This is a genomic window from Ottowia flava (assembly GCF_008017535.1).
GTDB lineage: Bacteria > Pseudomonadota > Gammaproteobacteria > Burkholderiales > Burkholderiaceae_C > Ottowia > Ottowia flava.
This window is the reverse complement of the sequence record NZ_VRUA01000007.1, coordinates 111711-164806: the sequence shown is the minus strand read 5'-3', so window position 1 is coordinate 164806 and position 53096 is coordinate 111711. Positions and strand designations below refer to the sequence as shown.

Annotated in this window: 56 protein-coding genes (1 of these 56 only partly in view); 29 read left to right on the top strand and 27 right to left on the bottom strand. The window is 68.2% G+C overall.

Features of this window, described 5'->3' with window-relative positions:
• Positions 1-69 precede the first annotated feature (69 nt).
• Positions 70-990 (bottom strand): arginase, encoded by a 921-nt coding sequence (gene rocF / locus FVQ98_RS09740; protein WP_147913237.1) that lies wholly within the window; start codon positions 988-990, stop codon positions 70-72.
• Positions 991-1585: 595 nt separating this feature from the next.
• Positions 1586-1762: a hypothetical protein gene (locus tag FVQ98_RS20100; protein WP_255507719.1), complete on the bottom strand. Its 177-nt coding sequence runs from the start codon at positions 1760-1762 to the stop codon at positions 1586-1588.
• A 143-nt stretch (positions 1763-1905) separates the two neighbouring features.
• On the opposite strand from FVQ98_RS20100, the gene FVQ98_RS09735 reads away from it, so the two are divergent.
• The 4 genes from FVQ98_RS09735 to FVQ98_RS09720 all read left to right on the top strand — a co-directional run bounded on the left by FVQ98_RS09735 (position 1906) and on the right by FVQ98_RS09720 (position 5160).
• Positions 1906-3324, top strand: a complete 1419-nt coding sequence (locus FVQ98_RS09735) for a hypothetical protein (protein WP_255507718.1) — start codon at positions 1906-1908, stop codon at positions 3322-3324.
• Between the two features lie 74 nt (positions 3325-3398).
• The gene (locus tag FVQ98_RS09730; RefSeq protein WP_147913235.1) at positions 3399-4265 is read left to right on the top strand and encodes a hypothetical protein; all 867 of its coding nucleotides are present in this window, start codon (positions 3399-3401) and stop codon (positions 4263-4265) included.
• Positions 4262-4510 (top strand): hypothetical protein, encoded by a 249-nt coding sequence (locus tag FVQ98_RS09725; RefSeq protein ID WP_147913234.1) that lies wholly within the window; start codon positions 4262-4264, stop codon positions 4508-4510. The genes FVQ98_RS09730 and FVQ98_RS09725 overlap by 4 nt, the downstream gene beginning before the upstream one ends.
• Before the next feature lie 62 nt (positions 4511-4572).
• Positions 4573-5160 (top strand): NnrU family protein, encoded by a 588-nt coding sequence (locus FVQ98_RS09720; protein ID WP_147913233.1) that lies wholly within the window; start codon positions 4573-4575, stop codon positions 5158-5160.
• 169 nt (positions 5161-5329) lie between these two features.
• Here FVQ98_RS09720 and FVQ98_RS09715 read toward each other — a convergent pair whose 3' ends face one another.
• Together FVQ98_RS09715 and FVQ98_RS09710 are read right to left on the bottom strand one after the other, a co-directional pair.
• Positions 5330-5779 (bottom strand): SRPBCC family protein, encoded by a 450-nt coding sequence (locus tag FVQ98_RS09715; protein ID WP_147913232.1) that lies wholly within the window; start codon positions 5777-5779, stop codon positions 5330-5332.
• A gap of 128 nt (positions 5780-5907) precedes the next feature.
• Positions 5908-6192 (bottom strand): acylphosphatase, encoded by a 285-nt coding sequence (locus FVQ98_RS09710; protein WP_370512938.1) that lies wholly within the window; start codon positions 6190-6192, stop codon positions 5908-5910.
• A gap of 22 nt (positions 6193-6214) precedes the next feature.
• Here FVQ98_RS09710 and FVQ98_RS09705 point away from each other — a divergent pair, with 22 nt between their 5' ends.
• From FVQ98_RS09705 to FVQ98_RS09695, 3 genes are read left to right on the top strand one after another with little or no spacing between them, the layout of a single operon-like run.
• Entirely contained in the window at positions 6215-7522 is a 1308-nt protein-coding gene (locus FVQ98_RS09705) for a M14 family metallopeptidase (protein WP_187265687.1), read from the top strand.
• A 13-nt stretch (positions 7523-7535) separates the two neighbouring features.
• Positions 7536-7820 (top strand): 4Fe-4S binding protein, encoded by a 285-nt coding sequence (locus FVQ98_RS09700; RefSeq protein ID WP_147913229.1) that lies wholly within the window; start codon positions 7536-7538, stop codon positions 7818-7820.
• Between the two features lie 57 nt (positions 7821-7877).
• Entirely contained in the window at positions 7878-8969 is a 1092-nt protein-coding gene (locus FVQ98_RS09695; protein WP_147913228.1) for a 3-deoxy-7-phosphoheptulonate synthase, read from the top strand.
• 37 nt (positions 8970-9006) lie between these two features.
• Here the strand turns inward: FVQ98_RS09695 and FVQ98_RS09690 are convergent, their stop codons facing one another.
• Positions 9007-9267 (bottom strand): hypothetical protein, encoded by a 261-nt coding sequence (locus FVQ98_RS09690; protein WP_147913227.1) that lies wholly within the window; start codon positions 9265-9267, stop codon positions 9007-9009.
• A gap of 235 nt (positions 9268-9502) precedes the next feature.
• Positions 9503-9760: a translation initiation factor IF-1 gene (gene infA / locus FVQ98_RS09685; RefSeq protein WP_147913226.1), complete on the bottom strand. Its 258-nt coding sequence runs from the start codon at positions 9758-9760 to the stop codon at positions 9503-9505.
• 759 nt (positions 9761-10519) lie between these two features.
• Between infA and FVQ98_RS09680 the strand changes: the two genes are divergently transcribed.
• Positions 10520-10879: a hypothetical protein gene (locus FVQ98_RS09680; protein WP_147913225.1), complete on the top strand. Its 360-nt coding sequence runs from the start codon at positions 10520-10522 to the stop codon at positions 10877-10879.
• A 317-nt stretch (positions 10880-11196) separates the two neighbouring features.
• Here the strand turns inward: FVQ98_RS09680 and FVQ98_RS09675 are convergent, their stop codons facing one another.
• The 5 genes from FVQ98_RS09675 to FVQ98_RS09655 all read right to left on the bottom strand — a co-directional run bounded on the left by FVQ98_RS09675 (position 11197) and on the right by FVQ98_RS09655 (position 18018).
• Entirely contained in the window at positions 11197-12000 is an 804-nt protein-coding gene (locus FVQ98_RS09675) for a hypothetical protein (protein ID WP_147913224.1), read from the bottom strand.
• Positions 12001-12221: 221 nt separating this feature from the next.
• Complete coding sequence (locus FVQ98_RS09670) at positions 12222-13706, bottom strand: biosynthetic peptidoglycan transglycosylase (protein WP_147913223.1); 1485 nt, start codon at positions 13704-13706, stop codon at positions 12222-12224.
• Between the two features lie 99 nt (positions 13707-13805).
• Positions 13806-14492: a hypothetical protein gene (locus FVQ98_RS09665; RefSeq protein WP_147913222.1), complete on the bottom strand. Its 687-nt coding sequence runs from the start codon at positions 14490-14492 to the stop codon at positions 13806-13808.
• 50 nt (positions 14493-14542) lie between these two features.
• Complete coding sequence (gene xrtQ / locus FVQ98_RS09660) at positions 14543-15448, bottom strand: exosortase Q (protein ID WP_147913221.1); 906 nt, start codon at positions 15446-15448, stop codon at positions 14543-14545.
• Between the two features lie 263 nt (positions 15449-15711).
• Positions 15712-18018, bottom strand: a complete 2307-nt coding sequence (locus FVQ98_RS09655) for a VIT domain-containing protein (protein ID WP_147913220.1) — start codon at positions 18016-18018, stop codon at positions 15712-15714.
• Between the two features lie 264 nt (positions 18019-18282).
• On the opposite strand from FVQ98_RS09655, the gene creD reads away from it, so the two are divergent.
• On the top strand, positions 18283-19731 hold the full coding sequence (creD, locus tag FVQ98_RS09650; protein WP_147913219.1) for a cell envelope integrity protein CreD: 1449 nt from the start codon (positions 18283-18285) through the stop codon (positions 19729-19731).
• Between the two features lie 286 nt (positions 19732-20017).
• A complete protein-coding gene (locus tag FVQ98_RS09645; protein WP_147913218.1) occupies positions 20018-20263 on the top strand; it encodes a hypothetical protein in 246 nt (81 codons plus the stop codon).
• Between the two features lie 551 nt (positions 20264-20814).
• Here the strand turns inward: FVQ98_RS09645 and creC are convergent.
• The 10 genes from creC to FVQ98_RS09590 all read right to left on the bottom strand — a co-directional run bounded on the left by creC (position 20815) and on the right by FVQ98_RS09590 (position 29510).
• On the bottom strand, positions 20815-22344 hold the full coding sequence (gene creC, locus FVQ98_RS09640; RefSeq protein ID WP_147913217.1) for a two-component system sensor histidine kinase CreC: 1530 nt from the start codon (positions 22342-22344) through the stop codon (positions 20815-20817).
• 647 nt (positions 22345-22991) lie between these two features.
• Positions 22992-23807 (bottom strand): winged helix-turn-helix domain-containing protein, encoded by an 816-nt coding sequence (locus FVQ98_RS09630; RefSeq protein WP_147913215.1) that lies wholly within the window; start codon positions 23805-23807, stop codon positions 22992-22994.
• A 355-nt stretch (positions 23808-24162) separates the two neighbouring features.
• On the bottom strand, positions 24163-24423 hold the full coding sequence (gene minE, locus FVQ98_RS09625) for a cell division topological specificity factor MinE (protein ID WP_147913214.1): 261 nt from the start codon (positions 24421-24423) through the stop codon (positions 24163-24165).
• A gap of 3 nt (positions 24424-24426) precedes the next feature.
• The gene (gene minD, locus FVQ98_RS09620) at positions 24427-25245 is read right to left on the bottom strand and encodes a septum site-determining protein MinD (RefSeq protein WP_147913213.1); all 819 of its coding nucleotides are present in this window, start codon (positions 25243-25245) and stop codon (positions 24427-24429) included.
• A gap of 201 nt (positions 25246-25446) precedes the next feature.
• Positions 25447-26235 carry a septum site-determining protein MinC gene (gene minC, locus FVQ98_RS09615; protein ID WP_147913212.1) on the bottom strand — a complete coding sequence of 263 codons (789 nt, stop codon included), beginning with the start codon at positions 26233-26235 and terminating at the stop codon, positions 25447-25449.
• A gap of 480 nt (positions 26236-26715) precedes the next feature.
• Entirely contained in the window at positions 26716-26925 is a 210-nt protein-coding gene (locus tag FVQ98_RS09610; RefSeq protein WP_147913211.1) for a DUF2788 domain-containing protein, read from the bottom strand.
• A 2-nt stretch (positions 26926-26927) separates the two neighbouring features.
• Positions 26928-27785 (bottom strand): DUF2189 domain-containing protein, encoded by an 858-nt coding sequence (locus FVQ98_RS09605; protein WP_147913251.1) that lies wholly within the window; start codon positions 27783-27785, stop codon positions 26928-26930.
• Positions 27786-28110: 325 nt separating this feature from the next.
• A complete protein-coding gene (locus tag FVQ98_RS09600) occupies positions 28111-28674 on the bottom strand; it encodes a Spy/CpxP family protein refolding chaperone (RefSeq protein WP_147913210.1) in 564 nt (187 codons plus the stop codon).
• 175 nt (positions 28675-28849) lie between these two features.
• Positions 28850-29263 (bottom strand): Cu(I)-responsive transcriptional regulator, encoded by a 414-nt coding sequence (gene cueR, locus FVQ98_RS09595; protein ID WP_147913209.1) that lies wholly within the window; start codon positions 29261-29263, stop codon positions 28850-28852.
• A gap of 49 nt (positions 29264-29312) precedes the next feature.
• Positions 29313-29510: a heavy-metal-associated domain-containing protein gene (locus tag FVQ98_RS09590; protein ID WP_147913208.1), complete on the bottom strand. Its 198-nt coding sequence runs from the start codon at positions 29508-29510 to the stop codon at positions 29313-29315.
• Positions 29511-29719: 209 nt separating this feature from the next.
• Here FVQ98_RS09590 and FVQ98_RS09585 point away from each other — a divergent pair, with 209 nt between their 5' ends.
• Positions 29720-32011 (top strand): heavy metal translocating P-type ATPase, encoded by a 2292-nt coding sequence (locus FVQ98_RS09585; RefSeq protein WP_255507717.1) that lies wholly within the window; start codon positions 29720-29722, stop codon positions 32009-32011.
• A 31-nt stretch (positions 32012-32042) separates the two neighbouring features.
• Here FVQ98_RS09585 and FVQ98_RS09580 read toward each other — a convergent pair whose 3' ends face one another.
• A complete protein-coding gene (locus tag FVQ98_RS09580) occupies positions 32043-33092 on the bottom strand; it encodes an acyltransferase family protein (RefSeq protein ID WP_147913207.1) in 1050 nt (349 codons plus the stop codon).
• 372 nt (positions 33093-33464) lie between these two features.
• On the opposite strand from FVQ98_RS09580, the gene FVQ98_RS09575 reads away from it, so the two are divergent.
• From FVQ98_RS09575 to fghA, 5 genes are all read left to right on the top strand, one after another.
• Positions 33465-34046, top strand: coding sequence for a hemerythrin domain-containing protein (locus FVQ98_RS09575; protein WP_147913206.1), 582 nt, complete (start codon positions 33465-33467; stop codon positions 34044-34046).
• Between the two features lie 171 nt (positions 34047-34217).
• Positions 34218-34493 (top strand): metal/formaldehyde-sensitive transcriptional repressor, encoded by a 276-nt coding sequence (locus tag FVQ98_RS09570; protein ID WP_147913205.1) that lies wholly within the window; start codon positions 34218-34220, stop codon positions 34491-34493.
• A 48-nt stretch (positions 34494-34541) separates the two neighbouring features.
• Positions 34542-35657: an S-(hydroxymethyl)glutathione dehydrogenase/class III alcohol dehydrogenase gene (locus tag FVQ98_RS09565; protein ID WP_147913204.1), complete on the top strand. Its 1116-nt coding sequence runs from the start codon at positions 34542-34544 to the stop codon at positions 35655-35657.
• 45 nt (positions 35658-35702) lie between these two features.
• Positions 35703-35996, top strand: a complete 294-nt coding sequence (locus tag FVQ98_RS09560) for a hypothetical protein (protein ID WP_147913203.1) — start codon at positions 35703-35705, stop codon at positions 35994-35996.
• Between the two features lie 89 nt (positions 35997-36085).
• Positions 36086-36937, top strand: coding sequence for an S-formylglutathione hydrolase (fghA, locus tag FVQ98_RS09555; protein ID WP_147913202.1), 852 nt, complete (start codon positions 36086-36088; stop codon positions 36935-36937).
• A gap of 79 nt (positions 36938-37016) precedes the next feature.
• Here the strand turns inward: fghA and FVQ98_RS20235 are convergent, their stop codons facing one another.
• Positions 37017-38045 (bottom strand): IPTL-CTERM sorting domain-containing protein, encoded by a 1029-nt coding sequence (locus FVQ98_RS20235; RefSeq protein ID WP_147913201.1) that lies wholly within the window; start codon positions 38043-38045, stop codon positions 37017-37019.
• Between the two features lie 185 nt (positions 38046-38230).
• Positions 38231-39352 (bottom strand): alkene reductase, encoded by a 1122-nt coding sequence (locus FVQ98_RS09545; protein ID WP_147913200.1) that lies wholly within the window; start codon positions 39350-39352, stop codon positions 38231-38233.
• Between the two features lie 130 nt (positions 39353-39482).
• Between FVQ98_RS09545 and FVQ98_RS09540 the strand changes: the two genes are divergently transcribed.
• Entirely contained in the window at positions 39483-40694 is a 1212-nt protein-coding gene (locus FVQ98_RS09540; RefSeq protein WP_147913199.1) for a YbfB/YjiJ family MFS transporter, read from the top strand.
• Positions 40695-40860: 166 nt separating this feature from the next.
• A complete protein-coding gene (locus tag FVQ98_RS09535; RefSeq protein ID WP_147913198.1) occupies positions 40861-41727 on the top strand; it encodes a transporter substrate-binding domain-containing protein in 867 nt (288 codons plus the stop codon).
• Between the two features lie 157 nt (positions 41728-41884).
• Here FVQ98_RS09535 and gstA read toward each other — a convergent pair whose 3' ends face one another.
• Both gstA and FVQ98_RS09525 read right to left on the bottom strand, forming a co-directional pair.
• Entirely contained in the window at positions 41885-42490 is a 606-nt protein-coding gene (gstA, locus tag FVQ98_RS09530; protein WP_147913197.1) for a glutathione transferase GstA, read from the bottom strand.
• Positions 42491-42915: 425 nt separating this feature from the next.
• Positions 42916-43206, bottom strand: a complete 291-nt coding sequence (locus tag FVQ98_RS09525) for a YkgJ family cysteine cluster protein (RefSeq protein WP_187265686.1) — start codon at positions 43204-43206, stop codon at positions 42916-42918.
• Between the two features lie 202 nt (positions 43207-43408).
• On the opposite strand from FVQ98_RS09525, the gene FVQ98_RS09520 reads away from it, so the two are divergent.
• The 3 genes from FVQ98_RS09520 to FVQ98_RS09510 all read left to right on the top strand — a co-directional run bounded on the left by FVQ98_RS09520 (position 43409) and on the right by FVQ98_RS09510 (position 45046).
• The gene (locus FVQ98_RS09520; RefSeq protein ID WP_147913196.1) at positions 43409-43594 is read left to right on the top strand and encodes a DUF1328 family protein; all 186 of its coding nucleotides are present in this window, start codon (positions 43409-43411) and stop codon (positions 43592-43594) included.
• Positions 43595-43771: 177 nt separating this feature from the next.
• Entirely contained in the window at positions 43772-44743 is a 972-nt protein-coding gene (locus FVQ98_RS09515) for a cation diffusion facilitator family transporter (RefSeq protein ID WP_147913195.1), read from the top strand.
• Between the two features lie 114 nt (positions 44744-44857).
• Positions 44858-45046, top strand: coding sequence for a hypothetical protein (locus FVQ98_RS09510; RefSeq protein ID WP_147913194.1), 189 nt, complete (start codon positions 44858-44860; stop codon positions 45044-45046).
• A gap of 58 nt (positions 45047-45104) precedes the next feature.
• On the opposite strand, the gene FVQ98_RS09505 is transcribed toward FVQ98_RS09510, so the two are convergent.
• A complete protein-coding gene (locus tag FVQ98_RS09505; protein WP_147913193.1) occupies positions 45105-46478 on the bottom strand; it encodes a Glu/Leu/Phe/Val family dehydrogenase in 1374 nt (457 codons plus the stop codon).
• Positions 46479-46720: 242 nt separating this feature from the next.
• Between FVQ98_RS09505 and mnmG the strand changes: the two genes are divergently transcribed.
• The 8 genes from mnmG to FVQ98_RS09465 form a co-directional block, all read left to right on the top strand.
• Positions 46721-48739: a tRNA uridine-5-carboxymethylaminomethyl(34) synthesis enzyme MnmG gene (gene mnmG / locus FVQ98_RS09500; protein ID WP_147913192.1), complete on the top strand. Its 2019-nt coding sequence runs from the start codon at positions 46721-46723 to the stop codon at positions 48737-48739.
• The gene (rsmG, locus tag FVQ98_RS09495; RefSeq protein WP_147913191.1) at positions 48736-49389 is read left to right on the top strand and encodes a 16S rRNA (guanine(527)-N(7))-methyltransferase RsmG; all 654 of its coding nucleotides are present in this window, start codon (positions 48736-48738) and stop codon (positions 49387-49389) included. The genes mnmG and rsmG overlap by 4 nt, the downstream gene beginning before the upstream one ends.
• Positions 49390-49426: 37 nt before the next feature.
• Positions 49427-50041, top strand: coding sequence for a LysE family transporter (locus tag FVQ98_RS09490; RefSeq protein ID WP_147913190.1), 615 nt, complete (start codon positions 49427-49429; stop codon positions 50039-50041).
• The gene (locus FVQ98_RS09485) at positions 50041-50820 is read left to right on the top strand and encodes a ParA family protein (RefSeq protein WP_147913189.1); all 780 of its coding nucleotides are present in this window, start codon (positions 50041-50043) and stop codon (positions 50818-50820) included. The genes FVQ98_RS09490 and FVQ98_RS09485 overlap by 1 nt, the downstream gene beginning before the upstream one ends.
• A gap of 89 nt (positions 50821-50909) precedes the next feature.
• Complete coding sequence (locus tag FVQ98_RS09480) at positions 50910-51452, top strand: RBBP9/YdeN family alpha/beta hydrolase (protein ID WP_147913188.1); 543 nt, start codon at positions 50910-50912, stop codon at positions 51450-51452.
• Positions 51449-51952 carry a rod shape-determining protein gene (locus FVQ98_RS09475; RefSeq protein ID WP_147913187.1) on the top strand — a complete coding sequence of 168 codons (504 nt, stop codon included), beginning with the start codon at positions 51449-51451 and terminating at the stop codon, positions 51950-51952. The genes FVQ98_RS09480 and FVQ98_RS09475 overlap by 4 nt, the downstream gene beginning before the upstream one ends.
• The gene (locus tag FVQ98_RS09470; RefSeq protein ID WP_147913186.1) at positions 51949-52182 is read left to right on the top strand and encodes a hypothetical protein; all 234 of its coding nucleotides are present in this window, start codon (positions 51949-51951) and stop codon (positions 52180-52182) included. Before FVQ98_RS09475 ends, FVQ98_RS09470 begins: the two co-directional genes overlap by 4 nt.
• Positions 52183-52195: 13 nt before the next feature.
• Positions 52196-53096 carry the 5' portion of a ParB/RepB/Spo0J family partition protein gene (locus FVQ98_RS09465; RefSeq protein WP_147913185.1) on the top strand. It continues 92 nt past the right edge of the window, so the window shows 901 of its 993 coding nt (coding positions 1-901); it begins with the start codon at positions 52196-52198; the stop codon falls past the right edge of the window.

Here is a 53096-nt window from a genome sequence, read left to right as displayed (position 1 = left end):
AGCCACCGAACACCTGCCTCCCATCACGCGACTCGCATTCGACGGGAACAACGTGTTGAGAAACTACACCTAGCGCCGCACCCGCATCAGCGTGCTCTTGCCGAACAGGCTTTCCACCAGATCCACCGCCAGTTCGGCCGTGCGGTTGTGGGTGTCGAAGGCGGGGTTGATTTCGACGATGTCGAGCGACGACATGCGGCCGGTGTCGGCCACCATTTCCATGCACAGCTGCGCTTCGCGGTAGGTGGGACCGCCGCGGATGGTGGTGGCGACGCCGGGGGCGATCTCGGGGTCGAGAAAGTCCACATCCAGGCTGACGTGCAGGTGCGTGCCCGGCGCCATGCCGGCCAGGGCGCGGTCCATGGTGGCACGCATGCCGTGTTCGTCGATGTAGCGCATGTCGAACACCTCGATGCCCGCCGCATGCACCAGCTGCTTTTCGCCCGCATCCACGCTGCGGATGCCGATCTGGCGCAGGTCCTGCGGGCGCAGCGCGGGGTGCGCGGCGGAAAAGCCGCCGAGCGCGACCAGTTCAGACGGCCCGTCGCCGCACAGGCTGGCCACCGGCATGCCGTGCAGGTTGCCGCTGGGGGTGAGCGCGGCGGTGTTGAAGTCGGCGTGCGCGTCGAACCACAGCACGCGCAGCGGCGCGCCGCGGTCCGCGCAGTGACGCGCCACCGCGCTGATGCTGCCCATGGCCAGGCAGTGGTCGCCGCCCATCAGCACGGGCAGGCGGCCTGCCTGCAGCTCTGCCAGCACGGCGGTGTGCACGGCGCGGTTCCAGGCCACGACTTCGGGCAGGTGGCGAAAGCCGTCGACAGGCGGCTGCCAGGGGTTGGGCGGTCCACTCACATTCCCCGCGTCGTGGACCTGAACGCCTTGCGCGCGCAGGGCTTCGGTGATGCCGGCCACGCGCAGCGCTTCCGGGCCCATGCTGGCGCCGCGCTCGCCGGCGCCCACATCGGTCGGGGCACCGATCAATGAGACCATGGCCCCCGAAAAATGGGGAATATCCGCAGTTGACATATGACAAAAATATGACTAGGTAGTCTTCCCAATGGGAACGGCACGACTTTTCAGGACACCTCTCCCTCCCTAGAGTTTGCCGTGTTCCGGGTTGCATTGCGTGGCCTGGCGAAGGCGCCCACACGGCGCACCACCCCTCAGGAGTTTTGCATCGTGTCTGGTCCCGTTCAGCCCACCCAATCCCCGCCGCCAGTCAGTGCGCCACCACAGGTGGGGCCAGGCGCTCCACCCGCCAGGTCGCCCCATGGCGCGCCACAGGCGCCAAACAATGGGATGACCATCCCGTCTGCCACGCCCGGTTACGAGCAACAGTACACCGTGCAAGACGGCGACACGCTCAGTGACATCGCACGCCGACATGGCGTGACCTTGCAGCAGCTGCTGGACGCCAATCCTCAGTTTGACCCCAACAGCGTGGGCAACGGCATCGACTTCGGGCGTGGCCAGCCAGGTACCTGGGATGCCGATGCCATCTTCCAGGGCGACCAGATTCGACTCCCCTCGGCCCCTCAAGCACCGGCGCCTACACCCACACCGGCGCCTACACCCACACCGGCGCCTACACCCACGCCAGCGCCTGCGCCCACGCCAGCACCTGCGCCCACGCCAGCACCTGCGCCCACACCAGCACCTGCGCCCACACCAGCACCTGCGCCCACACCAGCACCTGCGCCCACACCAGCACCTGCGCCCACACCAGCACCTGCGCCCACGCCGGTACCGCCCACCGTTCCACCTCAGGGCCCGCCCGTCTTTCCAGTCCCGCCGACGATGGGGCCACACGCGCCCGGTCAGGGGCCGCAGGCACCCGGCGGTGCACCCGCTCCCTCCGTCGACCCGGCTCGGGTCGACCGGGCGGTCTCGGATATTCGCGAGCGCATGCGCTCCGGCTTTCTCAATCCCGTGGGCGCAGATGACGTCAAGTCCGTTCAAAACACCATCTCCGGCCTGCCCCGTGCGGAAGCGAACGCGGTGGTGAACACGCTGTCGGACGACGAGTTGCGGCATCTGGCCAACGAGGTCAACGATGGCAGCTGGGTCGGTGGCGGCCTCAATAAAGAGGAAAAGACCGCGTTTTTCGACACCATGGCCAGGCAGCTCGACGGCGCGCAGTTGGCGCGGTTGACCACGGCCTTCGACAACACCCAGCAAGGCATGGGGCTGGGCAAGCTCGACTCGTCCGACGATGTCGCGGCGCTGGGCGCAGCGGTGGGTCGCCACGCGTCCACCAACACCAAGCAGGAATACATCAAGGCCTTGAGTGCCAATGGCGCGCTGACGGATCAGGCGCGGGTCACCGGCAGCTCGTTCGGCACCACGATGACACAAATGTCCGACCCGCAGGCGCGCGCCGTGGCGGAGGTGATAGCCACGATGGGCAACAGCCCCACCGCTGCGCGCAACGCCCTGGAATCGCTCACGTCGGAGCAACTCAATGCCGTGGTCAACGCCGCTGCCGACCCGACGATGATCACCACCTCGTCGATGGGCGGCTCCTCGGTGTCGAGCCACTACGACACCGCCACCTTCCAGCGGCTGATGGAGGTGGCAGGCAAGACCGATAACGCCGACCTGAAAGCCCGCGTGTTCGCCGCAGGCGCGAACGTGCTGAAGGACGCCGAGTCCGGCAACCTTTTCGCCCCGGTGCTGGCCGACACCGCCGCCATGCGGGCCGGCATGCACAGCCTGCTGATGAGCGATGTCAACGGCGTGGTGGGCGAGCTGGCCTCCAATGCCGAGACACGCGATGGCTCGGCGCTGGCCACCTACGCCAAGTCGGCCCTGAACGCGAGCGAGTTCGACCAGCTGGGCGCGGTGCAGGCGCGCCTGTCCCTCGGCAACGACCTGAAGGGCGACCCAATCCAGAACTTCGGCGCCACCACCAAGGCGCCCGACGGCACGGACCGCTACATCAACGCCGAGCGACTTGGCTACTTCGCTGGGGCCATGAACGCCGCCACGCGCTCCATCTCCAGCGACGCGGCCAAGCAGGCCGAGCTGACCAACGCAGTGATCAAGAGCGGCCTGTCGATCATCGACAAGGTCTCGCCACGGCCGGTGGGCATGGGTGCCTCGGTGCTCAAGGAGTGGACGGGCTTTGCGGTCAAGTTGGCGTACGAGCAAGCCATCTCGTCGCAACTCGGGGCAGAAGACAAGATGTTCTGGGCAATGCAACCGGTTACGGCCGGCGAAGTGCGTCCCAATGGCGAAGTCGACCGTGAAGTGGCCAACGGCAGCGCGTCGCGCTCTGCCTTCGAGGACACGTGGAACCTCGTGGCCAACAAGGCCAAGCCCTGATACCAGCCAGTGCCCCGGGGCCGCGCCGTGGCCTCGGGCGACGGCGGCGCGCTGCGACGTCGAATGTCACGACCTTGAACGCTGGCTGTGCTACGGTCACGCCGATGGCTTTTTGCGCGGCGCTCGGCCGGCACTTTCGCGAACTGGGTCTGGCAACCACGCTGCTGGCTCTGACGGGCCTGGCGGCCTGCTCGGACCAAGGCGCGGGCGAGGCCGGTGCCAGTGCGGTCATCGCAACGCCCGCTTCGGGCGCGCCGGCCGCTGCCCACCCGACACCGATGCAACCTAACGACACGCCCACCGATCCCGCCTTGGCCGCCGCGCTGAACACTGACGCGCCGCACGCCGTGCTGGCGCTGGCACAGTCGTCGGACCCCACCCAGGCCCACGCACTGGCGCACTGGGCCCGGGCCCACTGGAAAAGCCGCAACGTCGACCCGATGGCCCGCGTGCTGGCGCAGCTGGCGCTGGGCGCCGACCTGCGCGAAGACGCGGTCCGGCATTTCTCGGATGGCCCGTTGGCCGACGACGGCACACCTGCCTACACGCACGCGGTCGCACTGGGCTACCTGGTCGGCGCTCTGCAGTCCGGGCTGCGCGCGACCTCTGGCGACGAGGCCGCGCACCGCGACCTGGTGCTCCAGCTGTTGCGCAGCGCAGCACGTGGGGCGGGCGTAGCCCAGCCGACAGCAGCGCTGCCCGGCCCCGATGCGACCGCCGGCCAGCGCTGGGTGCGCTTCAACATCTATCCGCTGCTGGCGCCCGCGCAAGGCGCCCCCAGCGCCAGTGCCGACGATCTGCTGGAGCACGCCGCCGTGCCGGTGGCCGCCACGCGGCTGCGCGCCAACGGAGAGCCGGATCTGGAAATCGGCGCCGGCTCGGCCGCGCTCGGCGCCTTCCAGCGGAGGCTGCAAGCGCAACGGCGCGCGTCGGCCCCATGAGTGCACCGCCTGTGCCACCCGCCTGCACGGCCTGCCAGGTACCCATGCAAAGCGGCTTCCTGCTGGACCGCGGCTACAACGATCAGGGCCGCGTGGCCGAATGGATCGAGGGAGCGCCGGCCCCCAGTTTCTGGCAGGGCCTGGCGCTCGACGGGCGCTTGCGCCTGCCGGTGGAAAGCTGGCGTTGTCCCAGCTGTGGGCTGCTGGCCCATTACGCGCGCGCGAACACGCCCTCAGGCGCGTGATCCGCCCATAATCGGCTCACCTCCCTCGATCAGGCTGCCACCCCGACGCAGCCCAGCCCCACATGACCGTACTCATTCTTGGCCTCGTGCTGTTCCTGGGCGCGCATTCGGTGCGCATCTTTGCCGACGGCTGGCGCACGCGCACCATCGCCAGCCTGGGCGACAAGGGCTGGAAGGCGGCGTATTCGGTGGTGTCGTTGATCGGCTTCGGGCTGATCGTCTGGGGCTACGGCCTGGCGCGGCAGCAGCCGGTGGTGGTGTGGTCGCCGCCGGTGATGATGAAGCACCTGAATTCGCTGTTCACCCTGGTGGCCTTCGTCTTCCTGGCGGCCGCCTACGTGCCGCGCAACCAGATCCGCGCCAAGCTGCACCACCCGATGGTGCTGGGCGTGAAGCTGTGGGCCTTTGGCCACCTGCTGGCCACGGGCAAGCTGGCCGACATGGTGCTCTTTGGCGCCTTCCTGCTGTGGGCGGTGCTGGACTTTCGCGCCGCGCGCCAGCGCGACCGCGCGCTGGGCACCGTGTACGCGCCGGGCACGCTGGCCGGCACGCTGATCGCCGTGGTGGTGGGCGCGGTGGCGTGGGCGGTGTTCGCCTTCTGGCTGCACGCGGCCTGGATTGGCGTGGCGCCGCTGGGGCGCACGCTGTAAGGCCAAAGCGGTCCTGGCTACGACCGCGCGCAGCCCAATATACTATCGATTCAATAGCTGCTTGCGCAGGCAGCCGTACGGCCGACGGCCGATTTCTTTATCAATCAGTGCTCTCCCCCGCGTGACGGTCGCGCCGCGGGCCTGGGGTCGCTGGCCCTTAGCAGCGGCGCTACTCGCGAATTTCCGGCTCCACCAGCAGCGCCAACAGCTGCAGCGACTGCTGCCAACCGAGGTAGCAGGCCTCGATCGGGATCACGCTGGGTATGCCTTCCTGCACGATGCGCACGTCGGTGCCGACCGACACCTTGGCCAGCGTCACCGTGGTCTGCATCTGCCCGGGCAGGTTGGCGTCATCAAAGCGCGCGGTGTAGCGCAGGCGCTGCTCGGGCACCAGCTCCAGGTACTCGCCACCAAAGCCGTGGCTGTGGCCGGTGGTGAGGTTGGTGAAGCTCATGTGGTAGCGGCCACCGACCTCGGCGGCCATCTCCTGCACCTGGCCAGTGAAGCCGTGCGGCGGCAGCCACTTGGCCCAGGCCTCGGGCGACAGGAAGGCGCGGTAAACGCGCTCGGGCGGCGCGCTGAGCACGCGGTGCAGGTGAACGGATGCGGTGTCGGACATGGCGTTGGCCTCCGTGCCGGTGTGCCAAAACCACATTCTTGGGCGCCGCCGCCCGTTTTGCCGCCCCCGCAGACGATGCCCGCGCGCGTGTCAGGGCTTCGTTCGCCTCCCGATCGTTGGGGGCTGCTCTAAACCGTGCCGGCCTGGGTGAAGCCGGGCACCGCCTCGGCGGGCGCCTCGCTCACCTCGACCCGCTCCACCTGCGCGCGCGCCGGGCCTTGGTGCGCCCAGTCGATCAGCGCCTGCACGGCGTCCGGCGTACCTTGCACCAGCGCCTCAACGCTGCCGTCGGCGCGGTTGCGCACCCAGCCGTGCACGCCCAGGCGCTCGGCCTGCTGCACCGTGCTGGCGCGGTAGTACACGCCCTGGACGCGGCCATGGATACGCAGCAGGCGGGCGATGGTGTCAGACATCTCGGGCATCATACGCAGCACCTTGACCCGCGCGCCGGCACCGCACGCCGCGCGCCCCCACCTGGCGCTGCGCACCATGCTGCTTCGATGGCTGTCCCGGACGCTGCTGACACTGGCGGCGCTGCTCGCCCTGGTCACGGCCTGGGCGATGTGGCGCTTTGCCAGCTACACCGCGCCCGACCCCGCCGTGCCGCCCGACGCCGGGGCGCTGGCCTACTTCATCAACGACTACGCGCCCGCGCGCGAAGCCTTCGTGCACAAGGCCGACGCGCTGGCCCGGCGCTTTGGCGGGGTGGAGCAGCTGCGCATCCCGGTGGCCAGCGCGCAGGTGCCGGGCCTGACGGTGGACGGCGTCTACGTGCCCGCGCAGCGCGAACCGCGGCGGCTGTTGATCCTGCTGTCGGGCACGCACGGCGTGGAAGGGCCGGCCGGCAGCGCGGTCACGCGCCTGTTCATGGACGAATTCATGACCTCCGCGGCACTGGCCGACACCGGCGTGCTGCTGCTGCACGGCATGAACCCCTACGGCTTTGCCCGCCAGCGCCGCGTGACCGAGCAGAACGTCGACCTGAACCGCAACGCCGCCGCCAGCGCCGCGCTGTACCTGAGCGACAACGCCGGCTACCCGCTGGTCGACCCGCTGATCAACCCCCGCGACGTGGCCGACACCGGCGCCCCCGCGCACCGCTTCTTCCTGCTGCGCGCACTGGGCATGCTGGCGCAGCACGGCATGGCGCCGCTGCGCCAGGCGGTGCTGCAGGGCCAGTACGCCGAGCCGCGCGGCATCTACTACGGTGGCAGCGCGCTGGCGCCGCAGCTGGAAGCGCTGGCGCCCACGCTGCGGCGCATCGTCAACGCCTACCCGCTGTCGATGTCGCTCGATCTGCACACCGGCTACGGCGCGCGCGGGCACCTGCACGTGTTCCTGAACCCGCCGACCGACCCGCGCGTGCGCCAGGGGCTGGAGCAGGTGTTCCAGGGCCACGCCATCGACTGGGGCACGGGGCAGGACTTCTACACCGTCACCGGTGACGTCAGCGGCTGGATCGGCAGCTTGCGCGCTGGCGGCACGCACCTGCCCGGCGTGTTCGAGTACGGCACCATGGACAGCCAGGGCACGCTGGGCGCGATCAAGTCGCTGCACATCGGCGTGCTGGAAAACCAGGGCGTGCAGCACGGCTACGCCAGCGATGCCGAGCGCGAACGCATCCGGCGCGACTACGTCGAGATGTTCAACCCCAGCTCGCCGGCCTGGCGCACCCAGGTCATCCAGCAGAGCCGCCAGCTGCTGACGCAGGTGATGGCGCGCCTGCCGCAGCTGGGCCAGTGAAGCGCCCGCCGTCGTGGCCAATTACCGCCCCGCGTCGCGCGCGCCCCGCAAGGCCCTGCCGGTGATCGACCCGGCGCGCTGCACCGGCTGCGGCTGGTGCGTCGGCGTGTGCGATCCGCACGTGCTGAGCCTGCACGCCAGCGATGGGCGCAAGACGTCGACGCTGGACGATGCGGCCGGCTGCACCGGATGTGCGCTGTGCGCGCTGCGCTGCCCCTTCGACGCCATCACGATGGTGCGCACACGGCAACGCACTGCCGCACTGGCCGGGCCTTTGCCTGATGATCGTCAAAATTGATAGCTGCTAGCGCTGATGGGGCGGGCGACAGAGGCACAAAACACCGATAATCGCTCAATGGCATCCCAAGACACCCCCAGCACCCTCGACACCACCCGCACCGACGGCCGCCGCATCCGCGCCGTGCGCCCGCTGCTCACCCCGGCCATCCTGCAGGAATGGCTGCCCGCGCCCGAAGCGGCGCAGGACCTGGTCGAAGCCAGCCGCCACGCCATCGCGCGCGTGCTGCACGGGCAGGACGACCGGCTGATCGTCGTGGTGGGACCGTGCTCGATCCACGACCACGCGCAGGCCATGGAGTACGCGCGCCGCCTGCGCGCCGAAGCGCAGCGCCACGCGGGCGAGCTGCTGACCGTGATGCGCGTGTACTTCGAAAAGCCGCGCACCACCGTGGGCTGGAAGGGCTACATCAACGACCCGCACATGGACGACAGCTACGCCATCAACGAAGGCCTGCAGATGGCGCGCCGTCTGCTCCTGGACGTGTCGGCGCTGGGGCTGCCGGTGGGCTGCGAATTTCTCGACCTGCTCAGCCCCCAGTTCGTGACCGACCTGGTGAGCTGGGGCGCGATCGGCGCGCGCACCACCGAAAGCCAGAGCCACCGCCAGCTGGCCAGCGGCCTGAGCTGCCCGGTGGGCTTCAAGAACGGCACCGACGGCGGCGTGAAGGTGGCGGCCGACGCGATGCTGGCGGCGCAATCACCGCACGCCTTCCTGGGCCTGACCAAGATGGGCCAAGCCGCCATTTTCGACACGCGCGGCAACCCCGACTGCCACATCATCCTGCGCGGCGGCAAGGCGCCCAACTACGCCAAGGCCGACGTCGATGCGGCCTGCGAACTGCTGAAGAAAGCCGGCCTGCGCGAGCAGGTGATGATCGACCTGTCGCACGCCAACAGCAGCAAGCAGCACGCGCGCCAGATCGTGGTGGCCGAAGACGTGGCCGCGCAGGTCGCCGCGGGCGACGAGCGCATCATGGGCGTGATGATTGAAAGCCACCTGCAGGAAGGGCGGCAGGACATCGTTGAGGGTCAGGCACTGAAGCCCGGCGTGTCGGTGACCGACGCCTGCATCAGCTTCGAGCAGACCGTGCCGGTGCTCGATGGGCTGGCGAAAGCGGTTCGGGAGCGGCGGGCGAAGCGCGGCTGAGCGGAAGGCTTGCCGGCCGGCTGGGTTCCAGCCCGCACTATGGCCCTTGCAGGAGAAAGCCCAGGAACGCGATCACCAGAGCGGCGCCGATCAGCCAAGCGCTTTTGGCGGAGATCGGGCGCAGGCGGGGGTCGTCCGGGTCCGATGCGGGCACCAGCGCCCACCAGATCCGCCGTAGGAGCGGGCCTTCCGTGAGCGGGCCTTCCGTCGGTGATCGGCGCATGCGCCAAACGACCAACCCGGTGGTACAGCCCACCGCCCAGATCCACCACCCGTTGTCGCGCAACCAAGTCCACATGGTCGGACGGTAGCAGACGATGCCATGCAGCGGTCGCACAGCGTGGGTGCGATCGCTGAATACTACAAATACAATAGCTGTTTGCGCAGGTGGTTGTAGGGCCACAGGCCAAATCAACCCAAACCGTCACCGCGATGCGTCACGCGGTGCGGTGCCGAAACCCTGCCGTTTCGGCAGCGCCGGGCGCATCCGTGGGGCCTGGCGGCAGGCCCGGTGCGCCAACGCTTGGCGCCGATCAGCGGCGGCGCGGACCGCCACCGCCGTCGTTGCGGCGCTCGAGGTGGCGGAAGCTGATGCGGCCCTTGGTCAGGTCGTAGGGCGACAGCTCCAGCGTCACGCGGTCACCCGCCAGGATGCGGATGTGGTTCTTCTTCATCTTGCCGGCGGAATACGCCACCAGCTCGTGCCCGTTGTCCAGCGTCACGCGAAAACGGGTGTCGGGCAACACTTCGTTGACGATGCCCATCATTTCAATCAGTTCTTCCTTGGCCATGTACGGATCCCTATGGTTGATTCGATTCCTCGGTGCGTCCACCGGCCTTGGGCGTTTGCAGCGCCGCTCGCGAATGGGTGACACGGACCCCGCGGCGTGCTGTTCGTACGCTGCCACCATTCCCGCCACCTGAGGCACGCTTGCCGGCCGGACAAGCGCGAGGGTGATGCAGGATGCGAACCGCTGACCGTCGCCGGCGGATGGCACCTGGAATGGCACGGAAGCCACAGGGCAAGTGCGCCAGCAACCGGCTGCGCAAAGGCGAAGACTGCGGGCAAGGCCATCGCAGTGGCGGCGCCTGGGTGCGGCGCGCCCGCCTACCGGTCACTGACGCGCGGTGGAGCGCTGACGCCTGCCTGGCCCGTATCGCACCAGGCGGCGCTTGTCGCCGCACCCTTGTCGCGCCCTGGGGGCCCGTGAAGGTAACTGCGTATTTTACTGCGCAGGAGGTTTTTTCGCCAACCGCGGCGGTGCCGGCTGCCAACGTCGCTTGGGGCCAAACCGCTGCCCCCCGGCCCCGCTGACCTCTGCAAAGGCGGCTTTGGCGCGGAAGCAAGACCGGGGGCAGCGCGGTGCAGTGACCGATTTTGCGGCCGACACGGAGTCGGCCCGGCGCTTTACCGGCGCCTCACATTCACTCGCCACCTGTAAAGTGAGTACGCATTCACACCGTTACAACGCCAACATCTTCGCCCGCCATGTAACGCGATTGGCCGTCAGACTGCGTCCTGTGTTCAACGACCGAAAGGTACCCCGCACATGACCCAACGCAACCTGCGCACCGTCCCCGCCGCCTTGCTGATGACCACGGCGCTTTCCTGGAGCGTCTCCGCACTGGCGCAGACCGCCCCCGGCACCGCACCCGCGCGACCGGCCAGCGCAGCAGCGCCCTCCATGGGCCACAGTGGCGGCTTGCACCCAGGCGCCCAGGTCGCCCCGCCGGGCCCGGCTGTGGGCGGCGCGGCCGCACCCGCGGTTGGCGGCACGCCTCCCGGCGCCCCCACCAACGGCCTGCCGCCCGGCTTCGAGCCGGCCATGCCCGGCAAGAGCGGCAGCGGCACGGCACCGGGCACAGCCCCTGCCGGCGGCACCAAGCCCGCCCCGGCGCAGCGCCCCTGAGCGCGCATTAAAGCCCGTGCGGCGGCCCTGCGACCTGCAGGGCGGGCCGCACCGGCCTTCAGGTTCTCAGTCGAGCGGCCCGCCCTCCGTCGCTCCCTGCCTGGTAGCTCCGCTCTTGCGGTGCGCCAGGCTTTTTTTGTGTACGCTGCCAAGGCAGGCGGGCGAACTGCACCTTGCGCGCACCGCTCATGCACTTAAATACTAGCAAATTGCCCGCAGTCGCATCAGCGAACGCACCGTGCCCTCGCGCACGTCCGCGGCAAAGTCTCCTGGGGCGGCGAAGGACCGCAGTGGTCACAGTCCGGCCAGCCCGAGGCTCAGTCGGCGCTGCGCTCTTCCACCACCTTGGCCGGCGCCCGCTTGCGCGCCACCGGCTTGGCCGGCGCAGAAGCCTTGTCCTCGGCCGACTTGGGCAGCGGCCCGCATTTGGCCTCGGCAAACTGACCGCGCAAGTTGGTCAGGTGCGTGGAAATCTGGTCCAGCACCGGCGGCGGCAGCGGCTGCTGGAACTCGAAGTCCAGGCGCTCGATCTCGGCCGACCAGTATCCGCACAGCGACGCCTGTTGCGACGGATCGTGCCCCGACGCCGTGAACACCGCTGGGCGCGCCACGCGCACCGCCGGGCCGCTGTCGCCGGTCGAGCCGGTCACGCCGTTGGCGTCCACGCCCGCAGGCTGCTCGGTATCCGCCTCCGCCATGCCGGAGCTGCGCGGCTCGGGGGTCGAGCCGGCCGGGCAGGGCGTGTTGGTGTAGGTCACCTGCCCATCGACCACGCACTTGTTGACGCCTTCCAGGCCCGTCACGGCAGGACCGGCCGACGGGGCGGGCTGCGACGGCGCGGGCGGTTGCACGGTGCGCGGCACCGCCGCCACCGGCGGCGGCTCGGCCGGCGGGGCTTGCGCCTCCGGCGGGGCCTGCAGCGTAGGCGTCGCGCCCGAGGCCACGGCGCGGCGCTTGGCCACGTCGGCGATGAACCATTCGTAGGCGCGCCAGGCGCCCACCACCAGCAGCACCGCCGCGACGCCCGTGATCACCCAGCGCAGCGCACCGCCGCCCGATTCGGGCTCGGGCGGCATCAAGGGGCGGTCCGACGGGTCGGCAGCGACGGTGTCTTCGGTCATGGCAGGCGCGGTCGTCAAGGCTGGGCCCGCGCGGAGCGGGCGAGGGGCCATGATACCGGCCCTGCATGTACGCCCACACGCGCGATCCGCGCCCCGTCGCCACAGGGTGGCCCGCGTGCCATTCATGGCCGAAACGCGCTTCGACGGCGCGCAGGGCCTTGGGTCCCGCGCCCGCGCTGCCCTCGAGCGAGCGCGGGCTCTACGCGCCGCCCCCGCCACCGTCACTTCGCCGCCAGCTTCAACGCACGGTCGCTGGCGTGCGCCGCTGACGCGGCCTCCGCCGCGCTCGGCTCACGGCCCGGCTCCATCGACGGACTGCGCACCACCCACCGGTCCCGTTCCGCCGCCAGCTGCGCCGCCAGCGCGCGCCGGGTGCGGATAGGCACGCCGCGCGTCTGGTCGGCGATCCAGGCCAGGCGGTCGGGGTCGACGCTGCCTTCGCGGGCCCAGCGTTGGGCTTCGTGTTGGGGGTTGCGCAGCATGGCGGCCAGGGTGACGGCCTGGCGCGGGCTGAGGCGGCGCGCGGGCACGCCAAACCAATGCTGGGCCGCGGCTTCGGCGCCGCACAGGCTGCGGCGCGCGGGCGGGCCGTCGGCCAATTCGCCCCAGGGCGCTAGGTTCAGGTACAGCTGCAGGATGCGCGCCTTGCCCAGGGTTTGTTCCATTTCGACGGCGTAGAGCAGCTCGCGCAGCTTGCGTTGCAGCGTGCGGTCGCCGCCGGCCACCATCAGCTTGGCCAGTTGCTGCGTGATCGTGCTGCCGCCGCCGGCGATGGCGCCCGCGCGCTGGTTGCCCTGCCAGTTGTGCAGCAGCGCGGGCAGGTCGTAGCCGGGGTGCTCGTAAAAGTTCTGGTCCTCGGCGGCCAGCACGGCGCGCGCTAGCCAGCCGCGCGGGTCGTGCATGACGGCCGCGCCGCAGGCGGGGCGCAGGTGCGCCCACTCGGCCGTGCCCAGGCCTTGCACGGCGAAGCCGGTCAGCTGCGGCTGCACCTTCAGCGCGCGCCCGGGCAGCGTCAGCTCGGCCGACAGCGCCAGCGTGCCGTCGATGCGGGCGCTGGCCAGTTCGGGCAGGTCGGGGCCGAGCAGCGTGACCCAGTCGCGCGCCGGCGCGTCCTGCCATTTCAGCTGCACGCGCCAGCCCGGGCCTTCGCGTTCGGCGCGCCAGCGCGCGGCCAGCACGGGGCGGTCGCCGTCCGGCGCCTGCGCGCCCAGCAGCAGGCTGCCGCGCAGGTGCTGACCGTTGGCGTCGGTAATGTCGCGCGCCAGCGCCAGTTGCGCGGCGGGCACGGTGAGCGTGTCCTGCCCCACGGCGGCGGGCAGCGGCAGCGTGCAGGGCTCGCAGTGCAGGATCAGCGTGGGCTGCGGGCCTTCGGCGCCGGCCGGGCGCCAGCCCAGGGTGACGGGACCCAGGCGCGTGGCAACGCGCACGCCGTCCAAGCGTTCACCAATCCACGGCGTGGTGGCCAGCCAGACCAGCTGCGGCACGCCGGCGCGCAAGGCCAGCGGCCCGCGGCCCAGCTCGGTCGCCCATTCGCCGGTCTGCGGCATGAGCGCGACGCGCAGCAGCGCCCACAGCGCGGTCAGCAGCACGGCGGCGGTGAGGCCGATGACGGCCAGGCCGCGCAGCAGACGGCTGCGCCAGCGGCGCGGCGGCGGCGCGAGGGACGGGTCGGGCGAGGTGCGTTGAGGTGCGGCGGCGGGGTCCATGGTGGCGTCCTGGGGGTGAAACGTTGCGGGTGTCAGCCAACTTGTTGCTATCACTTCGGAAGCTGCTTGCGCAGATGGTTGTAGGGCCAACGGCCTGTTTCATGCATCATCGGCCTGCCAGGGCCGCGTGACGGTGACGGCACGCCACGGGCCTGGCGACCGGCCGAACGCCGCCGCCCAGTACCAGGCCGAGGTGTCGGCGAAGCGGCGGCCGGCGGCGTCTTCGATCTGCTCGCACACGCGCAGCGCGACGCCGTCCTTGCGCGCGGTGAAGCAGCGCTGGACCTGGGCGCTGTCCGTGGGCGACGCGGCGGGCGCGGCGTCGGCGTCGACCAGCGGCAGGCGGTCGGTGACGCGCAGGGCGATGGTGTGCCGAAGCGGGTCGGCGCGCGGTGCGGGCTCTTTGAATTCGGCCTGCATGCGCTCCAGTCGCTCGCCCTCAATCCGGTACCCCAGCGCGCGGTAGCAGTCCACCGCCGGGTGCAGCAGGCGCGTGGGCTGACGCACTTCGCGCAGCACGACGATCTGGCGGCCGTCGGTCAGGCGAGCGATGTGGCCGGGAAAGGCCTGGGCAAAGCGCTGCTCCACCGCCGACAGCGCCAGCGGCCGCACCGGCTGGCCGTCCCAGTCGTTGGGCAGCTCGGCCGGTGCGCTGGCGACGGTGCTGGCCGCCGCGCCGTCGGTGCCAGGGCCGATGGCCGCGGCCAGCGCACAGGCCAGCATGGCGGCGCCGAACGCGCTCTTTCCCAGCACGCGGTGGGTGAAGGTGTTGGTCCACAGTTTCATGATCAAACTCCTCGTTGGCCTTAGTGCAATCTGCGCGGGCAGCTACTGAATCAAGAGCAGACGCGATCAATGGCAGGGCGCCGGCCCATGCCCCAGGCGATCAGCGCGCACACCGCGGCCAGCGCCACCAGGCCCACCGCTTCGTGCAGCCAGGGCGCGGCGCCGGGGCCGGCTTCCAGCGCGACCAGCACGCTGTTGCGCAGCACGTTGCCAACCAGCACGGCAGCGCCGACCAGCGGCAGGCGCAGCGCAAAGTCGCGGTCGCGCCGGCCCGCCCACAGCGCCACGGCGCAGGCGGTGAAGTAGCCCGCCCAGGCCATCTGCACGCCCGAACAGGGCGCGTCCACGATCACCAGCACGCCGCCCACGTTCAGGCTGCTGCCTTCGCGCACCACGGCGAACCACGGCGCCAGCAGCCACCGGCTGGCCTCGGCCGTCAACACGCGCAGCGGGTAGCCGGCGTAGAACTGCAGCGACGCGATCAACGGCAGCGCCAGCACGGCCAGCCCCAGCACCGGCAGCCGCCCCACGGCCAGGCGCGGCGCCGGCCACAGCACGCCGCCCTCGGCGCGCATGGCGCCGCGGCGGGCATCCGGTAAGAAGGCGAGCAAACCTGCGGCCCAGGCCAGTACCGCGACCAGGCTGGTGACCAGCGCCGGCGCCGCGCCGCGCAGCAGCGTCGCCGCCAGCGTGCCGACCCCCGCCGCCATCAACCAGCCCAGGCGCGGCGCACAGCGCAAATCGCGCCGCAGCACCGCCACCAGCGCGGCCAGCGCCAGCAGGGCGAGCACGCCCAGCGGGTCGTCCGAGCCGTCCTGCAAGCGCGCCGCCACCCAGCGCCAGGTCGGCCACAGCGCCAGCGTCTGCAGCGCGATCCAGGCCAGCGCCGGGGCGCGGTCCACGCGCAGCGACCAGGGCTGCAAACGGGGGTGACGGAGCATGAGAGGAAGGGACATGGTGGTTCTCGTCAACAGAATCAATTTCAGGCGTTCTGGCCTTCTGGCGCTAGAGGGACTTGCGCGAGCAGCTATCTAATTGAGAGTAAAGCGACTCAACGGCGGCACCCGGTTTCGATTGCCCCCGTCAGCCCAGCGAACGCCAGGGCCGGACCTGCGCCGGCCCTCGGCGTTGTCCCCCTGCCCGGAGCGCGATAGCGCGGAGAGAGCGGGGGGAAGGCGCCGCAGGCGACTCAGGGGGGTGAGCGCGGCGGCCGATCGGTTCACGCAGTGAACCGATCCGTCCGTCGCCGCGCCACGGCCCCGCCCAGCACCGCGAGCACCACCAACATCGCCGCCCAGGTCGCCGGCTCCGGCGTGCTGCCCACGGCGGCGCCGAGTGCGCTGGCATCGCCCACCGCCCTGTCGGTCACGCCTTCGGGCAGGGGGCTGGGTTGGTTGGCCGTCGCCTGGTTGCCGCCCGGGTTGCGCACCACCTTGTCGACGGCGATGAAGCTCGTGTACTGCGTCAGCAGGCTGTAGTCCAAGCCCAGGCGGGTGATAGCGGCCTTCTGCTCTTCACCGCCGGTCAGCGCTTCCTGGTCGCTGAGCGCGGCGATGCGGTGGCGCGCCCACAGGTGGCGCAGCGCGCCAGTGCCGCTCCAGCTGGCTTGCGTGTCGATCGGCAGGGCCTGGCGGTAGGCGCCGCCGGGGGTCAGGCCTTCGACGATCAGCTGCGGCTTCTGCGCGGCGCCGGTGGCGGATTCGCGCCACTTGCCGAACACGATCACGGGGCGCTCGGCCAGCACGTCGGGCAGTTGCTCGGGCTCAACGTCGTACACATCCAGGCCCTCGAAGCGCGCCTTCACCTGCGTCAGCACGGGCGTGGCGATGATCTGGCGGAAACGCTTGGCCTGGGCCTCGGCCTCGTCGGGGCGGGTGATGATGAAGGGCTCGCCCATGCCGGCGCGCGCCAGGCCTTCCATCAGGTGGCGGTTCACCGAGCCGCCGATGCCGAAGGAAAACAGGTTGGCCTGGCCCAGGTGCTTGCGCACCAGGGCAAAGGCTTCGGATTCGACGGTGACATAACCGTCCGTCACCACCACGATGCTGCGCGACACGGCCGGGTCCTTCGGTGCCTGGTACACGCGGCGCAGCGCGGGCAGCAGCTCGGTCGATCCGCTGCCGCCCATCTTCTCGATGGTGGCGATGGCGGCGTTGATGTTGGCGGACGTGGCGGGCACCGACTGCGGCGACAGGAACTGGTTGCTGCCCGAGAACAGCATCACGTTGAAGGTGTCGCTGGCACGCAGGTTGCCGATCAGCTCGCGCAGCAGCGCCTTGGACGTTTCCAGCGGAAAGCCGTGCATGCTGCCCGAGATGTCGACCACGAAGATGTAGTCGCGCGGCGGAATGTCCTTGAGCGCAACGGCCTTGGGCGGCTGCACCATGGCCAAGAAGAAATTCTCCTTCTCGCCCTTGTGGAGCAGCACGCCGGTCTGGATGCCGTTGCCGCTCAAACGGTAGTCGAGGATGAAGTCGCGGTTGTTGCTGCCCTTGACGCCGCGCGAGCTGGTGTCGGCCAGGCGCACGCTGGCCTGCTTGGCAGCGCTGTCGGCGTCGATCTGCGTGTCGATGGCGTGGCTGGGCGAGCGGATTTCCTGGATGCCGATCGGGCTGGCCAGATTCACCTTCAGGTTGAAGGCGCTGGGACTGACCTCCCCCTGGTGCAGCACGGGCTGGGCCGGGAACCCGGCGGCACGCTGCAAGGCCTGGCCGCTGCTGGCTTCGGTGGGCGCGTTGCCGCCGCCGCCGGGCCGCCCCAAGGCGGCGATCGTCCCCTCGGGGGGCAGCGCACCTTGCGCAGCAGGGGAGCGTGGGGGCTCCTTGCTCATGCCGGCGTAGCGCGGGCCGACCACGGTGGGGAAGACGAACTGGTATTTGCCGTCGGTCGGCACCAGCAATTCGTTGTAGCGCAGCTCCACCTGCACGTCGTCGCCGGGCAGGATGTTGGCCACGTTCATCTGGAAGACGTTGGGGCGGTGCTGCTCCAGCAGGGCGGCGGTCTTGCCTTCCTTCTTGGCGGCGTTGTACTCGACCTGGGCCTGCTGCTTTTCGCGGATCTTCGCTGCGATCAGGCGTTCGCCAATGCGCACGTTCAGGCCATTGACGGCGGCGCGGGTCGAGCCGGGAAACAGGTACTTGGCCTCGATCGGCACCGTGCCTTCGTTCTTGTAGCGCTGGGTGACCACCACGTCGGCGATCACACCGCTGATGTTGACCTGCACGTCGGTGCTTTTCAGCGGCAGCGCGTCCACGCCGGGCTGCGCGCCTTTGACGAAGAAGTACGGGCTTTCGGCCTTGGCGGGCGCGGTGCTGCCGTCCTGCGCATGGACGCTGGGCGCCAACGCGACCAGGCCCAGCAGCAGCACGTACCAGCTGGCGCGCTGCAGGCACACGCTGGCCTGGCGGCCGGTGTGCAGCGCGCCCTCCAGCGTGCAGCGCAGCGGCTCGGGGACCGGCAGGCGTGGCGCCAGCTCTGGCAGTGCGCGCAGCACCGCGCTGGCATCGGGCAAGGGAAAGTGGCGCATGGTGTGTTCTCTTTCTGGTCGGGCGTGAGGCCTGGGGTGGGGGGTCTGCGCCGCCGTCCTCACATCGCTAGCAGCGCATGGAGCGGACTTTGAAAGCCGCACCCGAAGGGCGAATGAAGTGCCTGCGAAGGCGATCGCGCTGTGTGAAGTCGGCGTGAAGTCGCGGTGAAACGCGCACACCGAAGCGTTGCTGCGACTTCACACGCGCTTCGTCGGTAGCCGCGAGCATCGGCGCCCTCACCACACCGAACAAGGGAACACCCCATGAACCGCTTAGCCGCCTGGCGCGAATCGACGCTGGCCAAAGTCCTGGCCCTGCTGCTGCTCTTGCTGCTGCTGTGCATCCCGCTGGGCGAAATCGAGTCGCTGATCCGCGAACGCAACGCGACGCAGGCGTCGGCGGTGAGCGAGCTGGCCGAAACCCACGTGGGCCCGCAGCGCCTGGTGGGGCCGGTGCTGTTCGTGCCTTACGTCGAGCGCTGGCAGGTCGCCGAGCGCAACGAACGCGGCGAGCAGATCGGCCTGAAGCCCCGGTCAGAACAGCGCTTTCAGCTCTTTTTTCCGCAGCAGATGGACGTGCGCGGGCAGCTGACGCCCGAAGAGCGCTACCGCGGCATCTTCACCGTGCCGTTCTACCGCCTCAAGGGGCAGATCGACGGCCGCTTTGCGCCGGTCACCCCGGCGCAGCTGCCGCAGAAGGTGGCGGGGTCGACCGTGGAAGTGCAGGCGCCGCTGCTGGCGCTGAGCGTGACCGACCTGCGCGGGCTGGAAGGCGCGCCGCGGCTGACGCTGGCGGGTGCGGCGCTGGCCTTCAACGCGCGCGTGCCGCACGTGCCGACCGGCTCCTGGCTGGCCGCTGGCGTGCACGCCCCGCTGTCGGGCGCAGCGCTGCAGGCCTTCAACGCCGGGCAGGCGATGCCGTTCCAGCTGGCACTGCAACTGGCCGGGCAGAACGAGTTGTCGATCGCGCCGCTGGGCGACGAAACCACCGCGCACCTGACTTCGCCCTGGCCGCACCCGCGCTTTGGCGGGCGCTTTCTGGCGACCGAGCGCACGGTGACCGACAGCGGCTTTGACGCGCGCTGGCGCATCGCCGCACTGACCAGCCAGACGCGCGACCAGCTGCGCGCGTCGCTGACCGCGTCGGACGAGCAGGCCCGGGCCGGCGACGGCGCGCTGGACAGCTTCAACGTGGCGCTGGCGCAGCCCGTCAACGTCTATTCGATGGCCGAGCGCGCGGCCAAGTACGGCGCGCTTTTCATCGCGCTGGTGCTGATGGCGGTGTTTATGGTCGAGTTGTTCAAGCGCCTGCGCCTGCACCCAGTGCAGTACGCGCTGGTCGGGCTGTCGATCGCGGTGTTCTTCCTGCTGCTGCTGGCGCTGTCGGAAAAGCTGGGTTTTGCCATCGCCTACGCCAGCGCAGCGGGCGCCAGTGTGCTGCTGCTCGGCACCTACTTCAGCGCCGTGCTGGGCGGCGTGCGGCGCGGCGGCACGCTGGCCGCGTACGTGGCGGTGTTGTATGGCGCGCTCTACGGTTTGCTGGCGTCAGAGAGCAATGCCTTGCTGCTGGGCGCACTGCTGGTCTTCGGCATGCTGGCCACGCTGATGCTGACCACGCGTCACGTCGACTGGTGGTGCATGGGCGCCACACCAGCCAAGCCCGCGCCCGCCACTGCGGCACCCGACGGTGCGCCGCAACCGCAATCGATGTGAGAAGTGATCGACCCATTTGAGCTACGAAATCCATAGCTGCTCGCGCCGATTCAGAGCCGCCGTGAACCATATTTCCATCACATGTTAATATCAGTTGAACGCGATGCGCGTGGGTGTGAAAAATGTCGTGGCGGGCCGTTCACAGGCCCTTCGACAGACGTTGCGAGAGCGTGCAATTTGTCGCGCACGAGGTCGCCAACGCTGCGCGAAGGCAAAGCTTGGCTGTCACAGTCAGGGTTCCTCATCGACCAACGACATCACTGCCGCTAGGCAAGGAGAACACCACATGTCAGCCAAGAAAGTACGCGTCGAATTCCTGGACGGTGCCGGCCAGGGCGTAGGCGGCGTGACCGTCAAAGCATCCGGCTGCGCCGAGCTGCAGACCGCCCCCACCGGCCAGGCCTTCTTCCTGGTGGAAGACGAGAACTTCGCCATCTTCGCCAACGGTGGCGAGGTCTACAAAGGTTCGCTGTCCAGCCTGCCCGAAAAAATCGTCTTCAAGCAAGACGGTGGCAGCTGGAAGGCAGCCTGAAGCGCACAAGGATCTCCTGACATGCCACGGTTCCTCGGTGGCGTGCCCTGCGGCCTTCGGGCCGCTTTTTTGTGGGCGATCGGGCTTGTGGGGTTGGGCGAGCCACGCCGCGGATAAGGTCCAGCCCGCGGCACGCGCCCCTGCCAAGCGCTGGCGGCAGCAAGCCATCACCTGCGTCGCCGCAGGGCCAAGCCGGTCGGCCCCCGAACCCCCGCAGCGGCCACGCGCACCACCTTGACAGGGCAGAGTGCTGCAGCGCAGCACCAACTGGCCGGATGTTGTATACTTTAGATATTAGGGATTCTACTTAGTTGTTTTCCCGTAGGGCTGGCCCGGATGGAGATGCACGCGGCCAGATCCCTTTCGATGGCATCTCCTGTGACATGGAGTCCACCGTGCGCAACGTGATCGTTTCGTTCCTTGAGTTCGTCCAGCAAGCCCGCGCGGCCCATCTGGAAATCGCCTCGCAGTAAGCAGGCCCCTGGCGTCGACCTCGCGGTCGGTACCGCCAGCACAGCGCAAGCGCCTCGCCCACCGGCCAGGCGCTTTTTTCATGGCTTGAGGGCCGGCAGCCGCAACACGGCCAGCGCGCCCTGGTCGGCGCGCGGCGCATCCGGCCCGCGGCGCGGCACAGCGTTGCCCACGTCGACGCTGCCCTGGTGCAAGGTGGCGATCTCGCGCACGAAGGACAGGCCCAGCCCCGTGCTCTTCTTCTGCGAGCCCGGCCGCGCGAGCGAGAAGAACTTGTCGAACAGCTTGCCCTCCGCGTAGCTTGGCACGCCAGGGCCGTGGTCGCGCACGGCGATGCGCGCCATGCGGCCGTCGCGCGACAGGCGCAGCACGATGTCGGCGCTGCCGGACTCGCCCCGCGCCGCGTCGCCCGGCGCAAGCGAAGCCATCGGCGCGGTGAATTCCACCGCGTTGTCCAGCAGGTTGCCCACCGCGCGGCGCAGCAGGAATGGGTCGCCTTCCACCGCGACGTCGTCATCGATCTGCACGTCGATGCGCAAACGCGGCGCCTGGGCGCGCGCCGCGGCGGCCAGCTCTTCCAGCATCGGGGCCAGCGCCACGCGCTGCTGATCGCGCAGCATGCGGCGGCTTTCCAGCGCAGACAGCTCCATCATGCGGTCAACCACTTCCTGCAAGCGGTGGGACTCGCGCGCGATGTTGGCGGCAAAGCGCGCCGCCTGCTCAGGCGGCATGCCGGGCTCCTGCAGCAGTTCGGCCGCGCCGCGCACGGCGGAGATCGGGCTTTTCAGCTCGTGCGTCAGCTGGCGCACGTAGTCCTGCACGTAGTTGCGCCCGGCGATCGCGTCGCGCACCTCCTGGCCGGCCGCACGCGCCTGCGCCCGCACCGCGCGCCAGGCCCGGCGCGGGCTGAAGTGGCGGCGCCCACCCTCGTCGCGCCACCACGCGGTGCGCAGCGCGGCGAAGAGGTCGCTGGAGATGCCCAACGGCCGGATCAGCAAAAAAGAGAGCACCAGCGCCAACAGCAACGCGGACAAGCCGGACACCAGCCCCACATAGATCACGTTGTTGCGCGCCGCCGCCACGAACTGGCCGAAGCTCTGCACCGGCTTGCCCAGCGTGACGACGCCGACGATCTCGCCGTTCCAGCGGATCGGCGCGCCGACGTACATCACCGTGCTGGTCGCGTCGGTCGGCACGTCGCGCGTGGTGCGCGCGCCGTACTCGCCCAGCAGCGTCAGCCGCACGTCGCGCCAGTGCGAAAAATCCTGCCCCAGCGCCCGCCCGGTCGAGTCGTACACCACCACGCCGTGGCGGTTGGTGACGTAGGCGCGCAGGTCCACGCGCGTCTTGTGCAGCTGGTAGACCTGCGCGGAAAAGCGCCGCGCGTACAGGTCGCGGAAGATGCCGCCGATGCGGTCGGTCGGCAGCGCGCCGAACTCCACGTCCTGCTCGATCACCGTGGCCATCAGCTGCGCGGTCTCGATCAGGCCCTCTTCCGCCGATTCGCGGTAGCGCGGATCCAGGTCGGCCAGCAGCTGGTACAGCAGCGCCGCCATGCCGATGGCGTAGACCGCGATCAGCGCGAGGAAGATGCGGGTGCGGCGTGACACGCGAAGTACGGGATGAAAGAGTTGTATCTAATCGTATAATAAGGTATCTAGCAGATACTTTATTCATCCTCGGATCCTTTTCCTCTTTGTATGAGATTTCTCCGCACCCTTCTTTTGATTGTCGCAACCGCATTGGTAGCTGGTTGCACAGCACCACCTCCACTGAACTTCTCCGTTTCCGATGTCCAGGTTTCGAAGAAGAAAGTAGATGCTGAACTACGGTCTATCACTGTCACGCTCGCAAAGCCTGGTGAGCAGCAGGGTGGAATTCCCACAGATATGGATAGGGTAACGGCGTATTGGAAGGAAGCTCTGCAAGCGGGCCTTGATCGAATGACGGTTTTCCGAGATGAGGCAGCCACCAAAGTCAGTATTCAAGTGAAGATTCTCGCGTTTGAGATACCGCGATTCGGAGCTGAGATGAGAACGCACTCAGTTGCCCGATATGAAGTGATCGATCGAGCCTCGGGTGCCGTTCTTTATTCGAAGGATGTCACTTCGCTAGGCGTCGTACCTGCCGGGTATGCTTTCTATGGAGTTACTCGGGCAAGGGAATCCATTAATCGGGCGGCGCAAGACAACATTCGGCAATTCCTTCAAAGCCTCGACAGCACTGACGCAAGCGACAGTCTGAAGGCCGCGGTCCGTTAGGCCTCGCGCAACGCATAGCCCACACCGCGCAGCGTGCGGATGGGGTCCTCGTCCTCGCGCACGGCGCGCAGCTTGGCGCGCAGGGTCTTGATGTGCGCGTCCACGGTGCGGTCGAAGCTGTCGCCTGGATCGTCCCACACGCGTTCCAGAAGCTCGTCGCGCGTGAAGACACGACCCGGGCGCTGCAGCAGCGTGGCCAGCAGGCCGTATTCGTAGCGCGACAGTTCGAGCGGTTGACCGTGAAAGCGGATCAGGCGGCGCTCGGCATCGCAGCTGAGGGCACCATGTTGCAACGCGCCTTCCGCTCCTTTTTCAGGAGCTGACCGCGCTGATTCCTCTAGGGCCACAGCCCGATTCTCTTTAAATTCTTCGGCGGCAGCAGCAGGCGCCGCGAACGCCACGGGTTCAGTGTTCGCGCGCTGGCTGCGCCGCAGGATGGTGCGCACGCGCGCCACCAATTCGCGCGGGGAGAACGGCTTGGCCACGTAATCGTCCGCGCCCAGCTCCAGCCCGACCACGCGGTCGATCTCGCCGGTGCGCGCGGTGAGGAACAGCATCGGCACCTGCTTGCCGCCCGGCAGATCTTGCAGCCGGCGAAACAGCTCGAAGCCGTTCATGTCCGGCAGCCCCACGTCCAGAATCGCCAGCGCCGGCGGCGCGGCGCTGAACGATGTGATCGCCTCGCGCCCGCTGGTGCAAGCCACCGGCTCGAAGCCGTCGCTGGCCAGCGCGTAGTGGATGGTGTCGGCAATCCCCGGCTCGTCCTCCACCACCAGGATCGTCGGCTTGGGCAAGGCGGTGGCTGAAGACATGCCAGCCATTCTAGATTGCTATTAAATAAGAAGCTGACCGCGCAGGTGGTTGTAGGGCTAGAGGTCGATTTAATTCAATTTATCGCATCACGACCATCGTCACAACCCGGCACACCAGCGACCAAATCGACAATCGCTGCGGCCGGACGGAAGCCGCTGTCGACGCTTCTGACAAGCCCGCCGCTCGCTGTCGCCGTACCACGCCAACCAGCCCGCCGGACGAATGGCCGCGGAGCAGGCCACCCCAGCGAACGCCGTTGCCGGACCTGCGCCGGCAACTGGCGTTGTCCCCCGGCCCGCAGCGCGCCAGCGCGAAGAGAGCGGGGGGAAGGCGCGTCAGCGCCTCAGGGGGGTGCTACTTCTTCTCCGGCAACTCGATCTTGACCTCCAGCACCTCCAGATCTTCCTCGCGCTCGAGGTTGACCTTGATGTCCTTCGGGTCGATCTTGACGTACTTGCTGATCACGGCGATCAGGTCGCGCTGCAGGTCGGGCAGGTAGTCGGGGTCGGCGCCGGTGCGGCCGCCGCGCTCGTGCGCCAGGATGATCTGCAGGCGTTCCTTGGCGACGCTGGCGGTCTTCTTCTTCTCGCCCAGGAAAAAGGAGAGGAACGACATCGTTTACTTGCCCCCGAACAGGCGCTTGAAGAAGCCGGGCTTTTCGGCGTCGATGTAGCGCATGGGCTTGTCGGTTTCACCGAGAAAGCGGTCGATCACGTCCAGGTAGGCGCCCGACACGTCGGTGCCCTTCAGGTGCACGGCGGGCAGACCCTGGTTGGAGGCCTGCAGCACGGCTTCGCTTTCAGGAATCACGCCGATCAGCTTGACGCGCAGGATGTCCTGGATGTCCTGCAGGCTCAGCATCTGGCCGTCGGCCACGCGGTTGGGGTTGTAGCGCGTGATCAGCAAATGTTCCTTGACCGGGTCCTTGCCGTCGATGGCGCGCTGGGTCTTGCTGCCCAGCATGCCCAGGATGCGGTCGGAGTCGCGCACGCTGGAGACTTCGGGGTTGGTCACGATCAGCGCCTCATCGGCGTAGCGCATGGCCAGGAGCGCACCGCTTTCAATACCGGCGGGCGAGTCGCAGACGATGTAGTCGAAGTCCATCGCGGCCAGGTCGTCCAGCACCTTCTTGACGCCCTCTTCCGTCAGCGCGTCCTTGTCGCGCGTCTGGCTGGCGGCCAGCACGTACAGGTTCTCGCACTGCTTGTCTTTGATCAGCGCCTGCGTCAGGTTGGCTTCGCCCTGGATCACGTTGATCAGGTCGTACACCACGCGGCGCTCGCAGCCCATGATCAGGTCGAGGTTGCGCAGGCCGACGTCGAAGTCGATCACCGCCGTCTTGTGGCCCTTGAGTGCCAGGCCCGAGGCAAAGGCAGCGCTGGTGGTGGTCTTGCCCACACCGCCCTTGCCGGAAGTCACTACGACGATTTTTGCCATGTTGTGATCACCTTGTTCAATCGATTCGGTAGCCGGTGCGCGCGAGCGCTCGGCCTGAAGTCAGATGGCCGCGGAGCAGGCCGTGCAAGCAAACGCCGTTGCCGGACCTGCGCCGGCCACTGGCGTTGTCCCCCTGCCCGCAGCGCGCCAGCGCGCAGAGCGCGGGGGGAAGGCGCGTCAGCGCCTCAGGGGGGTACCTCATCACGCGTTCACTTGCTCAAAAATCAGCTTGTCGCCCGCTTCTTCCGACGACTGCAGGCGCACTGTGGCGGCGTGGCCCCAGACTTCACCGGGCAAGGCCTCGTCGCTGGTGCGGTAGACGCCGCTGATCGACACCAGCTCCGGCTTCATCTCGCGCGCGAAGATGCGGGCGTCGGGCCAGCCGCGCGCGCCGGCGATGGCGCGGCCGCGCAGCGGGGCGTAGACGTGGATGTGGCCGTCGGCAATGACCTCTGCGCCCGGGTTGACCATGGCCATGACGACCAGATCGCGGCCGCGGGCGTACACCTGCTGGCCGGAGCGCAGCGGCCGGTCGATCACCAGGGCGCCGGGCGGTGGGGCTTCGAGCGCGCTCGGCTCGGGTTGAGCGGCCGTGGCGGTGGTGGGCGGCGGCTCGGGCGGGCGCGCGGCGGTCTGCACGCGCACGTCGTTTGCAGCCAGCAGCCCGGCGGCCACGGCGGCGGCCATCTGTTCGTCGTTGCCACCGCGCACGGCCAAGGGGCGCAGGCGGTGGGCGGTGAGCAGCGCCACGATCGCCGGAAAGTCCAGCTCCGCGGGCGATGCTTCCTCGCTGGCTTCGGCCTGCAGCGTGGACAGATCCAGCACCAGCAGGTCGTGGTCGAAGAAATCGGGCTTGTCGCCGTACTGCGCGCGCAATTCGTCCTCCAGCACCTGGAGATCGGGCGACTTCAGGCGCAGCGCGAGCAGCGGCAGGCTGGCGCTCTTGATCTCGAAGGTGGTGGGGCTGCGGCCGGCGAGGGCTACGGACATGGGCGCAAAGCGGCGTCGAGGAAATGGCCCGGGTGCGGGACGGGGGAAAAGCCGGCCGATCTTACCAGCGGACCCGGGGTGTGGCGCCTGCCCGTGACGGCCGGGATGTAACGGCTGATAGCAACGCCGGGACGGCCAGCGGCCGAAGTTGACCACGACCGCGCCGCGCTGCGGCTTTTTGGGTGGAAAAGGCGGGTGCTGACTTCTCTCCAATGTCTTTATTTCAAATTAGTAGTGGTAGTAGAGGCTGGTCGTTTTTTGGGACAAGTACTTTTTTCTGTGACGTGACAAGGATTTGCAATCGGACAAAGTCTGTGCAGCCGGGTGCCGTCAGCGGTGCCGGAATTGGGTACAACTTGGGCACGCGGCCTGCTTCTGTGGATAAGTAGCAGGTTGTCCGGCTTTTGGCGACAGACTTATCCACAAGGCGATGGGGCGTACGCCGCCCGCGCCGACAACGCGGCCGGCCGGTTCAGCGCGTCAGCGTTCCAGGACCCACTGGATGACCGTCTTGGCCAGAAAGCCGACCATGCCGAAGGCCAGGGCCAGGAACAGCACGAAGGTGCCGAACTTGCCGGCCTTCGACTCCCAGGCCAGCTGCGCGATGATGAAGACCATGTAGAGCATGAACGCGCCCACGCCGACGGTGAGGCCGAACCAGGCGATCTGCTCTTCGTTGAAACCGAACATGGTCAGCGGCCTCCCTCGGGCGGCAGGCGCTCGGGCAGCGTGCTGGCGTCGACCAGTGCACGGTACGCGTGCCAGCTGGCGTGGCCCAGCCAGGGCAGGATGACGATCAGGCCGATGAGGCAAGTCGCCATGCCCAGCAGCGTGAGGCCCATGATCAGCGCCGCCCACAGCGCCATGGCGCCCGGGTTGGTCAGCACCGTCTGCCAGCTGGTCAGCACGGCCTGCAGCACGTCCACCCGTCGGTCCAGCAGCAGCGGCATGCTGACCACGCTGGACGCGAACAGCGGCGCTGCCATCAGCGCGCCCATGGTCAGCCACAGCTCGAACAGATAGCCGCGGTGCGACAGCACCACGTGGCGTACGAAGTCCATGGGCGTGTTGACCGGCTCCGGCGCCATGGCGGTGATCAGCGCGGCCGAGGTCAGCACCCAGCCGGTGCCGGCCAGCGACAGCAGCAGGCCAAAGCGCACCAGGCTCCAGTAGCCGCCGTGCACGGCCGGGCGCGAGTACTGCCAGCGCGTCCAGGTCTTGCGGATGGTGCGCCAGTTGGCTGGTTCGCCGCGCTCCATGGCTCGGCTGAGCGCGTACAGGCTGGTGGCCAGCACCGGCGCCACCACCAGAAAGCCCGAAAAGGCACCGGCCAGCAGCCAGAAGTGGTCGCGCGCCAGCCACAGCAGCAGCGCGCCGAAGGCGGCCAGCGCCACGCCGTGCATCAGGCTGCACCGGCCGCAGCGCCACAGGTCGCGCCAGCCCAGCGCCAGCCATTGGAACGGCGCCGACACCGGCACCTGGCGCACGGCCGGGAGTTTCAGGGTGCCGCGGGCGGGACGCGGCGGCAGCGGTGGGGGCGGAGGGGCGATGTGCGGCACGGGACTCAGCTTACGTCCAAAGGCCGGGGTGTGCCAGTTGGCGGGCGGGCCCCGGGATTCTCAAAACTATAGCTGCTCGCGCTTTTCCAGTGGGCGCTGGCGGCCGATTGGACTGGGTATACCGGCGTAAGCTTGATGTGGGTCAAGTCTGCGCCTGCCGCCGGGCACACGCGGCGCAGGCAGGGCTCCGCTCGACAGTCCAAAAAAAAAACCAGCCGCGACCCAAGGGCCGGGGCTGGTTCCGAGGACCTGCGGTGGCACTCGGCGCGTCACCTGCAGGGGAACAACCGACGCCAGGTCGGTCGCCGTGCGCCGATCAGCGGGGGCCGGGGCCCATGCCATGGTGGCCATGGTGGCCGCCGCGGTGACCGCGCTTGCCCTCGCCCTTGCCGAAGCGCATGCCGCGCTCGTCAAACACTTTCTGCTGCTCGGGCGTCAGCTGGGCGTAGAAGGTCTTGACCGCATCGCCGCGCTGCTTCATGTGCGCCTGGCGTTCGGCCATGCGCTTTTCCATCAGGTCGATGCGCTGCGGCGTGTTCAGGTTCTTGAACGCATCGCGGTCTTGCGCAGAGCGCTCGGCTCGGGCGGGCGGCTGCGTCGCAGTGGTGAAGGTGATCCACGCGCCTTCCTGGGCGGAGGTCAGCTTGAGCGCGGCCTTCAGTTCGGCCTGGCGCTTGGCGCGGTGTTCGGCCCAGCGCTTCTGGCGCTCGGCAGGGTTGCCGCGGGCTTGGCGCTGCCCGGGCTGGGCACTGGCGTCGCCGGCGGCGGGCGCTGCCGTGGGTGCCGGCTGCGCAGTCGAGGCGGGGGTTTGTGCCGTGGCCACGATGCCGGTGGCGGCCAGCAGGGTGGCCAGGAGGAGGTGCTTGGGTGCCTTGGTCATGTCGATGTTCCTTGCGGTGTCGCCGGGCCATCCCGGCGAGGCCGTTGGCCGCCGGACGGGATGTCTGGCGTATCGGCTTGAAGGTAAGTGTGGTCGGCGCATGTATCCGTGCGATCACCGCCGGATAAGGCTTTGTAAAGTTCGGCCGCGGCTTGGCGCAGGCCGCGCGGCAGGGCTACGGCGGGGGTGCGCCGGCCAGGTCGTCGAGGATCGGGCAGTCCGGCCGCTGGTCGCCGTGGCAGTGATGCAGCAGCTGGTTCAGCGTGTGGCGCATGGCCTGCATGGCGGCGATGCGCGCGTCCAGGTCGGCCACGTGTTGCTGGGCGATGCGCTTGACGTCGCCGCTGGCGCGCGAGCGGTCGCGCCACAGGCTCAGCAGGTCGGCGATCTCGGCCATCGAAAAGCCCAGGTCGCGCGCCCGCTTGATGAAGCGCAGGGTGTGCACGTCGGCCGCGCCGTACTGCCGGTAACCCGATTCGGTGCGCGCCACGTCGCCGAGGAGGCCGAGCGATTCGTAGTGCCGCACCATCTTGGCCGACACGCCCGAGGCGCGCGCGGCCTCGCCGATGGGCACGGGGTCGTTCGTCATCGTTGGCAAATCGGGCGTCATGGAAGGTGGCGGGCCGTCGGTGCGGGCCTCAGGCCTCGACCGTGTAGCCCTCTTCGCGGATGGCGTCGGCGATGGCCTGGCGCGGTTCGGTCGAGTCCACCTCGACCAGGTCCTGACTGCGGTCGATCTTGACCTGCGCGCCGCCGTCCAGCTGCTTGATGGCGCGGGTCACGGCGGCTTCGCAGTGGCCGCAGGTCATGCCGGTGACGGTGAATTGCTGTTGCATGAGGGTCTCCTTTGGGGGGCGGTGGGACGATGATGGCGCAAGTCTGAGGCTTGCCATGGTGGGAAGGTCAAGCCTGGTCGAACACCGCTGGGTTTTTGGTATGAAGTTAGGAGCTGTCAGCGCAGGTGGTTGTAGTGCTGGAGCCTGATTTCTTTCAAATTCTCTTTACGGCTTGACTCTGCCATGATGGCAAGGTTCATACTGCCCACATGAACACCGAAACCCTGCAAACCCTGGACTTGGGCGTGGGCGGCATGACCTGCGCTTCGTGCGTCGCGCGGGTCGAGAAGGCGCTGAAAAAGGTGCCGGGCGTGGCCGACGCCAACGTCAACCTGGCGACAGAATCGGCGCGCGTGACGGCGCCGGGCATTGAGGCCTTGGCGCCGCAACTGCGCCGCGCCGTGCGCGATGCCGGTTACGAGCCGCGCGCGGCCGATGCCGCCATCGACGACGCCAACGGTTCGCCCTGGGCCGGTTTTGCGCCCGTGGGCATTGGCCTGCTGCTGTCGGCGCCGCTGGTGCTGCCGATGCTGCTCATGCCCTTCGGCATCACGTGGATGCCGCCTGCGTGGGTGCAATTCCTGCTGGCCACGCCGGTGCAGTTCTGGCTGGGCGCGCGCTTTTACAAGGCGGGCTGGCACGCGCTGCGCGCCCGCAGCGGCAACATGGATCTGCTGGTGGCCATCGGCACCTCGGCGGCGTGGGCGTTGTCGGTCTGGCTGTGGCTGTTTTCGGGCCACGGCGAACACGCGCACCTGTACTTTGAAAGCGCGGCCGTGGTGGTCACGCTGGTGCTGCTGGGCAAGTGGCTCGAATCGCGCGCCAAGCGCCAGACCACGGCGGCCATCCGCGCGCTGCATGCGCTGCGGCCCGACGTGGCGCACGTGATCGACTGGGATGGCAGCGAGAAAGATTTGCCCGTGGACGAACTGCGCCGCGGCGACACGCTGGTCGTGCGCCCGGGCGAGCGCATTCCGGCCGATGGCCGCGTGACCGATGGCGCGACGCAGGTGGACGAATCCATGCTGACGGGCGAACCGCTGCCGGTGGCCAAGTCGGTCGGCGACACGCTCACGGGCGGGTCGATCAACGGCGACGGCCGCGTGCGGGTGGAAGTGACGGCCGCCGGCAGCGAAAGCGTGCTGGCCCACATCATTCGGCTGGTCGAAGACGCGCAGGCGGCCAAGGCGCCGGTGCAGCGGCTGGTCGACAAGGTCTCAGCCGTGTTCGTGCCGACGGTGCTGGGTATCGCGCTGCTGACCTTCGTGGGCTGGTGGCTGGCCGGTATCGGGCTGGAGACGGCCATCATCCGCGCCGTGGCGGTGCTGGTCATCGCCTGCCCGTGCGCGCTGGGTCTGGCCACGCCGACGGCCATCATGGCAGGCACCGGGGTGGCGGCCAAGTTCGGCATTCTGATCAAGGACGCCGAAGCGCTGGAGGTGGCGCACCGCGTTGACACCGTCGCTTTCGACAAGACCGGCACGCTGACCGAGGGTCGGCCGCGCCTGCTGGCGCTGGTGCCCGCGCCGGGCGTCGATGAAGCGGCCGCGCTGCGCACCGCCGCCAGTCTGCAAAGCGGCAGCGAACATCCGCTGGCCCGCGCGGTCGTGTCCGCCGCCCAGGACGCGTCGCTGACGCTGACCGAGCCACAGGACGCCCGCGCCGTGCCCGGGCGCGGCACCGAAGGCTGGGTGGACGGCGCCACGGTGCTGATCGGCAGCCAGCGCTGGATGCAGGAGCTGGGCGTGGATTTGAAGCCTTTTGAGGCGGAAGCCCTACAGCAACAAGCGCGAGGTGCTACCGTTTCGATAGTTGCCGTGCGCAGTCAAGAAAGCGAAACGCCGCGTGCCCTCGCGCTGCTCGCTTTTGGCGACGAGCCCAAGCCTGGCGCCCGCGCGGCCATTGACGCGCTGCATGCGCGGGGCCTGCGCGCCGTGATGATCAGCGGCGACAACCGCGGCGCCGCCGAGGCGATGGCGCGGCGCCTGGGCCTGAACCCCGACGCGGGCGAGGTGATGGCCGACGTGCTGCCGGGCGACAAGGCGGCGGCGATCGACGCGTTGCGCCAAGGCGCGGGTTTCGGCGTGGGCACTGAACCAGCGTCTGCCCCGGGCAGCACACCCCGCGCGCCCACGGAGCGCGGGGGCCACGTCATCGCCATGGTCGGCGACGGCGTGAACGACGCGCCGGCGCTGGCCGCCGCCGATGTCGGCATGGCCATGGGCAGCGGCACCGATGTGGCCATGCACGCGGCGGGCGTTACGCTCATGCGCGGCGATGTAGGGTTGGTGCCGGCGGCGCTGGACATCTCGCGCCGCACGGTGGGCAAGATCCGCCAGAACCTGTTCTGGGCCTTCATCTACAACGTGGCGGGCATCCCGCTGGCGGCGCTGGGCTACCTCAGCCCGGTGGTGGCCGGTGCGGCCATGGCACTGAGCTCCGTGAGCGTCATGAGCAATGCGCTGCTGCTCAAGCGCTGGAAGCCGAGCGGGAAGGAATGAGTGGGTGGCGTCGGCCGGTCGGCCAGCGCCTTCACGCCGGCGTCTTCTCTGGGTGGCCGGCTCCCTTGTTGGCGAGCTGGCGGCCCCACCGCATGAACGGCTTTTCGATGAAGCGGTAGCTCAGGTACGCGATGCTGAAAATGCCGGCCAGCGACACGAGCACGACAGCGTATTTGTGTTCCAGGTGCTCCGACACGTACGCGATAACGAGGTAGTGGACGAGATAAATCGAATAGGACGTGTCGGACAGAAAACGCACGACCCTGCCGTGAAAAGTGCGCTTCATGTTGATGAAGGTCCAGAAGATCCCGCCGATCGCCAAGCCCGTCAGGAAAATCGGGTTGGGGAAGTGGGGCGACCATTGGGAAAAGGTCGCCAGGGCAACCACCGACGCCAGTGCGACCGGAACCATCGGCAGCTTGGGGCGGTAAAGGTAAATCACACAACCCATCAGGAAAAATGGCAACTGTCCGATCAGGTTATTGGAAAGGAAGAAATAGACGTAAATGGGGTCTTTTTGATTCAAGGACTCCGCCAGCGGGTGCAGCAGGACGCCGCCCGCCGCCCACCACGTGGCAACGACGATTGAGATCAAAAAGTACGGCAGGATCAGCGTGCGACTGGTCAGCGCCAGCAGAAAGGCCAGGATATACCAGACCCATTCCACACTCAGCGTCCACGACGGGGGGATAAAGGTGTAGCGCAGGTACGCTTCTGGAATGAAGTGCTGCAGCATTACCAGGTTCGCGTAGAAATACGGGTCGGCCAACGCCGATGCCACCAATTTCCCACTCAACAAGCCGAAAACGATGTACCAAAACCAATAAGCCGGGAAAATCCTGAAAATCCGATGAATAAAGTATTCGCGGGCCGAATATTTGTAAGCACTCTGAATAATCAGGTAGCCGCTGATCACGAAAAACAGCTGTACGCCGACCCATCCCCCATTGATCCCGAACCAGCCAAAGTGGATACCGCGCAGCGCTTCAAAGTGGCTCAGCACCACCAGAATGGCGGCGCTGCCGCGCAACAGGTCGATGTTCTTGGTGTTGTGAATGGGGCGGGGATCGGATGGGGTCATGTACCGGGGGTCGCGCCGGTGATCGGCATGGGCTTGGCTGGCGCACGCGGGCTGCTGTTGCGGCGTGCATGCATGGCGAAGATGACGCGACCGTGAAGAGGTTGGCACATGATAAGACGCGTTCGGTCGGGAAGGTGGTTGGCACTGAGCGCGCAGGGGGGCGCTTAAGAAACCCGAAACAAGGGAGGCGCTCGGCAGCTTATGCGCCAGTCACAAAATTTAGGCTGGGCGCCCCAATGCAGCTGAGCGCCCAGCCAGCAGAAGCAGAGGCGGTGTCGTGCCGTCGGCGGGGTGGCTCACCCGTTCCTTGACGCAGGTCATACCACGCGCCGCGGGTCGTTCCTAGACTTGGTCGGAACCCGAGGAGACCCGATGAAACACCGCACCCTGGACATCATTCGCGACGAGCATTCGTCGCTGGCCGCCATGCTGCAGTCGATGCGCATGATGGTGGAGCGGGGCCCGAGGGACGATCCGCGCAACTTCTTCGAGGTGCTGCGCGCCATGCTGTTCTACATCGACGAGTTTCCCGAGCGCCGGCACCACCCGAAGGAAAGCCAGTTGCTGTTCCCGCGGGTGGCCAAGGCCGCGCCGGAGGTCGGCCTGGCGATCGCGCGGCTGGACCGCGACCACGAATATACCGAGCGCGCGGTGCGCGACGTGCAGCACCTGCTGCTGGCGTGGGAGCTGTTGGGCGAGTCGCGCCGTCAGCTCTTCGTGACCGAATTCACGCGCTACGTGAACCTGTACCTGGAGCACATGCGCCTGGAAGAAACCGAGGTGCTGCCCGCGGCCGAGCGCGCGCTGACGGCGGCCGATTGGGACGAGCTGGACGCTGCATTCGAGAAGAACTGCGATCCGCTGACGGGCAAATACCAGCCCGACCCGGTCTATGAAACGCTGTTCTCGCGCATCGTGCGCGAGGCACCGGCGCCGATCGGTTTGGGGGACTGAGCGGCTTTTTACGCCGCCTTACCATTTCCAGGCCGCCGCAGGGCGGCCTTCTTGTTGCGGCGCCCCACGCGCTGTGGCACCCTGCGCGCGAGCACGCGTCCGAAGCCCTCAAAAGGGGAATGCAACGCGTGCGTTTATACTACCCTAGAGTATTTTCACGCGAGGCCCGCCATGCCGCACACGCCCGAAGAGAAAAAACGCGCCATCACGCGCCTGCGCCGCATCCGTGGCCAGGCCGAAGCACTGGAAAGCGCGATCGACGCCGGCACCAGCTGTTCGCAGGTGCTGCAGCAGTTGGCGGCGGTGCGCGGGGCCGTGAACGGCCTGATGGCCGAGGTGCTGGAAGGGCACTTGCGTGAGAACTTCGGCCCTGATGCCGTGACCGCCGGCGACCCGGCGCAGACGATCGACGAGGTGGCGGCGCTGGTGCGCTCCTACCTCAAGTGATCGGCTGCGTGCGGCGCCTGACCCGAACCCTCTAGGAGACCGTTTTTCATGAAATCCCGCGCCGCCGTGGCCTTCAAGGCCGGAGAACCCCTGCAGATCGTCGAGATCGACGTGGCACCGCCCAAGAAGGGCGAAGTGCTGGTGAAGATCACGCACACCGGTGTGTGCCACACCGATGCTTTCACGCTGTCGGGCGACGACCCCGAAGGCATCTTCCCCGCCGTGCTGGGCCATGAAGGCGCGGGCATCGTGGTCGAAGTGGGTGAGGGCGTGACCAGCGTCAAGCCCGGCGACCACGTGATTCCGCTGTACACCGCCGAATGCGGCGAGTGCCTGTTCTGCAAGAGTGGCAAGACCAACCTGTGCGTGGCCGTGCGCGCCACCCAGGGCAAGGGCGTGATGCCCGACGGCACCACGCGTTTTTCGTACAACGGCGAGCCGATTTACCACTACATGGGCTGCTCGACGTTCAGCGAATACACGGTGGTGGCCGAGGTGTCGCTGGCCAAGATCGATCCCAAGGCCAATCCCGAGCAGGTCTGCCTGCTGGGCTGCGGCGTGACCACGGGCCTGGGCGCGGTGAAGAACACTGCCAAGGTGCAGGAAGGCGACAGCGTGGCCGTGTTCGGCCTGGGCGGCATTGGCCTGGCGGTGATTCAGGGCGCCAAGCTGGCCAAGGCCGGCCGCATCATCGCGATCGACACCAACCCCGGCAAGTTCGACCTGGCCCGCACCTTCGGCGCGACCGACTGCGTGAACCCCAAGGACCACGACAAGCCGATCCAGCAGGTGATCGTCGACATGACGACCTGGGGCGTGGACCACAGCTTTGAGTGCATCGGCAACGTCAACGTGATGCGCGCGGCGCTGGAATGCGCCCACCGGGGCTGGGGCCAGAGCGTGATCATCGGCGTGGCCGGTGCGGGGCAGGAGATCTCTACCCGCCCGTTCCAGCTGGTGACGGGCCGCAAATGGCTGGGCACGGCGTTCGGTGGCGTGAAGGGACGCTCGCAACTGCCGGGCATGGTTGAGGACGCGATGGCCGGCAAGATCCAGCTGGAGCCCTTCGTCACGCACACCATGGGCCTGAAGGACATCAACGAAGCGTTCGATTTGATGCACGAAGGCAAGTCGATCCGCTCGGTGGTGCACTACGCCGACTAAGTGCCCAATCGGCCTGTGGCGGTACAGGGACTTGCGCGGCAAGCTATGAAAATCATAGCTCTGGCCTGGTTGCTTGTCACGCCGCTGGCCTGGGCTGACGCGCCCTGCCGCGTGGCCGACAGCACGCCGCGTTTTGACAGCTGGCTGCATGAGCGCCCCGACACCGTTGACGCGCGCTGGCAGCGCGATGGCTGCCGCATCGTCGTCACGCAACCGGGCGTGCCCGGCATGTCGGCGTTTCGTTTGACGCGCGATCTGCGCGGCCGCTGGCAGCTGATGGACGAGACGGCGTTGCCCCAACCGGGGCGCTACCAGCGCTTCGAGCCGCGGCGGCGCTGACCGGATTTCACGTGTTTTAGGCCGCTGGCCGGCGCCTGATATGCGCAGGCAGCTCCTGTTTTTGTAGTCATTTCCAGAGGAGAAGCCCCATGGAACGCACCGAACACCACGCCAGTTTTGGTGGTCGCCAGGAAGTCTGGCAGCACGCCAGCCGCAGCACCGGCACGCCGATGAAGCTGGGCGTGTACCTACCGCCCGCCGCGCTGAAGGGCGAGGCCTGCCCGGTCCTTTACTGGCTCAGCGGCCTGACCTGCACCGAGCAGAACTTCATCACCAAGGCCGGTGCGCAGCAGTTCGCGGCCGAGCACGGCCTGATCCTGATCGCGCCGGACACCAGCCCGCGGGGCGATGATGTACCGAACGACCCGGCCTACGACCTGGGCCAGGGCGCGGGCTTTTACGTGAACGCCACGCAGGCGCCCTGGGCCACCAATTTCCGCATGGAAGAGTACGTGGTGCACGAGCTGCCCGAGGTGGTCGCCGCCCTGCTGCAACAGCAGGGCGTCAAGACCAGCGGGCGCCAGGGCATCTTCGGCCATTCGATGGGCGGCCACGGCGCGCTGACGCTGGCGCTGCGCCACCCCGGCGCCTACCAGAGCGTGTCGGCCTTCGCGCCGATCGTCGCGCCCAGCGCCGTGCCTTGGGGCCAGAAGGTCTTCACCGCCTACCTGGGCGAGGACCGCACCCAATGGCTCGCGCACGACACCGTGGCGCTGATCCCCGGCGCCAAGGAGCGTCTGCCGATCCTGGTGGACCAGGGCGCGGACGACGAATTTCTGTCCCAACTGCAGCCCGAACTGCTGAAAGCCGCGTGCGAGCAGGTCGGCCACCCGTTCACGCTGAACATGCGCCCGGGCTACGACCACAGCTACTACTTCATCGCCAGCTTCATGGGCGAGCACATGGCGCACCACGCGGCGGCGCTGAAGGCGGCCGGCTGAGGGCATGAACAAGGCGCCCGCAGGCGCCTTGTTTATGTGTTGCCCGGCCACGCGGCCGGGCAGGTGCTTGGGCTGGACGTCAGCCCTGCTTGCGCACGCGACGGATGCCGAAGCCCGCCAGCAGTGTGCCCATCGTCAGTAGACCCCAGGTTTCCAGGGTCGGCACGGCCACGACCGGAGGAGCGACCACCGCGGGGTTGACCACTGCCGTGACGGTGCCTGCGGTGCCGGCGTTGGCAAAGGTAGCGGTATTGTCGCTGCTCGATCCGCCAGTGCCGCCGTTGGGGCCGGCCGCGGCAATGGGCGCGGAGACGAAGCTGTTGTTCGCGTCGCCCGCAAAGTAGCAAGAACCACCGCCGCCGCCACCGCCGCCCGAGCTGAAGGGTTCTGCGTGTTCGCGCCCGGCCGCACCACCGGCACCGACCACGCCGGTGTAGCCGCCACCGCCACCGCCACCGCCTGCGCCGTCACCGGAGGTGTTGCCGTTGACGCCCGCGGCTTCGTCGCCCACGCCGACCACGCCCGGCGCGCCCGCGCAGGTCGCAACGTTGTCGACCGCGGTGGCACCCGCGAAACCCGTCCCGCCGGGCACGCCCCAGCTGCCACCACCACCACCACCGCCACCGCCGGCGATGATGATGAGGTTGCCCACGGTCAGCGAACTGGCGCCGCCGCCGCCGCCACCGGCACCGCTGTAATCCTTGTGGTTGGCGCCCCCGCCCGTGCCGCCGGCGCCGTTGCCCGCGCCGCCGGCGCCACCGGTCTTGCCACCAGAGTTGTTGTGTTGCTTGTTTTCACCGCCTGCGCCTGCCGCACCTTGCACCACGGTGATCGTTTGACCAGGCTGGACGGCGATGGTCGCCGTGACGGTGGTGCTGGCACCGCCCTGGCCGCCCGGGCCTTGCGTGGTCGTGGTACCGATGGTGCGCTCGGCATCGCTGCCACCGCCGCCGCCGCTGCCGCTGGTGACGGTGACGTCGATCCCGTAGACGCCGGGCGGTACCACGGCGCTGCCGCTGGACAGGTCGATCGCCTGGGCGAAGGCGGCTGCGCCCAGCAGGGTCAGGCCCGCGCCGCTGATCAGTGAACGGACGAATGTTGGCTGCATTTTTGACGCTCCCTATATGACGTTGAGTATAGTATTTTGGCGGTTTTGCCTATGCATTGCGACTTAACTGCTTGCGGTTTTTCGCAGGAAGCCAATGCTTTCAACGGGAGTGTTGTGAATGGGCGACTATCGCGGCCCAACGGGGAGCGCGGGCTGAGCACCGCGCGTCACGGCGTCAGTGATGTTTACAGCGGCGGGTAGTCCGTGTACCCGGCGGCCCCGCCGCCGTACATCGTGGCCTTGTCCAGCCCCTGGAACGGGCCGCCGCGGCGCAGGCGCTCGGTCAGGTCGGGCATGCTGATGAAGGCCTTGCCGAAGGCGACCAAGTCGGCGCGGCCGCTGGCGATGGCGTCTTTCGCCAGTTCGGGGTCGTAGCCGTTGTTGACCATCCAGGCGGCGCGGCCACCGGCTTGGCGGTAGGCGGCCTTGGCCTGGGCGTAGTCGAACGGGCGGCCGTCCACCACGCGCGGGCCGCCGGTGGCGCCTTCGATGACGTGCACGTAGGCCAGGCCGAGCGGCGCCAGCTGCGCCAGCAGGTGATCGAACAGCGGCTGCGGGTCGTCGTCGTGGATGTCGTTGGCGGGCGTGACGGGCGACAGGCGGATGCCGACGCGGTCGTGGCCCACGGCGTCGACCACGGCGCGGGTGACTTCCAGCATCAGGCGGGCGCGGTTGGCGATGCTGCCGCCGTAGTCGTCGCTGCGGTGGTTGGCGTTGGTCTTCAAAAACTGGTCCAGCAAATAGCCGTTGGCGCCGTGGATTTCCACGCCGTCGAAGCCGGCCGACTGCACGGCGTTGCGCGCGGCCACGGCGTAGTCGTGCACGATGCCAGGGATCTCGTGGCGGTGCAGCGCGCGCGGCTGACTGGTCATGGCGAAGCCGCCCTGGCCTTCGCCGTCGATCAGGTAGGTCTTGGTGTTGGCGCGGATGGCGGAAGGGGCGACCGGGTCCCCATGATCGGGTTGCAGCAGGTGGTGCGACACGCGGCCCACGTGCCACAGCTGGCACACGATCTTGCCGCCCGCCTCGTGCACGGCGCGGGTGACTTTCTTCCAGCCGTCGATCTGCTCGGAGCCGTACAGCCCGGGCACGTCGGCGTAGCCCTGGCCTTGCGGGCTGATGGCGGTCGCTTCGCTGACGATCAGGCCGGCGCCGGTTTCGGGGTCGGCGCGCTGCGCGTAGTAGGTGGCCATCAGCGGAGTGGGAACCGCGTTGGGCGCGCGATTGCGGGTCAGCGGCGCCATGACGACGCGGTTGGCGACGTCAATGGCGCCCACGCGGGCGGCGGAAAACAGGCTCGTCGGCATACGAAGGGTCCTTGCGGCTGGCGCGGTGTCGAAGTGGCCGATCATTGTGCGCCGATCGTGCGCGGCGCGGGCGGGCGCCGCTGTCGCCACGGCGCGGCGCGCGGCCGCACGCCTGCTCCACAATGCGCGCATGCCCGCGCCCGAGTCTTCCCTGCGCCGCCTGCTGTGGCTGGCGCTTGCCCTGTCGCTGGGCGCGGCCGTGTCGCTGGGCGTGACGCGCTTCGCTTACGGGCTGCTGCTGCCGGTGATGCGCGAGGACCTGGATTGGAGCTACACCCTGGCCGGCGCCATGAACACCGCCAACGCGCTGGGCTACCTGATCGGCGCGCTGGCCACGCCGCGGCTGATCCGCCGCTTTGGCGCGTCGCGCGTGCTGCTGGGCGGCGCGCTGCTGGCCAGCGTGTTCATGGCGGCGTCGGGCTTTTTCACCGCGGCCGGGCCGCTGATGCTGCAACGCACGCTGGCGGGCGCGGCCAGCGCGCTGGTGTTTGTGGCCGGCGGGCTGATGGCGGCGCGCCTGGGCGCGCGCGCGCCGGAGCACGCCGGCCTGCTGCTGGGCCTGTACTACGGCGGCACGGGCTGGGGCATCGTGGTGTCGGCGCTGGGCGTGCCGGCGCTGCTGGCGGCGGGCGCGGCGGCCCCGCACGCCTGGGCCTGGGCCTGGTGGGGGCTGGCGCTGGCCTGCGTGCTGGCCACGCTGGGCTTGCTGTGGCCTGCCAGGGTACTTCAAAAAGAGGAGCTGGTTGCGCAGGTGGCTGTAGGGCCAAAGGCCAATTCTGTTCACCATCCCCTGCCCTGGCGGCGCATGGTGCCGGCCCTGGTTGGCTACACGCTGTTTGGTGTGGGCTACATCGGTTACATGACCTTTGTGATCGCGCTGCTGCGCGAGCAAGGCGTGCGCCCCGGCGCCATCACGCTGTTCTACGCCTTGCTGGGGCTGGCGGTGGTGGCGTCGGCGCGCATCTGGGCCGGCTTGCTCAACCGCGCCAAAGGCGGCGGTGCGCTGGCGCTGCTGAACGCGCTGCTGGGCGTGGCCACGGTGCTGCCGGCGCTGACCGGCGCGTGGCCGGTGGTGCTGGCCTCGGGCCTGCTGTTTGGCGCGGTGTTCCTGTCGGTGGTGGCGTCGACCACGGCCTTTGTGCGCCACAACCTGCCGCAGCCGCAGTGGGCGGCGGGCATCAGTGCCTTCACCATCTTGTTCGCGCTGGGCCAGATCGTCGGGCCAACCGTGGTGGGCTGGGTGGCCGACGGCGCGGGTGGGCTGGCGCGCGGGCTGGTGTATTCGGCCGGCGCGCTGTGGCTGGGCGCTCTGATGGCCTGGCGGCAGAAGCCGCTGATGTGACTTATTGCGCGGGCGCGTCGGGCGCTTGCACCGATGGCGGAACTAGTGCGCATACTGGGCACCGTTGTGGCGCCATAGACCTAGGCGGCGCCCGTTGCGGCGCCAACAATGCGCGCCGGAGCGCGCCGGAGGTCGGCCGCGCAAGACCGTTGCAAGAAAGCTTCTTATGCGTCCCGTTGTTGCCACCCTGATTCACCGCGCCGTGCTGTGCGCGGCCGTCCTGTCCACCGCGCCCGCGTTCGCGCAGTCGGCGCCCGCCGATACGCTGGCCAAGATCGCGGCCAGCAAGAGCATCACCCTCGGTGTGCGCAAGGATGCGCAACCGTTTTCGTACCTGGACGGCAATGGCAAGCCGGCCGGCTTCAGCTGGGGCCTGTGCCAGGCCATCGTGCAGCACATGAGTGAAGAGCTGAAGGCGCCTATCGCCGTGAAGTTCGAACCGGTGTCGCTGTTCGATTCGTTCAGCATGTTGAAAGACGGCAAGATCGACCTGCACTGCGGCATCACGTCCAACACCGCCGCGCGCGCCGAATTGGTGGATTTTTCCGACACCTTCTACGTGTCGCGCGTAGTGGCCGCCTACCGCGCCGGCGACACGCAGTACGCGTCGCCGCGCGAATTCGGCCGCACCGGCGTGCTGCGCGGCTCCACCGCGCAGGGGCTGATGAAGACCTACGCCGCCAAGAAGGCCGCCACGCTGTTGCTGGGCCCGGTGCGCGAAGTCAGCAGCTACGGCGAGGGCGTGCAACTGCTCAAGAACAAGACCATCGACACGCTGGTCGCCGACGAGCTGATGATCCCCAAAGACCCCGCGTTGGCCCTGCGCCGAGAGCAGCTGACGGTGGAGCCCTACGCCCTCGTCATGCGCAAGGGCGACCGGGCGTTGCAGGCTGCTGTCGACCGCGCCATGCAAAAGGTGCTGAGCGGCACGCAGGGCAAGCAACTGGCGATCAGCAACAGTGTGCAGGTGGACCACATGACCACCGACGCCTGGCGCAAGCCCAGCAAGCAGCCGGCGCCGCCCGTGCTGTGATCGCCACCGCGCTGATGGCGATCGAATCGGTTTTTGAGTATATTGGCCGCCAGCGCAATAGCAATAAGCGTGATCAGCTATTAAAAAAGTAGCTTGACCAGGCAATGCTCGCACAACCTCTGCCGTGGTTGTGCGCGCTTGCGCATCCCGTCTGCGATCAGGTCAGTCCTTCGGCCTGCATCGCACGCTGCACCGCAGGACGCGCGGCCACGCGCTCGCGGAACGCCAGCAGGTTGGGCAGATCCGACAGGTCGATGTTCATCGGTTTGGCCCAGTTGGTCACCACGAACAGGTAGCCGTCGGCCACGGTGAAGTCGTCGCCCATCAGGTAGGACTTGCCGGCCAGTTCGCCATCCACCCACTTCAGGCGGCCGAGCAGGTTGGTGACGAACAGCTTCTTGGCCTCTTCGGGCATGGCCGGATTGAACAGCGGACTGAAGTTCTTGTGGACTTCGGTGCCGATGAAGTTCAGCCAGCTCTGCAACTGGTAGCGCGCGAGCGTGCCGTTGGGTGGCGCCAGCTTCTTGTCGGGCGCCTGGTCGGCGATGTACTGCACGATGGCCGGGCCTTCGCGCAGGCCGGTCCCGTCGTCTAACACCAGGTAAGGCACGTAGCCCAGCGGGTTGATCTTGCGGTAGTCCGAGCCGTCCGGCAGCACTTTGGTCTTGGTCGGTGCGGAAATGGCTTCGTACTTCAGCCCGGACTCTTCCAGTGCGATGTGGGGCGACAGCGAGCAGGCGCCGGCGGAATAAAACAGTTTCATGAAACGGCTCCAGGGTTGAACAAGGCGCGGGTGCGGCGCGTGCGGCTTGACTGCAGGCACGTCACCCGGGCCACAACCAGCGTACCAAAGATCGGCATTTGGCGTGGAGGTGGCCCGAGCGCGCATCGACGCGCTGCCGTGCCGGGTACAGGACACCCGTGGCAGCCAACGCCAACTACGTCACGGCTCGGGCCTTTGTCGCGCAGTGAGCACGGGCTTCCCGCAGGCACTTATCCCTATGCTTTAAAACATAAATTTAATGGGTGCGCGCTGTCGCCGACTTGCCGGCCAGCGCGCACGCCCCTGGCAAGGGGGGCACCAGCAGTCAGGGAGGACAGGCGGGTAAAAAAAAGCACATTCAAGATCCGATCGCGCGGCTGCGGCTGCGGCTGCCTGGCACGGGCGCGCGGCCGCGCTGCCAGACGTCAGTCGGCTGCGGCCGTCGCGCGCTCGAGCGCGGTGAGCCAGCGCATCGCGTGCGCGCCGCCGTCGTCGGCGGGACCGCACATGGCGTGTTCGGGGCGCAGCCCGCCGCAAACTGCCGGGCGCTCGGGCCGACCGAACAGGCGGCAACGCAGGTCGGCGTCCAGCTGCACGCAGCGCACACCGGCCGGTTTGCCCTGCGGCATGCCCGGAATCGGCGAGCTGATCGATGGTGCGATGCAGCAGGCGCCGCATCCCGGGCGGCAGTCGGGGCGAGCGGTGTTATCGATCAAAGCAGGTCAAAGCCCTTGCTGGTAATGCGCAGGCAGCTTCCAGAAATATAGCTAATACGCGGTGCAAGGTACTGCCTGTGTGCAGCGTTGTCCTACGGCGTGCGGCCTCGCTCGCCGACGCCGGCCGGACACATGCCCTGCCCACAATCGTCGACAACAAACCCGAAAACCGTCTGTACACGAAAAAAAGAGGAATCCAACCATGTTGAAGTGGGCCATTATTTTCGCCGTGATCGCGTTGATCTCCGGTTTACTGGGCTTCAGTGGTGTTGCCGCGGGCGCGGCTGGCATCGCCAAGATCCTGTTCATTCTGTTTCTCGTCGTTGCGGTGGTCATGCTGGTGTTGGCCATGCTGGGCGGCAAGGCGATTGGCAACGCGTTGAAATGACGCTTGCGGGCCGCGCCTGCGCCGGCCGCTCGCAGTCTCCAGGGCTCTGGACAAGCGGCCATGACATTCACCGAAGCCACGCTGGCGCGTCCAATGTCCTGTGCGGGTGTGTGCCTGACGTATTCAGCGCCCGAGCGGTAATGCTTTAGCACGCGCGACCAGCCGCGGCACCCCGCCATGACAACGCAGCAGGCCGATTCCAGCCGCATGGTGGTGTACGCGGCAATGGCTGGCAACCTGGCCGTGGCAGTGGTCAAGTTCATCGCGGCGGCGTTGACCGGCAGTTCGGCCATGTTGAGCGAAGGTGTGCACTCGCTGGTCGACACCGGCAACGAAGTGCTGCTGCTCTATGGCATGAAGCGCGCGCGCCGGCCGGCAGACGAGTCGCATCCGTTCGGTTATGGGCGCGAGCTGTATTTCTGGTCATTCATCGTCGCGCTGCTCGTGTTTGCGCTGGGCGCAGGGGTTTCGCTGTACGAAGGCGTGCACCACTTGCGCCACCCTGAGCCGATCGAGCGGCCGATCATCAACTACGTCGTCCTGCTTGCGGCGATGGCGTTCGAGGGCGCTTCGTGGTGGGTCGCCTGGCGCGAGTTCAAGCGGGCGCGCGGCGAGGTCGACACCTTGCAGGCGGTGCGCGACAGCAAGGATCCGACCACGTTCGTCGTGCTGTTCGAGGACAGTGCAGCGATGCTGGGCCTCATGATCGCGCTGGCCGGTGTGGCGGCCAGCCACCTGCTGGAGCTGCCGGAGGCCGACGGCATCGCTTCGATCCTGATCGGTGGGGTGCTGGCGGCGACCGCCTATTTCCTGGCCGTCGAGACCAAGGGTCTGCTGATGGGCGAGCCGGCCCTGCCGCGCGTGCGCCGCCTGATTCTGGAAGCAGCGCAGGGCGAGCCGGGCATCCGCACGATCAACGGCGTGATCACGTCGCAGCAGGGGCCGCACACGGTGATTGCCGCGATCAGCGTTGCTTTCGACGACGCCATGACGGCGGTGGAGATCGAGGCCTGCATCGAGCGCATCGAAGCGGTGTTGCAGCGCACGGCGCCTGACGTGATTGCGCTGTTCGTCAAGCCGCAGACGCCGCAGGCCTGGGCCGAACGGCTGCGGCGCCGGCAACGGCGGGGCGCCGAGGGCAACGGCTGAGCCTGTCGGGCGCCCCACACCACGGCCGAGGCGCTGCGGTGCGACCTTTGCACGCCAGACACCTCGGTACAGACGCCGGAAAGGCGGTGCGCCTACCGTCGGGTCCACGGGTGCTTGGGCGCGCACGCGGTCTGCACCAACCCGGCTACCAGCGCCGGCTCGTTCGGTTTCTACCCGTGGATGGATGCCAGCAAGACCTGGTACGGCATCGTGGCGCGGGCCGATCAGTCGGGCAGCGGTTTCGATTCGTTCCAGTGCGGTCAGCTGATCCGCAGCGCCTGGATGCAAGGCGTGGCGCATTGAGCTTGCGCCACCGCAGATGGGCCTGGGGCGGTGCGCACCGGCACCGCCCTGCGGTACATCAGGGGTAGAGGCCGCGCTGATCGCGCGCCGTCAGGATGCGCGTACAAGCCACGATGAAGGTGGCGGTGCGCAGGCTGACCTTGTGCTGTTGCGCGGTGTTCCACACACCGGCAAACGCCTCTTTCATGATGCGCACCAGGCGCTGGTTGATCTCCTCTTCGCTCCAGAAGAAGCTGGAGAAGTCCTGCACCCATTCGAAGTAGCTCACCGTCACGCCGCCGGCGTTGGCGATGACGTCGGGCACGACCAGGATGCCCTTGTCCTGCAGGATGTCGTCGGCCTCGGGGGTGGTGGGGCCGTTGGCGCCTTCGATCACCATCTTGGCCTTCACCTTGCCGGCGTTCTCCTTGGTCAGCTGGCCTTCCAGCGCGGCGGGGATCAGGATGTCGCACTTGGTGCCCCAGAACTCGCCGGGCTTGAGTGCTTCGGCACCCTTGAAGCCGGCCACACCGCCGGTTTCTGCCACATGGTCAAGCAGTTTGGGCACGTTCAGGCCCTTGTCGTTGGCTATGCCGCCGGTGTGGTCCTGCACCGCGACGACCAGGGCGCCCGCCTCGGCGAACAGCTTGCCGGCGATGCCGCCCACGTTGCCGAAGCCTTGGACCGCCACGCGCGCGCCGGCGATCGGCAGGCCGATCTGCTGCGCCGCCTCAACGCCCACGGTGAACACGCCGCGGCCCGTGGCCTCGCGTCGGCCGAGCGAGCCGCCCAGGTCGACCGGTTTGCCGGTGACCACGCCGGTGGCGGTGGCGCCGACGTTCATCGAGTAGGTGTCCATCATCCAGGCCATCACCTTCTCGTTGGTGTTGACGTCGGGTGCCGGAATGTCCTTGTGCGGGCCGATGATGATGCCGATTTCGCTGGTGTAGCGGCGCGTCAGGCGTTCCAGCTCGCCCTTGGACAAGGTGCGCGGGTCGACCCGGATGCCGCCTTTGGCACCGCCGTAGGGCACGTTCACGGCGGCGTTCTTCACCGACATCCAGGCCGCCAGCGCCATCACTTCAGACAGGGTCACCGCCTGGTGGAAGCGCACGCCACCCTTGCCGGGGCCGCGGCTGACGTTGTGCTGCACGCGGTAGCCTTCGAAGTGCGCGATGGTGCCGTTGTCCATTTCAATGGGCACGTCGACGATCAGCGCGCGCTTGGGGCGTTTGAGTGTTTCGACCCAGCGCGCGAGCGGCCCAAGGTAGGGCGTGACGCGGTCAACCTGCGTGAGGTAGATACCCCAGGGGCCAAGGTGGTTGGGATCGAGGTAGGACGGCACCTGGTGCACGGGCGCGCTGGTGGGCGCCGGGGCGGCCGCGGCCGAGGTCTTCGGCGCAGCTTTGGTGACGGGGGCCGGCGAGGCCTTCTTGGATTTGGCGGTAGCCATGGAAGTCTTGGTCTCCTGGTTGGACCGACATACATGCCCCAGCATTCCTTGGCTGGGCGCCTTGACGGTCTGCCCGTCAGCATAGCAGGGCGGCGTGAGATGGTCGATTGGCGGCGCTTAGATGCTATGAAAAGGGTAGCTGTCTGCGCAGTGTGGTCGCGACAGAATGGCCAATTGCCTTTAAAATAAGCGCCTTTCCCGAATTCAGAGGACGCGGCCTGCCAGCAGCGCCGCCATTTGCCGTGCCCCCACCCACCTACACCCATCCGCAGCACTTCGACGTGATCGTCGTCGGCGGCGGCCACGCCGGCACCGAGGCCGCGCTGGCGGCCGCGCGCATGGGCGCCCAGACCCTGCTGCTGACCCACAACATCGAGACGCTGGGCCAGATGAGCTGCAACCCCAGCATCGGCGGCATCGGCAAGGGCCATCTGGTGAAGGAAGTGGATGCACTGGGTGGCGCCATGGCGCTGGCCACGGACGAGGGCGGCATCCAGTTCCGCATCCTTAACAGCAGCAAGGGCCCCGCCGTGCGCGCCACCCGCGCCCAGGCCGACCGCGTGCGCTACAAGGCCGCCATCCGCCGCATGCTGGAGAACCAGCCCAACCTGTGGCTGTTCCAGCAGGCGGTCGATGATCTGCTGCTGGAAGGCGGCCGCGTGGTCGGCGCCGTGACGCAGGTCGGCATCGCCTTCCGTGGCCGCACCGTGGTGCTGACGGCCGGCACTTTCCTGGACGGGCGCATCCACGTCGGGCTGGACAACTACCAGGCCGGCCGCGCGGGCGACCCCCCGGCGGTCTCGCTGTCCGCGCGCCTGAAGGAATTGAAACTGCCGCAAGGCCGGCTGAAGACCGGCACGCCGCCGCGCCTGGACGGCCGCAGCATCGACTTCACGGCCTGCGAAGAGCAACCCGGCGACGGCATGCCCGGTGGCCAGAACCCGCACATGCCGGTGTTCAGCTTCATGGGCCGCGCCAACATGCACCCGCAGCAAGTGCCGTGCTGGATTACGCACACCAACGCGCGCACGCACGAGATCATCCGCAGCGGATTTGACCGCAGCCCCATGTTCACCGGCAAGATCGAGGGCGTGGGGCCGCGCTATTGCCCCAGCGTGGAAGACAAGATCAACCGCTTTGCCGATAAAGAAAGCCACCAGATCTTTCTGGAACCCGAAGGCCTGGACACGCATGAGGTCTACCCCAACGGCATTTCCACCAGCCTGCCGTTCGACATCCAGCTGGCGCTGGTGCGGTCGATGAAGGGGCTGGAGAACGCCCACATCCTGCGCCCCGGCTACGCCATTGAATACGACTACTTCGACCCACGCAGCCTGAAAAGCAGCTTCGAAACCAAGCAGATCGGCGGCCTGTTCTTTGCAGGCCAGATCAACGGCACCACCGGCTACGAAGAGGCGGCGGCGCAGGGCCTGTTTGCCGGCATCAACGCCGCACTGCAATGCCGCCAACTGGAGGGCCGCGCCGACGACTTTGGCGGCCAATGGCTGCCGCGCCGTGACGAGGCCTACTTGGGCGTGCTGGTCGACGACCTCATCACCAAAGGCGTGACCGAGCCCTACCGCATGTTCACCAGCCGCGCCGAATTCCGCCTGCAACTGCGCGAAGACAACGCCGACATGCGTCTGACGGAAGTTGGTCGCCAACTGGGTCTGGTGGACGACGCGCGCTGGGAGGCGTTCAGCCGCAAGCGCGATGCGGTTTCACGTGAAACAGAGCGATTGAAGTCCACCTGGGTCAACCCGCGCAATCTGCCTGCGACGGAATCCGAGCGCGTACTAGGCAAGGCCATCGAGCATGAGCACAACCTGTTCGACTTGCTGCGCCGCCCGGGTGTGAGCTACGACGCGCTGATGGGCATGGACGACGGCAAGCACCGCTCCACCGATGTTTCACGTGAAACATTGGGCGAAGACGCCGTTGGTCCGGTGGTCGAGCAGGTCGAGATCGCTGCCAAGTACTCGGGCTACATCGACCGGCAGCGTGAGGAAGTGGGGCGCACGGCCTATTACGAGAGCCTGCGCCTGCCCGCCGACCTCGACTACCTGCAGATCACCGCGCTGTCGATCGAGGTGCGGCAGAAGCTGCAACAGCACCGGCCGGATACGCTGGGGCAGGCCGGCCGCATCAGTGGTGTGACGCCCGCGGCGATTTCGCTCTTGCTGATCCACCTGAAAAAAGGCGGCTTCAAAGGCTTTGCCGGCCCGACGCTCGCGGCCGCCGATGCGGCCCAGGCGGCATGAGCGGCCCCGATCTGGCCGCCGCGTTGGACCGAGGCGCGCAGGCGCTGGGCGTGGCGCTGACCGCTGGGCAGCGCACCCAGTTGCTAGACTACTTGGCTTTGCTCGCCAAATGGAACAAGGTCTACAACCTGACGGCGGTCCGCGACCCTCAGGAGATGCTGACGCACCACTTGCTGGACAGTCTGGCTGTCATCGCGCCATTGCGCCAGCAGAGGGGTGAGGGCGCCTTCAAGCTGTTGGATGTGGGTTCAGGCGGTGGCCTGCCGGGCGTGGTGATCGCCATTTGCTGCCCGACGGCGCAGGTGACTTGTGTCGACGCGGTGGCCAAGAAAGCGGCCTTTGTCCAGCAGGTGGCGGTGTCGCTGGGCTTGCGCAACCTGACGGGCTTGCACGCGCGGGTGGAATCGGTGCGGCAAGCGTTTGACGTGGTGGCGTCGCGCGCCTTTGCCTCGCTGGTGGACTTCACCACCTGGTCGGTCGGCGCGTTGGCGCCGCAGGGTGTCTGGGTGGCCATGAAAGGCAAGCACCCCGACGACGAAATTGCCGCGCTGCCGCCCACCGTTGAGGTGTTCCACGTGGAACAATTGCGGGTGCCCGGGCTGGATGCCGAGCGCTGCCTGCTCTGGCTGCGCCCGCGCGGCCACGCCTGACTTCCCCCTTTTTCTCCTCATCGCAAAGGACGCCGCCATGTTCGGCATTCAGGACTATTGGGCCTTCGTGGTCGCCGTCGTCGTGTTTCTGGCCATCCCCGGGCCCGGCAATTTTGCGGTGATCACCTCGACCAGCAAAGGCGGTTTGCGCGGCGGTGCGGCCGCCACGCTGGGCATCATCCTCGGCGATCAGGCGCTGTATTGGCTGGCCGTGGCTGGGGTGGCGGCACTGCTCAAGGCCAACCCATCCGTGTTCGCAGCGGTGCAGTACGCCGGGGCCGCCTACCTGGCGTGGCTGGGTTTTCAGATGCTGCGCACGCGCCCCGGCAGCGCCCCGCCGATCACCATCCACCCACGCCAGTACCTGCGCCAGGCACTGCTGATCACGCTGCTCAACCCCAAGGCCATCGTGTTCTACATGGCTTTTGTGCCGCTGTTCATCGACCCGGCGCGTCAGCCGGGGCTGACCACGTTCGCCGTGCTGGCGGCCACGATTGCGGCGCTAACCCTGGCTTACTGCATGTCTGTGGCGCTGATCACGCACTTTGCGGCGGCGCGGCTGCGCTCGAACCCGCGCACCGCGGTTTGGTTGAATAGAATGGCCGGGTCCATCCTGCTTGCGTTCGGCCTGAAGCTGGCGATCCAAAAGTAATGAAGATTTTCTGCATCGCCAACCAGAAGGGGGGCGTCGGCAAGACCACCACCACCGTCAACCTGGCCGCCGGTCTGGCCAAGATCGGCCAGCGCGTGTTGCTGGTCGACCTGGACCCGCAGGGCAACGCCACCATGGGCTCGGGCGTCGACAAGCGGGCGCTGGAAAATTCGGTGTACGACGTGCTGCTGGAATCGGCCACCGTGGCCGAGGCCGTCGTGGTGCCCGACCGCCTGAAGGAAGCCGGCGCCGCCTACGCCGTGCTGGGTGCCAACCGCGAGCTGGCCGGCGCCGAGGTCGAACTGGTCAGCGAAGAGCGGCGTGAGCGCCGCCTCAAGGGCGCCTTGGCTGCCGTCGCGGACGACTACGATTTTGTCCTGATCGACTGCCCGCCCTCGCTCAGCATGCTCACGCTCAATGGCCTGTGCGCCGCGCAGGGCGTGATCGTGCCGATGCAGTGCGAGTACTTCGCGCTGGAAGGCCTGGCCGACCTGACCAACACCATCAAGCAGGTGCACGCCAACCTCAACCGTGACCTACGCCTGATCGGCCTGCTGCGCGTCATGTTCGACCCGCGGATCACGCTGCAGCAGCAGGTCAGCGATCAGCTCAAGTCGCACTACGGCGACAAGGTGTTTGACGCCGTCATCCCGCGCAACGTGCGCCTGGCCGAAGCGCCCAGCTACGGCCTGCCTGGCGTGCTGTTCGACCCATCCGCCAAGGGCAGTCAGGCCTTCGTGGCCTTCGCGCACGAGCTGGTCGAGCGCGGTCTGCGCTGACCGCGCGTGGCATGGCTTTTTTTCAAGCCAAATCGGCCTCCAGCCCTAGGTGGGTCTGCGCAAGCAGCTACTAAAATCATAGTATCCACGTGACCTCTCCAACCGTCCTCATCCTGCCCGGCTGGCAGGGCAGCGGCCCCGACCACTGGCAAAGCCGCTGGGAGCGCCGCCCCGGCCACCAGCGCGTTGACCAGCACGACTGGATGCGCCCGCTGCGCGGCGACTGGACGGCGCGGCTGGAAGACGTGGTCAGCGCCCACCCCGGCCCGGTGCTGCTGGCCGCGCACAGCCTGGGCTGCATCCTGACCGCCTGGTGGGCCGCCCACACGCGCCACGCCGATCGCATTGCCGGCGCCTTGCTGGTCGCCCCGCCCGACATCGAGCGCGACGACAATCGCCAGCAAATCCCCGGCTGGGCACCGCCCGCGCGCCAGCGCCTGCCGTTCCCGGCCGTGCTGGTGGCCAGCAGCGACGACCCGTTCGGCAGCCTGGATTCCGCCACGCGCCTGGCCAGCGACTGGGGCGCCGACCTGCTCAACCTCGGCCCCAAAGGCCACATCAACGCCGATTCCGGTCTGGGCGACTGGGACGAGGGCCACGACCTGCTGCTATCGCTGGCGGGCCGGGCATGAAGCTGCCGGGCTGGCTCCAACGCTGGCTGCCCGTGTGGCGGCTGGACCTGTCGCCCACGCAGATCCGCCTGCGCGATTTGCGCACGCAGGCCGAATGGTCGGCCTTGCCCGAGATCGCCATCGGCGCTACCGCGGGCGGGCACAACCAGGTTCTGGCAGTCGGTGCCGATGCGCGTGCCAAGCTTGCGGCGCACCTGGCCAAGGGCGCGGGCGCCACGGGCGAGGTGGTCAACCCCTTCGCCCACCCGCGCTCGCTGTTCAACGACTTTCAGCTGACCGAGCAGCTGATCAAGTTCGCCCTGCACCAGTTTCAGGGTCGTTCGCTGTTCACCGCCGCGCCCTCGGTCGTCGTCAGCCTGCCGCCCGACCCGGACGGCGGTTACACCCAGGTCGAAAAGCGCGCGTGCAGTGAATTGGTCAAGGCCGCCGGCGCGCGCGAGGTGCGCCTGTGCATCGTGTCGGCCACAGATCAACAAATGCTGGCGTCGATGGCCGCATGAGCGCCCCCACGCCGCCGCCCGAGCGTCCGTCACCGGGCGACATCACCCGCTTCGAGGCGATCGCCAACGTCGTGTCCGTCATCATGGCGGTGGCTGTCGGCGGTTCGGCCGCCGTGGTGGCCGCGCTGGGCCAGTTGGCGTTGGCCGGCGTGCTGGCGTTGGTTGCGCTGGGGATTGTTTTGCGCCTGTGGCGCCGCCGCCGTCGCCTGCGGGCGCGGCGCACACCTTGAGGAGTTGTTCACCATGGTCACCAAGAAACCCAAAGGCCTGGGCCGCGGCCTGGACGCGCTGCTGGCCCCCTCCGCGCTGGACCCGGCCGCGAGCGACGCGCCCGGCACGCCCGCCGGCACGCCGATGATGCTGCGCCTGAGCGAGATGCAGGCCGGCCAGTACCAGCCGCGCACGCACATGGACGAAGGCGCGCTGTACGAGCTGGCCGAAAGCATCAAGGCGCAGGGCATCATGCAGCCCATCCTGGTGCGCAAGCTTTCTGCATCCAATCGGGCTGCAACCCTAGAAGGATCTGCGCAAGCAGCTACGCAATCTGTAGCAGATTACGAGATCATCGCGGGCGAGCGGCGCTTCCGCGCGGCCAAGCTGGCGGGGCTGGACGAGGTGCCCGTGCTGGTGCGCGAGGTGCCGGACGAAGCCGCCGCCGCGATGGCGCTGATCGAGAACATCCAGCGCGAAGACCTCAACCCGCTGGAAGAAGCGCAAGGCATCAAGCGCCTCACCGACGACTTCGGCCTGACCCACGAACAGGCGGCCCAGGCCGTCGGCAAGAGCCGCAGCGCCGCCAGCAATCTGCTGCGCCTGCTGAATTTGACCGAGCCGGTGCAAACCATGCTGATGGCCGGCGACATCGACATGGGCCACGCCCGCGCGCTGCTGGCGCTGGACGGCGCGGCGCAGATCACTGCCGCCAACCAGGTCAGTGCGCGCAAGATGTCGGTGCGCGAGGCCGAAGCCTTGGTCAAGAAGCTGGCGGCCGAATTCAACCTGACGGCGCCGCGCAAGCCCGCCCGCGCGCCCGACAAGGCGGGCGACGTGCGCCGCGTGGAAGAAGAGCTGTCCGACCTGCTGACTGCGCAGGTGGAAGTGCGCGTCAAGAAGCAGGTGCGCCAGGGCGGCCAGCTGCAGCCCA

Excerpts from the sequence above, each read along its gene's own strand:
- rocF (WP_147913237.1), bottom strand. The coding sequence starts at position 990 with ATGGTCTCATTGATCGGTGCCCCGACCGATGTGGGCGCCGGCGAGCGC.
- FVQ98_RS09735 (WP_255507718.1), top strand. The coding sequence starts at position 1,906 with ATGCGCTCCGGCTTTCTCAATCCCGTGGGCGCAGATGACGTCAAGTCC.
- FVQ98_RS09725 (WP_147913234.1), top strand. The coding sequence starts at position 4,262 with ATGAGTGCACCGCCTGTGCCACCCGCCTGCACGGCCTGCCAGGTACCC.
- FVQ98_RS09720 (WP_147913233.1), top strand. The coding sequence starts at position 4,573 with ATGACCGTACTCATTCTTGGCCTCGTGCTGTTCCTGGGCGCGCATTCG.
- FVQ98_RS09715 (WP_147913232.1), bottom strand. The coding sequence starts at position 5,779 with ATGTCCGACACCGCATCCGTTCACCTGCACCGCGTGCTCAGCGCGCCG.
- FVQ98_RS09710 (WP_370512938.1), bottom strand. The coding sequence starts at position 6,192 with ATGTCTGACACCATCGCCCGCCTGCTGCGTATCCATGGCCGCGTCCAG.
- FVQ98_RS09695 (WP_147913228.1), top strand. The coding sequence starts at position 7,878 with ATGGCATCCCAAGACACCCCCAGCACCCTCGACACCACCCGCACCGAC.
- FVQ98_RS09690 (WP_147913227.1), bottom strand. The coding sequence starts at position 9,267 with ATGTGGACTTGGTTGCGCGACAACGGGTGGTGGATCTGGGCGGTGGGC.
- infA (WP_147913226.1), bottom strand. The coding sequence starts at position 9,760 with ATGGCCAAGGAAGAACTGATTGAAATGATGGGCATCGTCAACGAAGTG.
- FVQ98_RS09680 (WP_147913225.1), top strand. The coding sequence starts at position 10,520 with ATGACCCAACGCAACCTGCGCACCGTCCCCGCCGCCTTGCTGATGACC.
- FVQ98_RS09675 (WP_147913224.1), bottom strand. The coding sequence starts at position 12,000 with ATGACCGAAGACACCGTCGCTGCCGACCCGTCGGACCGCCCCTTGATG.
- FVQ98_RS09670 (WP_147913223.1), bottom strand. The coding sequence starts at position 13,706 with ATGGACCCCGCCGCCGCACCTCAACGCACCTCGCCCGACCCGTCCCTC.
- FVQ98_RS09665 (WP_147913222.1), bottom strand. The coding sequence starts at position 14,492 with ATGAAACTGTGGACCAACACCTTCACCCACCGCGTGCTGGGAAAGAGC.
- xrtQ (WP_147913221.1), bottom strand. The coding sequence starts at position 15,448 with ATGTCCCTTCCTCTCATGCTCCGTCACCCCCGTTTGCAGCCCTGGTCG.
- FVQ98_RS09655 (WP_147913220.1), bottom strand. The coding sequence starts at position 18,018 with ATGCGCCACTTTCCCTTGCCCGATGCCAGCGCGGTGCTGCGCGCACTG.
- creD (WP_147913219.1), top strand. The coding sequence starts at position 18,283 with ATGAACCGCTTAGCCGCCTGGCGCGAATCGACGCTGGCCAAAGTCCTG.
- FVQ98_RS09645 (WP_147913218.1), top strand. The coding sequence starts at position 20,018 with ATGTCAGCCAAGAAAGTACGCGTCGAATTCCTGGACGGTGCCGGCCAG.
- FVQ98_RS09630 (WP_147913215.1), bottom strand. The coding sequence starts at position 23,807 with ATGTCTTCAGCCACCGCCTTGCCCAAGCCGACGATCCTGGTGGTGGAG.
- minE (WP_147913214.1), bottom strand. The coding sequence starts at position 24,423 with ATGTCGTTCCTCTCCTTTTTCCTGGGCGAGAAGAAGAAGACCGCCAGC.
- minD (WP_147913213.1), bottom strand. The coding sequence starts at position 25,245 with ATGGCAAAAATCGTCGTAGTGACTTCCGGCAAGGGCGGTGTGGGCAAG.
- minC (WP_147913212.1), bottom strand. The coding sequence starts at position 26,235 with ATGTCCGTAGCCCTCGCCGGCCGCAGCCCCACCACCTTCGAGATCAAG.
- FVQ98_RS09610 (WP_147913211.1), bottom strand. The coding sequence starts at position 26,925 with ATGTTCGGTTTCAACGAAGAGCAGATCGCCTGGTTCGGCCTCACCGTC.
- FVQ98_RS09600 (WP_147913210.1), bottom strand. The coding sequence starts at position 28,674 with ATGACCAAGGCACCCAAGCACCTCCTCCTGGCCACCCTGCTGGCCGCC.
- cueR (WP_147913209.1), bottom strand. The coding sequence starts at position 29,263 with ATGACGAACGACCCCGTGCCCATCGGCGAGGCCGCGCGCGCCTCGGGC.
- FVQ98_RS09590 (WP_147913208.1), bottom strand. The coding sequence starts at position 29,510 with ATGCAACAGCAATTCACCGTCACCGGCATGACCTGCGGCCACTGCGAA.
- FVQ98_RS09585 (WP_255507717.1), top strand. The coding sequence starts at position 29,720 with ATGAACACCGAAACCCTGCAAACCCTGGACTTGGGCGTGGGCGGCATG.
- FVQ98_RS09580 (WP_147913207.1), bottom strand. The coding sequence starts at position 33,092 with ATGACCCCATCCGATCCCCGCCCCATTCACAACACCAAGAACATCGAC.
- FVQ98_RS09575 (WP_147913206.1), top strand. The coding sequence starts at position 33,465 with ATGAAACACCGCACCCTGGACATCATTCGCGACGAGCATTCGTCGCTG.
- FVQ98_RS09570 (WP_147913205.1), top strand. The coding sequence starts at position 34,218 with ATGCCGCACACGCCCGAAGAGAAAAAACGCGCCATCACGCGCCTGCGC.
- FVQ98_RS09565 (WP_147913204.1), top strand. The coding sequence starts at position 34,542 with ATGAAATCCCGCGCCGCCGTGGCCTTCAAGGCCGGAGAACCCCTGCAG.
- FVQ98_RS09560 (WP_147913203.1), top strand. The coding sequence starts at position 35,703 with ATGAAAATCATAGCTCTGGCCTGGTTGCTTGTCACGCCGCTGGCCTGG.
- fghA (WP_147913202.1), top strand. The coding sequence starts at position 36,086 with ATGGAACGCACCGAACACCACGCCAGTTTTGGTGGTCGCCAGGAAGTC.
- FVQ98_RS20235 (WP_147913201.1), bottom strand. The coding sequence starts at position 38,045 with ATGCAGCCAACATTCGTCCGTTCACTGATCAGCGGCGCGGGCCTGACC.
- FVQ98_RS09545 (WP_147913200.1), bottom strand. The coding sequence starts at position 39,352 with ATGCCGACGAGCCTGTTTTCCGCCGCCCGCGTGGGCGCCATTGACGTC.
- FVQ98_RS09540 (WP_147913199.1), top strand. The coding sequence starts at position 39,483 with ATGCCCGCGCCCGAGTCTTCCCTGCGCCGCCTGCTGTGGCTGGCGCTT.
- FVQ98_RS09535 (WP_147913198.1), top strand. The coding sequence starts at position 40,861 with ATGCGTCCCGTTGTTGCCACCCTGATTCACCGCGCCGTGCTGTGCGCG.
- gstA (WP_147913197.1), bottom strand. The coding sequence starts at position 42,490 with ATGAAACTGTTTTATTCCGCCGGCGCCTGCTCGCTGTCGCCCCACATC.
- FVQ98_RS09520 (WP_147913196.1), top strand. The coding sequence starts at position 43,409 with ATGTTGAAGTGGGCCATTATTTTCGCCGTGATCGCGTTGATCTCCGGT.
- FVQ98_RS09515 (WP_147913195.1), top strand. The coding sequence starts at position 43,772 with ATGACAACGCAGCAGGCCGATTCCAGCCGCATGGTGGTGTACGCGGCA.
- FVQ98_RS09505 (WP_147913193.1), bottom strand. The coding sequence starts at position 46,478 with ATGGCTACCGCCAAATCCAAGAAGGCCTCGCCGGCCCCCGTCACCAAA.
- rsmG (WP_147913191.1), top strand. The coding sequence starts at position 48,736 with ATGAGCGGCCCCGATCTGGCCGCCGCGTTGGACCGAGGCGCGCAGGCG.
- FVQ98_RS09490 (WP_147913190.1), top strand. The coding sequence starts at position 49,427 with ATGTTCGGCATTCAGGACTATTGGGCCTTCGTGGTCGCCGTCGTCGTG.
- FVQ98_RS09485 (WP_147913189.1), top strand. The coding sequence starts at position 50,041 with ATGAAGATTTTCTGCATCGCCAACCAGAAGGGGGGCGTCGGCAAGACC.
- FVQ98_RS09475 (WP_147913187.1), top strand. The coding sequence starts at position 51,449 with ATGAAGCTGCCGGGCTGGCTCCAACGCTGGCTGCCCGTGTGGCGGCTG.
- FVQ98_RS09470 (WP_147913186.1), top strand. The coding sequence starts at position 51,949 with ATGAGCGCCCCCACGCCGCCGCCCGAGCGTCCGTCACCGGGCGACATC.